Here is a 57,671-nt window from a genome sequence, read left to right as displayed (position 1 = left end):
TAGAAGATTTGGTGAGCTCGCCGGTGCGCCAGTTGGAGAACAGCAAGGTGCTGCGCGAGCGGGGCATCAAGGTGCTGATGGGGGGGTTTCAGGAGCTGCAGCCGGTCTCTGAGGAGGTGTACCGCCAGCATGTGGAGACCTGGCGCGCGCGCTGGGAAAGCGATGTGGAAGTTATTCGCGCCACGCGCGATCTGGAAGCCGCCCGCATTCAGAATCACGCGAGGGCGGTTGCCCAGGCGCAGATGGTTTCGACCCTCTCGCCCATTTTCGACTCTGAGAAATATACCCAAGAAGCCATGGCGATCCGCGTGCTGCAGGCGTTGGAACAAATCGCGGCTGACCCCAAAACCAAAGACCTGCTGCCCGGTGATACGATCCGCTTGTTGGGAATGGTTCACGACTGGCTGTTACCTCATGATGTGCGGTCATCATCCCTGCGGTCACATCTGATGACACCGGGAGATGAGAAGAAGTAAGCCTATGAGTGATATGATCAACCCGGAAGACCTGGAAGAGCCAGAAGAAAGCGAAAGCCCCTTGCAGCGGCTGGAGCGCGCGGCGGAAGAGATCGAAAGCCGCCTGCCCTTCCCACCCAGCGAAAGTGATTTGCAGGAGCTGGGTGGGCTGATTCGCCTGTTCATTATCATCCCCGCGATTCTGGCCGCCTTTGCGTTTTTGGGCGATATTCTTTTTGAGCATGTAGACGCAGTCGCCCTGGCGCAGCATATCCGCGAGATCAACCCGTTTGCCCGCCCGCTGCCCGACTGGATGCTGACAGTGATGGCTTTTCTGTTTAATGGGCAGAACTTCCGTTACATGATCGCGCCGACCACAGCGATTATTCTAGTCATCTTTGGCGCGGCGAACTATGTGCGCAATGTATACCACCTGCCAGACTTCAAGATGGGCTTGCGCTATGTCATCGCCTCTATATTCGCTCTTCGCTACCCGCGCCTGGAAATTGACAACGGCCTGAAGAAGATTAAGGACGGCGAGGTGAATTTGTTGGACCGCATCGGCGGGCCGGGCTACGCGCTGGTGCAGCCGGGTAACGCGGTGATGTTCCGCACGCTGCGCGAGCCTTCGCGCATGCGCGGGTCAGGCGCGCATTTCTTGCTGCCGTTTGAAACCATCGGGCAGATCGCCAGTCTGGACGAGCAGCACGGACGCCTGGACGAGCTGCAGGTAACCACCCGCGATGGATTCCGGGTAATGCTGCGAGAAGTCCAGTTCCGCTTTCGGATTGACGCGCAGAACTGGCAGCGCACGCTGGAAACCCCTTACCCGTATTCGGAAGAATCGTTTTACAACATGGCCTACAACCTGTCGGTGCGTGACGATGGCCCGCGCCCATGGAAGGCAACCGTGCGCCAGATGGTGGTGGGCGCGATTATGGATTACATCAACTCGCACGACATCGACTTCCTCACCGCGCCCAGGGAAAAGGAGCGAGATCCGCGCCGCGAATTAAAGAATGAACTGTTCGCGCAGGCCGTCAGTCAAAGAATGAGAAGAGCCGGGGCATCTTTGCTTTGGATTGATGTGGGCTTTTTTGATGTGGTGGAACCGGATGTGGATCAGAAACGCATCGATCTTTGGAAGGCCGATTGGGTGGGAAACGCGAAAGTGTCGCTGGCGTATGGGGAGGCCAAGCGCATGGCTTACCTGGAGTTGGGGCGCGCGGAAGCCCAGGCTGAGTTGATTATGAGCATTACCCACGCCCTGGAAAATGTGGATTTCGCGCGTGGCAATCCGCAGAATTTGCGCTCCATCTTGTTGAGTCGCACGGCGCAGATTCTGGAAGCCATTTCAAGCGAAAACAAAGACTTGCCGCAAGGACCGAAAACATGATCTCGCTGCAAGACTTGAAGAAATGGCTGAACCATTTCGACGCCTCCTCTTTGGGGCTGCAAAGCCGTGAGTATTTGGACCAGGCGGCGGACGCCCAAACTCCATCTGTAACGCGGCATGTGGTCATTGAAAAATTGCTGGAGCATGCGCGCGTTTCGTTGAAACCATTGGAATACGCTGAGGCTAATTTCATGGCCGGCGTCATCTTCGCGGAGAAGGAAGGCGACTACCGCCAATCGCAGGCTGCCTTTGAACGCGCGTTGGCGGGATTTGAAGGAGATGAGCACCGCCGGGCTGTTGCCCTTTGGGCGGTGGGGATGATGGAACGGAAGAACTTACAAGCAGGCGCGGGATACCGCAGCTGGCAAACGGCGTTTGAAATCTTTGATTCGATTGCCGAACGCCACAAATTAGCCGGCCAGGCGGAACGATTGCAGCTTGCCCCCTGGTACCAGGAACGGGCTGACCGTATGCAAAAGGAAATTGCGCTGACGGCGGAACACGGATATACCCTGCTGGATCGGTTTGAGCCGTCGCCGCTAGATGAAATCACCAAAGCGCTGTTGCGGAAGGCCATAAAACTGACAGACGGGCAGCAATACGCAAGCGCTTATGCGGTTTTACGGCAGGTGTGCAAACATTCCCGGCTGGCAGAGGATTATCTGAACACCCCGGCCGGTTTGCTGGAATGTGGACTGGTTTGCTACCAGGCAGGGTTTCAAGAAGCCGCATGCGACTTCTTGCACGAGGCGATTGAGAAGTACCCGCCGCTCAGCCATCGCCAGGCCGCGGCTTATTGGATGTATGGCTGCATGCTGGCTGGAGATTTGAATCACCTTGGTGAAATTGACCTCGCGTTGACCGCTTTGCAAAACGCTTTGAATATCTTCTCGTATTTGGAGAAACGCTCCACAGACCAGAATCATAAGAAAAAGATGATCTGGTACACCCAACAGCACAATTTGTTGGAGGCGGCTTACCAGGCCGCCTTGAAGGACTGGATTTCGATTTGAACGGAGATCAAGCCTGAATGGTGTGCGCGGTGGAAGGTGCGGCTACTTGCCAGGCATCGAATCCAGAATGATGGTTTTTGGGGGATATGAAACTTGAATTTTGAGTTGAAGTCTGAACGTCTTCTGCGGTGAAGGTAGTTAATTCTTGAACGGTGATTTGTTCAGGATGGTTAAACAGGTCGAATTGTTCCATCAGCCGGTTGGCGTGGTTGTGTTTGATCTGCTGGTATAGCAAGCCCACGCTGCGAGCGTTCCCGAATTGATCGCCCTCGGTGTCTTTCCACCGGCGCAGGACGCGCATTGCCTGGGTGAGCGCGTCTGGCTCAAAGGTGTTGGCATCTTTTTCTGCCAAGCCGGTCAAGATTTGTTTGAGTTCCGGCAGAGAGAAATCGGGAAAGGGGATGGGCGGCGCGAAGCGCGAGCGCAACCCGGAATTGGATTGCAGCAGAGAAAGCATCTCCTGAGGGTAACCAGCCATAATCACCACCAGCCGGTCGCGGTAGTCTTCCATGGCTTTGACCAGGGTATCAATGACCTCCCGGCCAAAATCCGCGACGGATTGAGAATCCAACGCGTAGGCTTCATCAATAAAGAGCACGCCATCCAACGCTTCTTGAACTTTTTCAAGAGTTTTGGCAGCGGTCTGACCAACATAGCCCGCAACCAGATCTACCCGGCTTACTTCAACACAATGCCCTTTCCGCAGCAAACCGAGCGAGGCGTACATTTCACCCATCAGGCGGGCGGCGCTGGTTTTGCCGGTGCCAGGGTTGCCGATAAAAATGAGGTGGTGGAGGCGCTGCTGCCCTGAGGAGAAGATATTTCTGGATTTACGAAGGAGATCGACACGAACTTGGGCATGCAGGCTGTGAAAATGTTGTTTGAATGGCTGAAGGCCGACCAATTGGTTTAACTTGCCCACGATGGCCGCTGTGGAATTGAGTGAGGGAGATAGATATCCGCGATAGCGGGTGGGAATGTCTTCCGGCAGGCAGGGCGCATCCTTATCCAACCCGAGCTTGCGAATGCGGCTGGCCCGGCGCCGTTCGAGGGCTTCCAGCAGGTTGCGCACTTCACCGGCGTTGCCGAAACTCTCATTTTTTGTTGCGTAGAGGCCATCGATGACTTCACGAAGCGCTTTTTCTGCCGGTTCTATGTGCAAACGGCGGTTCTGCGCCATTTGGATGAGGATCGCGGTCAATTCAGCGGGAGAATAGTCCTGAAAGACCAGGCGGTTCTCGATGGGGAAGCGGCGCGGCAAGCCGGGGTTGGCTTTGAGGAACCGCTTCATTGGTTCTGTATACCCGGCGGCGATGACCACCAGTCTGTGGCGCTCGTCTTCCATACGGGTCAGCAGTGTGTCAATGGCCTCCTGACCGAATCCGCCGCGCTCGGTTTCAGCCAGCATATAGGCTTCATCGATAAAGAGCACACCGTCCAACGCCTCATCGATTGCCTGATTGACGCGCACGGCGGTTCCGCCAACGTGGTTGGCAATCAAGTCCGCCGCGCGGACTTCCACAAGATGACCTCTTCGAAGAATGCCAATATCTCTCAGAATCTCACCGGCCAGGCGGGCCACGGTGGTTTTTCCGGTTCCGGGGCTGCCGGAAAAGACCATGTGCAAAAGCGGGGCGTCCGCGGGAGCAGCCGCGCTGTCTTTAACCACGCTCAGCCAGGCGGCCAGTTCTGAAAAGTGGGCTTTAACGGCATCCAGACCGATCAGATTTTCCATCTCAGTCTGGGGGGAGGCGGAAAGCGGGCGCATGGAGGGGAACCAGCCGCTGGTGCGGATGGTATCTGGGTTAATGAGCGGCACGGACTGAAGCCGCTCCAGCCATTGGCGGGCGGTAAGGTTTTCAGCGGCCATCCATACGGCCAGTTGGGCGCGGTCGAGCGAATGGATCAATCCCGAATGGGTCTGTTCATAATAGGTAAGAAGGTGTTCGATCTCCTGCGCGTCTGGGCCGGGGAGATAGGACAGCCCGGCAAGCTGTGATCGCTGCTGGCTGCTCAGAATCAAGCTGCGCAGTTCGGGAAAGGCGATGGCTTGCGCGGCTTGTGCCAGTTCATCGTATTGGCGCGCGCTGAAAATAAAAAAAGCCTGGTTGCGATTAGCCGCGGGCAGGGTTTGCCACTGTCCCAAGAGGCTGGCAAAAGAGCGCGGATCTTCCGTAAATTGGAGAACCGTCTCTGCCTGCAAAAAAATGACTGCCGTGCGATGGTTTTCCTCTTTCATCAGCGCGTCCAAAAAGCGGATGGCGTGAGTGTCTCCCATGGCGGATGGTGATGGGTCGGAGGCGGCTTTGGGCAGAGGAATCAGGCGCAGATCGCCGAGGGGGCCGCCTGTCAACACGGACATATTTTGGCTGACGTGAGTTTGGACAACCGGTTTCACCGCGCAGGCCTGGCGGGAATCTTCATCCAAAAAAAGGATCGAGTCTTGAGGAGAGAAGTAGACGACCCGTGTGTAGCCAACCGCCTTGAGAACTACCAGCAGGGCTTCGGCCAGGGACTGTTCGGTCAAACGATCACTCAGATACAGGTCTTCCACGCCGGGGCCATACAATATCTGATAGCGTCTGCCCGCGCCTGCCTGCACCGCCTGAGAGAGCCGTGGGGAAAGAGCAGGGTTATTCATGCGGCCTCAAAGACGGCCGCCGGAGTGAACGCCGGGCGGGAATAGGGATTGAATGGATGGAAGGTGGAGGACTTGTTGTGGGTGGGAGGGTTTCCAACTCACCCGTTTGCAACCCCATCTCATTTAGCGAGCGGTTGATCTCCAACGCGCGGCGGCGCAGCTCATGCGGTGTGTGCTGAGCGGCGTCCAACGAATGAATATGTAGCTCGTTTTCGCGCTGACCATTACCGGTTGGCACCACTTCGACGATTACCTGGCTGCCTTCGTAATTGGATAACTGTGCTTGAAAAAGCTGGTGAAAATCGTCTTTCTGGTATGCGCTAGTTTGCAGCGAAAACCCCTGCGTTTCGAGGGCTTGAATGACGATGTCGGCGATGTTGATGCGCAGTTGAGAATTGAGCGCAGCCAGCCGCGCGTGGTAGATCATGCGGTCGAGGCGCTGTTGCAATTCGGGCAGGGTGTGCTTACACAACTCATTCAGGCTTTCCATGGGCTGCTGCCGCCAGTCCATTTGTACCCGCGCTTCCAAGTCGCGCAGGTCGTTGAATAGACGGCGGTATTCGCCCTGAGACCAGAATTCGATATTCAGAAGCACGGGCAGTTCCGCGCCGTTCAAGTCCAGAGCTGGGAGGGTCTGGCAGCCATCTAGCAGAGTTTGCAGGCGGGAAATGCCTTGAAGCGCCTGGGATTGCAGCGCGTGCCATTCGGTTTGAGCCTGTTCCAGAGAGAGGCGTAATTGGCTGCTCTCGCGGTAGGCTTGCTGCGCCAGCGAGATCGCCGCTTCGGGGGCGCTGTTTTGTAAATTCTGAACAGACTGCTGGATCAACTGATCAATATTCTGCAGCGCGCCAGGCGAAAAATGGTTGTGGTCATAATTAACGGCAATGAAGCTGGCCAGGGTTTCGGCGGAATCCAGCCAGTATGTCGCGTATTCGAATACCTGGCGGCGCGATTGGAGCTGCTGCGCCCATTCGGATTGCAAGCTTGCCAGCTGATCATCCATGCCGGCTCGCAGATTATCCATCTCCTGGAAAAGCTGCTGGTGAACCTGCTGGATTTGAATCTCATTGCTTTCGGCTACCTGTTGGGCGGCAGAGTTGATTTCTTCCAGCAGAAGCGTTTGCTGATCAACCAGGGTGCGACTGGCTTCGTATTCGATGGATTGAATAGTCTGGTCCAGGCGCGCGATATGACGCAGGTAATCGTTCTGACGGCGGGAAACTTCGGACAGCTCGGCCTGGAGATGCTGAGAGGCAGCTTGAAGCATCTTTTCGTTTGATGTTTGCTGGCTGCGCTGGAAGCGCTGCTGCATTTCCGCCTGGTGGAGCCGTTCGTATTCTTCTTCACTGATGTGAACTACCGTTTTCTTGTGGCCGCTCATTTCTTTACCAACTGCAAGGGCAGACTTTCTAATTGCCACATGGCGCGGTAGAAAGCCTGCAGCAAATATTCTTCGGGAACACCTACCATTAAAACCTGCCCATCTAAAACCTGTACTTCGCTCAAACGGGGCGCCTTCTCAAAATTAAAATCTTTCAATTGCCCAGTGAGGTAATGAACGCGTTGATTACTGCTGCCGCGCATGCCGCGATTATCATTTAACGCGGAGATGAATTGACCGTCAATAAGCACATCGGTTTCATCCAGTAATTTGAACACCGACCGGTCGGGAATGCCCTTTTTCAACACTTCCAATTTGTAGCCGGTGTAGGTAATGATGTTAATCGGTCTTTGCTGGCGGGCTTTGCGGGCCAGATTGGCCAGCCCGGCGGCCTGCTGCATGGGCTCTCCGCCAGAAAAAGTTAGCCCGCTGATTTCGGGATCTGCAAGCAGTGTGCTGGCTAATTCCACCGGATTGATGCTGTGGGCTGGTTGGAAAGTGGTCCATTCGGGCGAGATGCAGCCCGCACAGTGGAAGGGGCATCCCTGGACCCAAATGGCAGACCGCCAACCCGGACCCAAAGCGCGGGTTTTGGGGCAAACTGCCGCCACATTGAGCAGCTCGCCGCGCTGGATCAGGACCGAATCGTACTGAAGCACTCGACTTTTGGGGGTAACCATGATCACACCTGAATTGGAAAATTTGTTCTGCTAAACAGCATGTATATTATAGAACAAGTGTTCCTTAATTACAATCCTCAATTTTTCATTGCAAAAGGGTGTAGAAAATAAAAAAACGGCGCTGGAAACGCCGTTATTAAGACAACATTGGAAGGTTTAGCCGAAGCGCCCTTCGACGTAATCCTGGGTTTTCTTTTCTTTTGGCCGGGTGAAGATCTGCTCACCGGTGCCCCATTCCACTAATTCGCCTTGCAGGAAGAATGCGGCATAATCGGCCATGCGCGCAGCCTGCTGAGTGTTATGGGGAACGAGGATGATGGTCAATTCCTCTTTAATACGCTGGAGCAGGTCTTCGATATTGGCGGTGGAGACCGGGTCGAGGGCGGAAGTGGGCTCATCCAGCATGATCACTTCTGGTTTCAAGGCCAGTGAACGCGCCAGGCAAAGCCGCTGTTTTTGCCCACCAGAGAGTTCGGCGGCCGGGGTGTCGAGACGGTCGTAGACCTCATCCCATAAAACGGCCTGCTGCAGGGCTTCTTTGACCCGTTCTTTTTGCTGCACTTTGCTGCGAATCCCCGCCAGAGCCAGGCCGTAGCTGATGTTCTCATAAATGGTCATGGGCAGCACTACCGGGCGTGAAAAAACAATACCAATTGTGCGGCGCAGTTCGATTACATCAATGTCGGGGTCGAGCAGGTTTTTTCCATTGAATAACACTTCGCCTTGCATCACGCTGACGTCGGTCAGGTCGTTCAGGCGGTTGAGGGTTCGCAATAAAGTGGATTTTCCACCGTTGGCCGGGCCGAAGAGAACGTTAATGGCGTTGGCTTTAATGGAGAGATTGATGTCTTTCAGGCTCTCCTTGCCATCCGAATAGCGCAGAGTAAGGTTTCTAACCTGGATAATGTCGGCGGGTTCTGAATTCATACGTTTTACCATTGTCTGCGGGCGCGGGCGCGTGAGCGGATCAGTGTAGCCATAATTTCCATGCTCAACACGAAGAACAACAGAACCAGCACGGTTCCGTATTGGATTTGGATGGGCATGCCGGGCACCTGGGTGGAGATGACAAACAGGTGGTAGGGAAGCGCCATGGTGGCGTCCAAGGGAGATTTTGGAAGCTGTGGGAGAAAGAACGCCGCGCCGGTAAAGAGGATGGGGGCGGTTTCACCAGCAGCGCGCTGCAACCCCAGAATGATACCGGTAATGATACCGGGCAGGCTCTGCGGGAGAACAATTTTCCAGATGGTCTGCCACTTGGTGGCTCCCACCGAAACGCTGATCAGCCGGAACGACTGGGGAACGGCGCGCATGGCCTCTTCAGCGGTGCTGATGATGACCGGCAGGGTCATGATTGATAGGGTCAGCGAGGCGGCCAGAATGCTGGTGCCGAATTGTAAAAAGATGACAAACACTCCCAGGCCGAACAACCCATACACTACCGAAGGGATACCCGCCAGGTTGACCATGGCAATACGGATGGCGCGCGTCCAGCGGTTGTCTCCGGCGTATTCCGACAGGTAAATGGCCGCCGCGATGCCGGGCGGGATGGAGAACAAGGCGGTGCCGATGGTGAGGTAGAAGGTGCCCACAATGGCCGGGAAGATGCCGCCAGCGCGCATGCCCTCGCGAGGGAGCCCGGTGATGAATTCCCAGTTGATGACCGGCATACCTTGAATGAGGATGTAGATCAGAATGGCAATAATCGGCAGCACGGTGAGCGTGCTGATGGCCGTGAGAGCGGCGAAGCCGATTTTTTCTTTCTGCCTGGAGCTGGATGAATCGTATTTTGAGTCCATATTGCCTTAAGAAAGCAGCCGTTCAGATCGTTTGACGCGGCGGGCGCTGATTTGAAACGCCACGATATTGATAATCAATGAGAACAGGAACAGGATCAGACCAATGAAAAATAAAACCTGGTAATGGTCGCTGCCTTTGGCCACTTCGCCCATCTCAGAGGCGATGGTGGCGGTCATGGTGCGAATGGGCAGCAGGATGGTGCGCAGGCCGGCGGGCATGGTGGGGGCGTTGCCGGTCACCATCATGACGGTCATTGTCTCGCCGATCACACGCCCAACGCCCAGCATAATGGCGGTGATAATGCCAGAGCGGGCCGATGGCACGGTTACACCCCAAATGGTTTGCCAGCGCGTGCAGCCGAGGGCCAGTGAGGCTTCGCGGAACGAGGCGGGCACGGTGTTGAGGGCATCTTCAGAAACGGATACAATGGTAGGGATGGCCGCCCAGCCGAGCAGAATGGATCCGGCGAGGGCCGTGAGACCGGTGGGCAGATTGAAAGTTTCGCGCAGGAAGGGAGACAGCACCAGGATACCCAGGAAGCCCAACACCACCGAGGGAATGCCAGCCAGAATCTCGACCATGGGTTTGAGAATCTCTTTGGTCCAGGGCGGGGCGATTTCGGAGATGTAAACGGCGGTGAGCAGGCCGAGTGGAATGGCGATCAGCGACGCACCCAGGGTGATGGTCAGGCTGCCAAGCAACAACGGCAGGAGGCCGTACAATCCTTCGATGGGGTACCAGCGGGTATTGAGAAGAGTCCCTGCGGGAATTTTGAAAACAACCGGGATGGCTTCTCGAAAGAGGAAGAAAGAGATTAATGCGACAAAAAGAACGCTGAGATAGCCGGCCGTGCGGATGATCGCAGTGATCACGGCCTCGGAGTAGTGGTTGATACGTTTCGCTTTACTCGCCATTGGCGCCCTCTGAAGGTGTTACCGGAACAAAGCCTAACTCGCTGACGATCTGCTGGGCTTCCGCAGAGTAAACCCATTCCAGGTAGGTTTGAACCGCCTGGCTGGGAGATTCGGTAGTGTACATGTACAGGTCGCGCGAGATGGGGTAGCTGCCATCCTTAACCGTCTCAATGGTGGGCAGCACATAGGAATGGCTGCGATCCGCGGCGACTGAGATGACCTTCACGTCAGGGGTTACATATCCCAATCCATCATAGCCAATGGCGTTGGGGTTGTCGCGAACTTCGGTGATAATGCCTTCCGATGAGGGTAAGAGGAGCGTGTCGGCGGAGAAGATGCTCTTATCTTCAGAACTGCCCAGGCGGATGACTTCTTCCAGAAAATAAACATGCGTGCCAGAATTGGTCTCGCGGGAGAGGCGCACAATGGGGCGATTCTCGCCGCCCAGCTCGGCCCAGTTGTTGATTTCACCTTTATAAATGCGGGAAATCTCTTCGAGGGTGAGGTTTTGAATGGGGTTGCTGGGGTTGACAATCACGGCAATCGCGTCGGACGCGACCACGTATTCCACCGCCTGGTGACCGCTTTGCGCGATTTGGTCCTGTTCTTCGGGTTTGATCTGGCGCGACGCATTGGCGACGTCTACGGTGCCGTTGACCAGCGCCGCCAGCCCGGTGCCCGAACCACCGCCGGTAACCGAGATGCGCACATCCGGGTTGGACGCCTGATAGCTTTCCGCCCACACCAGGGCCAGGTTGACCATGGTATCGGAGCCTTTGTTTTCAATGTATGTTGAAGATTGCGGAATCTCTTGCGCTTCCGGAGAAGAGGTTGACTGGCAACCAGTGAGTGCCAGGGCAACCATCAGGGCGGTCAGGTAGAAGTATCGGCGCATACCAATAAAATTATAATCGATCTTTCCCTGAATATTCACTTACTGTTAACAAAGATTAACATTGCCGCCCATTTGCGTGGAAAAAACGCGAGGGAGGGCAAGAAAGGGGCGCGGGAAAGCCGCGAAAGGCTGGCTCTGGCGGCTTTCTCTGGCCGGCAGAGGCGTTCAGGCCTGGGGTGGGCGGGGCTGGTGGCGCTTTTCCAACTCGGCACCAATATCGGCAGGGGTGATGCCGCGGGAGGCCAGCAGAACCAGCAGGTGGTAGGTTAGATCCGACACTTCTTCAATCAGCCGCTGGTCGCCTTCGCCTTTGGCGGCCAGGAGCACTTCCATGGCTTCTTCGCCCACTTTTTTGAGGATTTTGTCTTCACCTTTATCGAACAGGTAATTGGTGTACGAGCCTTCCTGGGGGGCGGCCTTGCGGTCTGCGATAATCTGGTAGAGTTCGTCAATCTTCATGGTTTTCTTCTCCAATCTGGGTGGGGGATACGGTAAGGGGGAGCGGGTTAAAAAAGCAGGAGACGGCCCCGGTGTGGCAGGCGGGGCCGGCGGGGATCACGCGCACCAGCAAGGCGTCGAGGTCGCAGTCCAGGGTCATTTCCACGACTTTTTGAATGTTGCCGGAGGTGGCGCCTTTGTGCCACAGCTCCTGGCGGCTGCGCGACCAGAAATGGGTTTCGCCGGTTTGCTGGGTGAGGCGCAGCGACTCGGCGTTCATGTAGGCCAGGGTGAGCACCTGGCGGGTTTGGGCGTTTTGCACGATGGCAGGAATCAGGCCACGGTCATCAAATTTTGGGGATACAATCAGATTGTTGTCCAAATTCTTCCATCCTTCTGGAGGCATTTACCTCATGAGTGATTCTAACATGGCAGGCTTCATGATTCGCCGCGCGGCTGAGCAAGACGCGCCCGCGCTCGCGCGTCTATGCGCTCAATTGGGCTATCCTACTGAGCAAGACGTTCTCACCCCGCGCTTGGCGGCGATCCTTGAACGGCCTGACCAGGCAGTGTTTGTAGCCGCTGCGTCTGGCGGCGAGATAATTGGCTGGCTGCACGTGCTGACCACCCAATACCTGGAATCGGAGGCTTTTGCCGAAATCGGCGGAATCGTGGTGGATGAGCGCCATCGCCGCGGCGGGGCCGGGCGGGCTTTGATGCAGGCCGCCGAAGTCTGGGCCGTGGAGCAGGGTCTGCGGGCGGTGCGCCTGCGTTCCAACGTGATCCGCGAGAAAGCGCATCTCTTTTACCGCTCCATCGGGTACCAACAGGTCAAAAGCCAATATACCTTTGAAAAAGAACTGGATCAGGCACGGGGCGGGCGGACCGGCACACCCTGGGCCTGAAGGTAAGCCTTTAAGTCGGGGATGGCCAGCTTGCCGTCGTGGAACAGCGAGGCGGCCAGGGCGGCGTCGGCGCGGCCCTGGGTGAGCACCTCGGCAAAGTGTGCCAGGGTGCCTGCGCCGCCTGAGGCAATCACCGGAACGCTGACCGCGTCGGCCACGGCGCGGGTGAGGGCCAGGTCAAAGCCGGCCAGAGTGCCGTCGGCGTCCATGCTGGTGAGCAGAATTTCCCCGGCGCCAATTTCCACGCCGCGCCGCACCCATTCCAGGGCGTCCAGGCCGGTGGGGGTGCGGCCGCCGTTGATGACCACCTCCCAGCGGGGGGCTTGGCCAGCCGTCGAGACGCGGCGCGCGTCAACAGCCAGCACAATGCACTGGCTGCCAAAGCGCTGAGCGCCTTCGGCCAGCAGCTCGGGCTGGCGCACCGCGGCAGAATTGAGGCTGACCTTATCCGCGCCGGCCAGCAGCAGGGCGCGCATATCTTCCACGCTGCGGATGCCGCCGCCCACGGTGAGGGGCATGAAGACCTGGTCGGCGACGCGCCCCACCATTTCGATGACGGTGGCATGCCCGCGCGGGGTGGCAGAAATATCCAGAAACACCAGCTCGTCCGCGCCGGCGGCGTCGTAAATGCGCGCCTGCTCCACCGGATCGCCGGCGTCGCGCAGGTTTTCAAAGTGCACGCCCTTCACCACGCGGCCATCGGCCACGTCGAGGCAGGGGATGATGCGTTTAGCTAACATGGCTTATTTTTCTCCCTGAAACAATTCCAGCGGGTCAATCGAGCCTTCATACAGCGCGCGCCCCACGATGCAGCCGGCCAATCCGGCGCTCCGCGCCGAGCGCACATCTTCCATCTGGTGCACGCCGCCGGAGGCGATGACCTTGAGGCCGGTTTTTTGGGCCAGCTGCGCGGTAGCCCGCAGATTAATGCCCGTCTGCAGGCCGTCGCGGGCGATGTCGGTGAAGACCAGCCATTCCAGCCCGATGGCTTTCAATTGAAGCGCGAAATCTTCCACCAGCAGCCCGCTGGTCTCTTGCCAGCCACGCACCTGAATGACACCGCCGCGCGCGTCGAGGCTGACGGCCACACGTTCCGCGCCCCAGCGGCGCACGGCTTCTGCGATGGTCTGCGGCTGGCGAACGGCCAGGGTGCCGAAAATCACACGCGCCACGCCCAGTTCCAGGGCTTCTTGCGCGGAGGTCAGGTCACGCAAGCCGCCGCCCAACTGCACTTTGGCCTGGCAGCGGCGGGCAGTTTGCACAATCTGTTCCACGGCGCGGCGGTTGGCGTTGTCGGGTTCTTCAAACGCGCCATCCAGGTTGATGACGTGCAGCCAGCGGGCGCCGGCGTCGAGCCATTTTTGGGCGGTCTGAGCCGGGTCGGCGGAGTAATGCGTCTGGCGGGCGGGGTCGCCTTCTTTGAGACGCACCACCTGGCCTGCGCGCAGGTCTATGGCGGGGAAAATGACAAAGGATGAATTCATTGGGGTCCATTCTGATAAGAGGTTTGTTCGTACTCCTGGATCAGGGCGGTCAGGTTGGCGCGGGTGATCAGCGGGCGGGTGATGGCGCGGTCGCGCAGGATGCCATGGTCCAACAGGCGTTCCAACCACTGCTTGGCGGCAGTGTTGGAAAGATTGGCTGATTCTTTCAGACAGCGCCGCCAATCGGCGCGGGTGCCGGGCGGCTGGCGGCTTTCACCGGCGCTGGCCACCGCCAGTAAAATGCGGGCGGCTTCCACCACCGATGGGCGCGATTCCATGATTTGCAGTTTGCCAAACAGCCGCTCGGCGCGTGAAGAGACGCATTCAATCCCCTGTTCGTTGTGCCAGAGATCAATTTGCTCTTCTGATCGGGCGCGGTCGAGCAGCTTTTGAGCGCCCGCCGGTCCAAGCACGGCGCGCACCAGGTCGGCGGGGATGGCGGTGCGCAGCTCGCTGCGCAGATGGGTTACCAGCGGTTTGACCTGATTGGAAGGGTTTTCCAACGCTGGCGAGGGGGGTGGCTCAGGGGCCGGTTCTTCTTCAACAGCGGCCGGTTCGGGCTGAGTGGCGCTGAAGGGGAAGCAAAGAAAGCGCTCTTTCAACGTTACGCTGGCGGATTGGTTGGGATCGGGCAGGAAGAAAACGACCTGCTTCTGGAACTGGTCGCGGATGGCGGCGGCCACCGCGGCGAAGGACTTGTCGCCGGTGATGAAGATATACACATCGGCAGGCTGGCGGGCGGCATGGATGCCGGCGGCGAAAGCCAGGGCCATGTCGGCGTACTGCTGAATGACGTGGCGCTTGCCGGCGCTGGTCTGCTCCTGCTGGCGCACGCTGCGCGGCTCGAAGCTGTCCACTTCGAGCAGGGTGGCCCAGCGGTTCAGCCCGCCCAACTGGGCGTTGTAATGGCTGAAGTTGGCGGCGGCGACAAAGTCTTCTTTGGCCAGGCTGCCGTATTGCGCTTCAACGTGCCGCACAAAGGCCGCGAAGTCCACTTCGGGGCTGCTGCCGTAATCACCCACGCCGCGGCGGGAGAGATTCTTCGAGGTGGAGACCAGGTTCTCAAAATCGAGAAAGACGGCCGCGCGGGGAGAGGTAGGGGGCGTTCGCATCGTTTCCACCCTCACAGCCGCATGAAATTGGCCAACAGGCGCAGGCCCACCTGCTGGCTTTTCTCGGGGTGAAACTGCACGCCGAGCAAATTCTCACACTGCACGGCACTGCAAAAGTCGATGCCGTAGCCGGTGGTGGTGAGGTGCAGGCGGTTGTCTCGCGGGGCGCAGTAATACGAATGATTGAAATAGGCGTACGCGCCCTCGGGCAGCCCGGCGAGTAGAGGATGATTCTGGCAGGCATGGAGTTGATTCCAGCCCGTGTGGGGAACTTTCAAATCCGCGAATTCGGGAAAGCGTTCCACCTCCCCGGCGATCAGCCCCAGGCCGGGGTGTTGGCCCATTTCGGTGCTGTACTCAAACAGCGCCTGCATACCCACGCAGATGCCCAGAAACGGATCGCCGCGCCGGGCGGCGTTTTGCAGGCCCTCGACCAACCCGGCGCTGGCCAGCCCATCCATGAAGCCGCGAAAGGCGCCCACACCGGGCAGGATGACGCGGCCGGGGCGCAGCAGGTCGGCCGGGTTTTGGGTGATTTTAATTTGAAACCCCTGGCTGGTGAGGGCGTTGTAGACCGAGTGCAGATTGCCGGTACCGGCATCCACCAGGAGTGCGTCGTATGCTTGCATAAGCGCCTTTCTACATCAAAATGCCTTTGCTGGAGGGGATGCTGCCGGCGCGGCGTGGATCGACGCGCGTGGCGGCGCTGAGGGCGCGCGCCAGGGCTTTGAAGGCGGCTTCGGCTTTGTGATGATCGTCGCGCCCGTAAGGCACCTCAATGTGCAGGTTGCAGCGCGCTTCAAAGGCAAAGCTTTCAAAGAAGTGCTCAAACAGCGAGGTGGGGATGCTGCCGCCCAGGTAGGGATTGCTCCATTGGATGTGAAGCACCGCGTAGGGGCGGCCGGAGAAATCGAGGGTTACGCGCGCCAGGCTCTCGTCCATGGGAACGGCAAAGCTGGCCATGCGGATAATGCCAGCCTTATTGCCCAGCGCCTCGCGGAAGGCCGATCCGAGGGTGAGGCCAACGTCTTCCATGGTGTGATGCGGATCGATATGCACGTCTCCGTTAGCGGCAATTTGCAGGTCAAACAGGCCGTGCACGGCGATCTGGTCGAGCATGTGATCAAAGAAGGGCACACCGGTACTCACCTGGTGCTTGCCGCTGCCGTCGAGGTCAAGACTGACCCGAATGCTGGTCTCGCGGGTGGAGCGGGTAATGGCGGCGGTGCGGTTGGGGGCGGATGGCATGAGGCCAAGCGCGCTCTGTACCTGCTGGGCGGCGGCTTCACCGGCCAGGGCGGCGCACAGTCGCAGGGCCAGCGCCAGGGCGTCCGCGGAACCGCGCGCGCTGAGCAGCTTGCCATCCTGCAGCAGGCTTTCCGCGGCAGGGATGGCCCCGTGCTTTTGAAGCAGAGCAGCAGTTTGTGGGTTGGCGGCGGCGTGCAGGCCGGTGATCAGCCCGGCGGCGGCGCACAGCACCAAGCCGGACCCCACAGAGGCCAGCGAGGGGCCGGTGGACGCGCCGGACAGCCATTCCAAAAGGCCTGGGGTATCCAGCGCGGGGCGCGGGTCTGGCGCGCCGGGGAGGATCACCCAATCGTAGGTGGAAAGGTCCGGACGCAGCCGCTCAGCGGCCAGGGATTGAGTTTGGCTGGTGGTTACGCTTTCCTGTAGGGCGCACAGCTCCACACTCACCGCGCGGTCTGGAAGCCCGCGTAAGGCATGCAGGGCCTCTTGCAGGGCGGCCACATCGAGTTGAGAAACGCCGGGGTATACAACGAGGGCAATTTTTTTCATGGTTCACTCTTCTCTTCTGCCAGTTCGCGCAGCGCGGCGATCACCGCGTCGCTCTCTGCGGGGCGGCCAATGCTGATGCGGATCATGTCGCGCAGGTAGGGGGTGTTGTAATAGCGCACCAGAATACCGCGCGCGGCCAGGCTGGCTTTGAGCTGGCTGGCAGGGATTTGTTTGACGCCGCACAGGATGAAGTTGGCCTGGGATGGGTACGGGGTGAGATACGGGACGCTTTGCAGCAGCCCGAACAGGCGCTCGCGCTCGGCTTTGAGGCGCTCCACGTTGGCGGCCAGGAAATCGAGCGAGCGCAGCGAGGCCAGGGCGGCTTCGCTGGCGGCCACGTTCACGTTGTAGGGCTGCTTGGCGGCCCACAGGGCGGGCATCATCCAGGTGGGGAAGGCGCCATAACCCACGCGCAGACCGGCCAGCCCGGCCCACTTGCTGAAGGTGCGCAGCACGATCAGGTTTTCACGCTGCGGGACGCTGCGGATGCGGCTGAGGTTTTCTCCCAGGCGGCCGCCCTCGCGGGTAAATTCAATGTACGCTTCGTCCACTACCACCAATAGGGGCAGTTCGAGCAGCTCGTCCAGCACCGCGGCGGGCGGGAAATGCCCATCCGGGTTGTTGGGGGTGGTGAGGAACATGGCTTTAGGCTGGTGCTCCTCCACGGCGCGGCGAATGGCTGGCAGATCGAGCGAGAAGTCGGGCAGGCGCGGAACATCGATCACCTGCCCGGCGTTGAGCAGGGTGTCGAAGGGATACATGCCAAAGGTGGGCGGGAAGTTCAGCACCACATCGCCGGGTTCGAGCACTAGGCGCAGAATCAGGTCGATCAGCTCATCCGCGCCAGCACCGGGCAGCAGGTTTTCGGCCGGAGCGCCGGTGAAATCGGATAAAGCCGCGCGCAGGGCGCGGCTTTCGGGATCGGGGTAGATGTTGGCCCAGCGCAGGTTGGCGAGGGCTTCTTTGACCGCCGGGGCGGGGCCGTAAGGATTCTCATTGGCGTCCACTTTGATGATTTTCTCCGGCGGCAGGCCCAGGCGCGCGGAAAGCACCTCAAACGGCTCAATGGGCGTGTAAGGCGGGAAGTTCTCAAAGCGCGGCGCTAAGCGGACGCGGCTCATAAGCGCACCTTGGCGGCGTTGGCGTGCGCGTCGAGGCCTTCGGTTTCGGCGATGATGGCCGCGGCCGGGGCGATCTGCCGGGTGGTTTGCGGGTCGAGGGCCACCAGGCTGACTACATGCACGAAGTCCAGCACGTTGAGGGGCGAATTGAAGCGCGCCGAGCCGCCGGTGGGCATCACATGGCTGGGGCCGGCAACGTAATCGCCCAGGACTTCAAAGGAGTTCTCGCCCATGAAGATGCCGCCCGCGGCGTAAATCTCTTGCGAGAGCTGCCACGGATCGGAAACGGACAGACAAAGATGCTCAGGGGCGTACTGGTTGGCCAGGTCGGCGGCTTGCTGCAGGTCTTTGACCAGCACCGCGCCGCTGCGGTTTTGCAGCGAGGCTTCCAGAATTTCGTTGCGGTCGCGCACGTTGTACTGTTTGACCACTTCTTCCTGCACTTTTTTAATCAGGCTCTCGGAAGGGGTGAGCAGGATGGCGGAGGCCAACACGTCGTGTTCGGCCTGCGCCAGCAGATCGGCGGCCACCCAGGCGGGGTTGGCTGATTCGTCGGCGATAACAACCGTCTCGGTGGGGCCGGCAACGCTGTCGATGCCGACCGTGCCGAAGACCTGGCGCTTGGCCAGGGCGACAAACAGGTTGCCGGGGCCGTAGATTTTATCCACGCGCGGGATGCTCTCGGTGCCAAAGGCCAGGGCAGCGATGGCCTGCGCGCCGCCAATGGCGTAGACTTCGGTGATGCCGATCAGGGCGGCGGCGGCCAGGATGGAGGGATGGATGGTTCCGGTTTGCTTCTGCGGCGGGGCAACAATGGCAATTTCTTTCACGCCGGCCACCTGGGCGATGACGGCGGACATGAGCACGCTGGAGGGCAGGGGCGCGGTGCCGCCGGGAATGTAGAGACCCACACGGCGGATGGGGCGCATGAACTGGCCCAGCGTGCCGCCGAGGGCGTTGGTGAACCACGAAGTAACCGGCTGGGCCTGGTGAAAGCGGCGGATGCGGTCGGCGGCCAACTGCAGGGCGTTTAATTCTTCGTCCGACAGGGATTGCAAGGCGGCGCGAACGTCCTCTTCGGGCACGCGGAAGGAATCGGGCGATTGGCCATCCAATTTTTGCGTCCAGCGGCGCAGGGCGGCGTCGCCTTCCTGGCGCACTTCGCGCAGAATACGTGCCACGGCCTGGTCGGGGGTGAGGCGCTCGCCAAATAAGGCGGCAATACTGTCCAATAATTTTTCGGGTACGTCAAACTCGTCCATGGGGACGCGTTTCAAAATGGTTTCCTGGGCGGTCTGGGGGCTGTACTGCTTGAACATTTTCGTTCTCCTTGGGTGAAATGGGTGGTGAGGGCTTACGCTTTGGGCTGCAAGGCGGCTAGCATGGCCTTGAAGCGCGGGGGTTCTTCTTCAAATATGTAGGTAACCGGCATCACAACCACACCGCTGCCGCCGATGGAACGCAGCTCGTTGATTGCCTGGCCCAATTCGGCGCGCGGCACGATGATGTTAATGGCGAACCATTTGGTGGTGGGGTCTTGCGAGAGGATGGGCGAGATGGTTGGCCCCTGCAGCCCGCGAATGGTGGGCTTTTCCGAGACCAGCCGGGCGATGGCTTCTGGCGATTCGCCGCGAATGTTGGCAAAAATGGCCAGGTTGCCCGCCGCGCGCAAGTGCGCCTCAATGTATTCCAACAGGGTGTGGGCCACTTGCAGCGCCTGGGGATTCTCTTGCAGGGCTTTGCGGTTGGCCACCAGCACGGCTTGCGAGTGGAGAATGTTGCCGTCAGGCAGGGGGCGCAGGCGGTTGTCGCGCAGGGTTTGACCGGAAGAGACCAGGTCAGAAATGATGTCGGCATAGCCAATGGTCGGCGCCAGCTCAAGGGTGCCTTCGGCGGAGATGAGGGTGTGGGGAATCTGGTATTGGTTGAGGAATTGGGTGGTGAGAACCGGGTATTTGGTCGCCACGCGCAGGGGGGATGGAAGACGGCTGGCATACACCTGAAGATCAAGCATGCTTTGCACCCCTTCCAGTGATTCGGGCACGGCCAGCGAAAGGTCGCAGCGGCCAAACTGCAAGGCTTCGTGCAGAATGAGAATGTCTTGGTTGGGACCTTTGAATTCCTCGACTACATCCAGACCGGTGATGCCAAAGTCCACGCTGCCATCGCGCACGCTGGAGACAATGTCACCGGGGCGCTGGAAGAGCACCACCAGACCGGGCAGGGCCGGGATGGTGGCGGCATACTGGCGGGGGTTGGGTTTATAAATCTTCAGGCCGCATTCTTCCAACAATTGAAAGGAATCTTCGGCCAGGCGTCCCTTGGAGGGCAGAGAAAGGCGGATCAGAGCGCGTTCTTCGGTTGGCATAACATCTCCTTACATCTCGCGGGTAATAAAAAAACCCCCGGTGACCGGGGGTTGTTCTGAAAAACCAGGTTAAGGTAAAACTTACCAGACCTCCGCCGATCGGTTTGGGGCAAGGTTGGAATGATGATGGTGGTTAACGCGAATGACAGAGTTCATAACTTCAAAGACTATAACAAACCTTGTTTCGCTTGTCAACCCTGCCGATAATGATTTTTTATTCGGTGAATTGGCCAGAATCCACGCCATGCGCTTCTGCTACCCTGATTTTACAGGCGATTGAGATAATCTGCCACAGCCTGCCCGGCAATGTAGGAGGTTGTCCAGGCATTTTGGAAATTAAACCCGCCAGTCAGCCCATCAATATTGAGCACTTCTCCGGCAAAGAACAGGCCGGGGACGAGCTTGCTCTGCATGGCGCGAAAGTCCACTTCGTTTAAGTCCACGCCACCGGCGGTAACAAATTCATCTTTGAACTCACCACGCCCCTGCAGGTGAAACTCGGCGCGGGTGATCTGCTGGGCCAACTGGTAGAGGCGGGTATTGCTGCAGTTACGCCACAGGGTTCCGGCAGCGATGTCGGCGGCGGCCAGCAGGCGCGCCCACAAGCGGCGCGGCAGGCTGAGGCCCAATGCCTGCGGGTAGGCGGTCTGGTCGGGGTTCTGCTCGCGAATCTCCAGCAGGCGCGGGTAAAGGGTTTCGGGGTTAAAGCCGGGCAAAAAGTTGATAAAAATGTCCATCTGGTACTGCGCGGTGTTGAGTTCGCGCGCCGCCCAGGCAGAGAGTTTAAGTACAGCCGGTCCGCTGATGCCCGTGTGGGTGATGATGAAGGGTCCGGTGGTTTGCAGGCGGGTGCCGGCAAGCCGGATTTCGGCGTTCTCTGCCGAAAGGCCGGCCAGCCCTTCCAGGCGGGTGTCGCGAATGGCGAAGGAAAACAAGGAAGGAACGGGCGGAATGAGGGTGTGGCCACAGGCCGCCGCCAGGGCGAAGCTGTTGCGATCTCCGCCGGTGGCCAGCAGCAGGGTGCGGGCGTGCAGGATTTCTGTGCCGGAGGTTCTGACTTGAAACCCGTGCTGGCCGCAGTGCAGGGCTTCGACGGGGCTGTGCGTCCGCAGTTCAACACCGGCACGCTCGGCCTCTGAAAGCAGACATTGGACAATGGTGCGCGCGTCATCACTGACGGGGAAAACGCGACCATCCGCTTCGGTTTTCAGGGCTACCCCGTGGCTCTCGAACCATTGCATCGTATCCTGGGGGGCAAAGCGGCTAAAGGCTCCGCGCAGGGCCTTGCCGCCGCGTGGATAGAAATGGACCAGCTGCGCCGGATCGAAGGTGGCGTTGGTCAGGTTGCAGCGCCCGCCGCCGGAGACGAGCACTTTTGAGAGGGGCTTGGCTGATTTTTCCAGGATCAGGACGCTGGAGGCCGGCCGCGCGGCTTTGCAGGCCAGCGCGCCGAAAAAGCCAGCCGGTCCGCCGCCGATGATAAGCAAATCCACTTTTCGATCCAAATCTGAGACCATTACCCAATCCTATTGTTTTCTGATTGGCTTGATTGTACATCATCTCGCCTGTGCAGAGCCGCAGTTTTGGTGATCATTTTACGGTGAACGGAAATTGTATTGACATATTGATCTTAAAACCGCAGCTCCCTCGCGTCGCGAGGGAGCTTTGGCCCGTGTTGCAGAAGTTTTCTTTGGAAGTCTGTCCTGGAGGCAATGCAAGAGAAAGGAAGATGGAGGATGATGGCTTAGAACTGGTATCCCTCCTGGATCAGCGAAATGAGCGCGTCTACCACGCTGGGGTCGAAATGGGTATTTTTGCAGCGCTGCAGTTCGAGCAGGGTTTGTCCCAGGCTGTAGGGGTGGCAGTAGACCCGGCCGCACAGCATGGCGCTAAAGGCATCGGCCACCGCAAGAATGCGACCACCAAGCGGAATCTGATCACCTTTCAGGCCGTAGGGGTAACCAGAGCCGTCCACTTTTTCGTGGTGCGACTCAATCATTGGAATGGCTTCTTTGAAGCGGCTGACCGGGGCCAGCAGTTCCGCGCCGATGATGGGGTGCTGCTTCATGATTTCCCACTCGGTGTTGGTGAGCGGTCCGGGCTTGCGCAGAATTTCCTCCGGCACCTGAATTTTGCCGATGTCGTGGAGCAAGCCAGCCCAGCGCACTGCTTTGACCATTTCTTCACTCATGTTCATACGGTTGGCGATTGCGTATGCTACCTGAGACGTCTGATTGCTGTGGCGCATAGGGGTCGCGTCGCCCACTTCGATGGTCTCAGCCAGGGCCAGGATGATTTCAATAAAACTAGTTTCCAGGTTCTGGTTGAGTTTTTTGCGCTGCAAACCAATGGTGGCCTGGTCGGCGATGTTGGTCATCAGGCCGATGCGGTCAATGCTGGTGTACGCGTTCTTCTGAGGCTGCGCCTGCTCGCCCAGCACAAACAACCCCACGGGTTCGCTGCCGGCCCACAGGGGCAGTACCCACAGCCCGCTAGCCTGATCCAAACCGAGGGCAGTGATGTCGCTGGGATTCAGGCGGGGGTCTCCGCGCTGAATTAGCTGGGGAGATTTGCCCATCAGCACTTGGTGGTAATGCGGCCAGGAGGCGGGAGGAACTTCCTGGCTGTGGTTGTTTCCATCAGCAGCGCGAAATACCGCCTGGCAGGTAAAAGAACCTTCGGCTTCGCGCGCCAGAATTTTGCCAAAGGCAGCATCTGAAAGTTCTACGGCATGGCGGGCAAGCCTGTCGAGCAGGGCGTCTTGCGGGTCGCTGGTGGAAAGCTCTTTGCTGAGATTGCAGAGCATTTTCAGCTCCACCAGGCGGCGCATCCGGCGCAGGTCGTTATCTTGCCGGGTTGCCGGTGCTTCAACAGGCAGGTGCAAGATGGGCAGACTGGCCAATGTCCCTTGCTGGGTCATGGTGGGTAGGGCGCTGTATAAATCTGGTTTGCGATTAGTGCCTGGGATCACAGCCGGCCAACCTTTCGGACATCCAATTCCCCGGATGACTAGAAATAAACATCAATTTACCTGTAAAAAAGACAGCCGGATTTTCCCCTGGTTGGCAGGCCAACCCCATCTGGCTTTGTTGATGATGGAGAACGCAAACGCTTATTTGCGCGCGTAAGCAACGGAAGTGAACGCAGGTTCCTGAACCTGGATCAACTGACGAGCAAAGTCTTGCAGCGACTCGGCGCGGATGGCCGCAATGCGCAGTTGGGCTTTCTCGTTGAAATTGAAGGTTTCGCCGGCATAGCCGTTGGCGATGGCCAGGCCAGGATTGGTGAGCAGGAGCTTTTCAAACCGTTTGTTGACCACAGCGGCCGTGAGCATGCGGTTGATTTCTCGCTGTGTGGCGGTATCCTCGCTCAGAGTTGGGTAGTGGATCGTTTTAGGTGTCATCAGTTTATCTCCTGAAAAATATCGCGGCTTTTGCCGCCCAGCGACCAGAGCAAGAAGAAGGCGCCGATCCAAATAAATATGTCGCCTATGCTAAAGGCGACATGATACGGAATCCATTCCGGCAAAGTCAATCGGTCTGACAGGAGCCAAAGTACAGTCTGATCTTTGGTAAGAACGATGTCTTTTGACGTGAGTACCCGTTCTCCTATCTGCCAGATTTGACCAGCCCCCCCCGGAAAGAACCGATCAAGCACCTCGGGGCTGATTGGCATTAAACCGCCGTTCAATAAGATTACGAATAAATTCAACGCCAGCCCCAGCGCCATCACAGCCAACCCGGCTTCATTCAAATTGAAAAGTGCAAAGACAAGCAAGAGTGCCTGTGAGGTGATCAGGGCTAACCGCGCCCAATCGTCTGGAATTGAACTGCGGGTGAATGGCAATTCAAAAGCGATGATGTGAGGGAGGAAGGCGATGAAGGCAAGCCATTCCAGACGCAACACAATCGATCGCAGCCGCCGCCCATTGACCTTCGCTCGGATGAACCCTGCAATGAGACCCGCGACAACGGCTGTCAGTAAAATCATAGGCTATCCGCCGACGCCGCCCACGCAGAAGGGAGCACCCGCAGCCAGAACGAACAGAGCAACCATCACAACAAACATGATTACGCGAGCTTTAGACATGGCGAACCTCCGGGTTCAAGAGTAAAAAAGGATGAATGCAAACGAAAAATCGAGCAAAAATAGGTGCGAGATTATCCGCCCACGCCACCGACGCAGAAGGGGGCGCCAGCCGCCAGAACGAACATTGCTACCATCACCACGAACATGATTACGCGAGCTTTTGACATTTTGAGCCTCCCAGACAGTTGAAAAATCAGCAAATAAGTACGAAAAAGAAAATAACGTTTCTTGGATTATCCACCCACGCCGCCTACGCAGAACGGAGCGCCAGCTGCCAGAACGAACATTGCCACCATCACCACGAACATGATTACGCGAGCTTTCGACATTTTGAGCCTCCCAGACGTTTGAAAAATTGAGTGAATGAGTACGATCTTTTACAAAAAGGTCTTTTTTCTAAGAATGATCAGGGGGTTATCCGCCCACGCCGCCGACGCAGAAGGGGGCGCCAGCCGCCAGAACGAAAAGGGTGACCAGAACCACGAACATCACGACACGGGCTTTCGAAGCGACTTTCTCGAACATTGGATGACCTCCCTGAAACTGATTGATTTGGTTACGACACTTATCAGTTTACGAATCGGAGGCTTCAAAACAGGCTTCAAAACGGTCTCAAAATGGACCAATTTTAGAAATTCCTCAAAACTCGTTTAGAAATCGCTTTGTTTTTGGTTGTAAAACGGGAATTATGAAAAAAAACCGCTTCAGACACCTCCAACCTTCTACGTTGGTGAGAGTCTTTCGCGGCGTGGGGCTGCTCAGAATAGAGCCGTTGTATTTATCGAGTTAAGGATTCAAGCAGTGCTCGCGTCTCTGGGGATGGGTTGACGTTGATTTCTTCTTTTAATGCTTGCTGGCAGCGCTCAAACTGCCGCGCCACCTCGGCCCGGTTCCCCATGGCCGCGTGAATGCGCATGGCCAGGCGGTGAGAGGCTTCATTGCATGAATCTTCCTGGAGAGCTTTCTGGCATGTCTCTAACGCTTTGATGAACTCTTTTTGTTTGAGGTAAAGCTCCGAAAGTTCCAGTAATATGTTGATGTAGTGCTGCATCAGGCGGGTGCGCTCCATGTAGGCCCAATCCTCTTCAATTTCGGGCAGGAAGGGCCCCTGGTAAGCCTCGATGGCTTTACGGCAGTGTTCAATTTTCTGCGTTTCCAACACGGATTTTTGGGCCAGGCGCATTTCACGCAGGAAATTTTCAACATCAAAATCATAGTCGAGCAGACGGTTGAACCGGTAGTAGTTGTCTTCCAGCAGGATTGTGTCGCGGCCAACGGCATGGCGCAGGCGGTACATGGTGTTCTTAAAACGAAAGCGCAGATCATCGTTGGAGATTTCGGGCCAGAAGATCGCTCCAATGGTTTCTTTGGTCAGCCCTTCGGGGTGGGTGAGCAAAATGTAAAACAAGTCACGGGATGACTGTGCCTGCCACTCCTGGTTAGTAACCAGCTTGTCGTTGCGCCACACCTCAATTTTGCCAAAGGCGCGAATGCGCATGCGCGGCGGGGCAAAGGGGATGTAGGGGTCGTTCTGGCGGAGTGATTTGCGCATGGCCGGCACATTGCGCTCAAATTGATCCACTTTGTGTAAAAATTCTTTGATTTCTTCGGAGCTATCGCCTTTTTCCAACGCGGCCACCGATTTTTTCATCCAGGCAGCCAGGGAGATTAACGGCTGCTGGCGCAGGGGCTGGGTGAGCCGCAGGGCTTTTTCCAGGAGAGTCTGACCTTGTGTGATCTCGCGCCGCTGGGCGTGGGCAATGGCCAGGTAAAAGATCGTCTGGGCGGCTTCGATCATTTGATTTTGCGCTTCAAAGGCATCCAGGGCTTTACCCAGGTGAGTGATGGCCATGTCGGGCGCGCCGATGGCCAGTTTGATGGCACCCATTTCTTTGTAGCAGAGACTTTGTTCAAACGAAGAGCCGCTTTTTTGGGCGTTCTTCCAGGCAGTCTCCAGGCGCTCTTCAGCTTTGCCGTTTTTTCCCTGCAGGCGAAGCAGGGCGCTTTCCGCCAGGTCCAGAAAGACCAGCAGATAATTATCCTGATTGCGCTGGGCAAGCACATAGGCCTGGCGGTATGCTTTGAGGGCTTCGTTGGGCGCCTGCAGATTACGGTAAACGTCGCCAATGGTAGCCAGGGCGTACGCTTCCAGGCGGGTGGAGGCGGTGATTTGCACGTGCTTCAGCGCCTCTTCCAGCGAGTATTCGGCCTGGATGTAATTCCCGTTCAGCGACTGCAGCTCGCCGAGGTTGATGAGCACGTTGGCCTTCCATTCGGAGTTTTCGGTTTGCTTCCAGTATTCGTAGACCTGGGTGAGGCTCATCTCGGCGTCAACATAATTACCCTGCGCCGCGTATAAGAGGCTGATGTCCATCAGCACTATGGCCTCATTCTCTTTTTCGCCCAGCACCTGGTAGGCTTTCAGCGACTGGCTGCAACAGTGCAGGGCTTCTTTCAGGTCGCCTTTCATATACAGGGTGTTGCCCTTAACGCGCAAGGCTTCGGCGTAGATCAGGCTGGAAGGCTGCTGCCCGCACAGCGCCAGAGCGCGGTCAGCGTCGGAGAGGGCCGATTCATAGTTGCCGGCAATCCGGTAGCCGGTTGCGCGGCGCACCAGGGCGCGGGCAAGCACGATGGGCTGGTCGTTGCGCTCCAGCTCGCGGATGGCCTGATTCAGCAGGTTGATGGCTTCTTGAACGCTGCCCTGTGAAAGCAGCACCGCGCCGCGAATGGAGATCAGGCTGGGGCGCATCCAGTAGATGTCGCGCGGGATGGCTTCGACCCACTGGTTGAGCAGCCCGGCGCGCCCGCGCGCCAGCAGGCTGGCGGCGGCGTTTTCCACCAGGCTGGCCATCTGGTCATAGTCTTCCAGTTTCTGGTAAATACGAAAGGCGCGCTCAAAATCGCCCTGCTGGCTGATCGATTCGGCAAGCGAGAGCTGGATAAGGCGCGCTTCTTCTGGGAGGGTGCGCAGCACGCGGGTTTGCAGAAAATCGCGGAAGAGGTGATGGTAGCGCAAGCTGAGGCCGTCTTCGCCAACAGGCAGGACAAACAGATTTTCTTGCAGCAGGCGGTCAATGAGGGGATTCCAGTTGAAATTGGGACGGTCGAGGGCGCGGTTGAGCACTGCGGTGCATAAATCGGGGTCAAACTCCTCAAACAGGGCGGTGAACATGAGGAACTCCTGCATATCCGGTGGATAGGAATCCAGTATCTGTTCGAGGTATTCGGTCAGGCCAATACCCGTAACGCGCAGGGCGCGTTGGTGGTGGGCGGAGGCCTGTTGGATGGGCTGGGCAGAAAGCAGCAGACCGGTGATCCACCCCTCGGTTTTGGAGATCCACTCACGCGCGGTATCAGTTGTGATCACGTTGCTGTAGTTTTGCGAGAAGAGATTGATCAGCTCCTCTTCCTGGAAAGCCAGTTCTTCAAAACTCAAGCCGCCCACCTGAGAGCGGGCGACCATGAGCGGAAAATCGGGGAGGGAAATGAGCGTGCGGGAGGCGATGACAATATGGCCGTTTTCATCCATGTCTTGAATGAAACGGCTGATGAAGTCTTCGATCATTTTAATGCCGTTCACCAGATGAAAATCATCCAGCACCAGGACAAAATGTTCTGGAATGTTGTCCAGCACGTCGTTCAACAGGATGGCATTAATATGTTCCAGGTTCAGTTCGCCGTGCGAGCTGAGCAGAGCGGCGCGCGAGCGGTGGCCAAATTCAGGAAAGCGGGCGGACAGGGCGGCGATGAAATAGGAAAGGAATCGTTCCGGATCGCGATCGAGCGCGTCGACGGTGTACCAGCAGGTGGCATATTGGATTTTGGAGGTGAATTCGATCAGCAGGCTGGTTTTGCCGTAGCCGGCCGGCGCGGCAATGATCGTCAGGCGGTTGTCGACCAGGTCGTAGAGCAGTTTTTCCAGGCGGGGGCGCGTGACCAGGTCGCCTCTGCGGCGCGGGGGGGTGATACGCGTCCGGATGATGGGGAAATCCTGGTTCATCAATTGCGCGCTTTCAGGATAAGGCAGCGTCTTTGGTGAATACACACCATTAAAATCATACTTGAGCAGTTGGTATAATTCAACTGCCAGACGTTCCTTATTCTAATGGAAAATGGATAAAGTCCGCTTATTTATTTTACGTTTCTTGTCAAGAAAATTCCACTCTCCGCTTGTGATAGATCCTGATTACCCATCTGGCCAGGTTGAATTTATCCATTCAGCGGATGTGGATATTCTGCCTGAGCTTTATGCTTAAAAGGGTTAGAAGCAAGATCCATTTCGGTTAAAATGGGCATCATACCCATCATCATTGACTTTGAAGAGAAAAGAGAGCACTGCAATGAAACGATTATTTTGGAATTCTGAAGGACGCCGGTTAGCCATGTTCTGGCGGCTGTTGTTTGGATTTGGCCTGTACATGGTGTTCATTTTTATCCTGCAGGCGATCATTGGCGCTGCTGGAGTGATTGTGGTGATGGCAACCGGCGGCTATTCGCTGGAATCGTTCACCTCGCCCGGTTTCGCCATGCAGTTCGCGGCGCAACTTCAGGCGATGCCGGTCTTCACTTTGCTGATCAGCGTTTCTACCCTGATTGGTTCGGTGCTGGCTATTTTTGTGGCCGGCCGGGCTTTTGACCGGCGGCGGTTCGCCGATTTTGGCCTGCGCTTTAAGCCGTTGTGGTGGTCTGACTTTGCGTTTGGCCTGGCGCTTGGCGCTGTTTTGATGGCCTTCATTTTTTTGGTGGAATGGTTGATGGGCTGGGTAACGATCACCGCAGAGCAGCTGGCTGCCCAGGCCGGGGTGGCGCTTGGGGTGGGTCTGTTGGTGGCGGCGATCCGCTATATTTGCGTGGGCATTTATGAAGAACTGCTTTCACGCGGGTATATGCTGCGCAATTTGGGCGAAGGATTCAAGAATCTGGGCATCTCACCCAAATTGGCAATTTTGATCGGTTATCTCCTGTCTTCGGTGGTGTTTGGTTTGATGCACGCCAACAATCCGAACGCGACCTTGATGAGCACAATTAACCTGATGGTGGCGGGGTTGTTCCTGGGGCTGGGCTACATACTCACCGGCGAGCTGGGGATTTCGATTGGAGTTCACATGACCTGGAATTTCTTCCAGGGGAATGTGTTCGGCTTCCCGGTCAGCGGGTTGCAGTCGGGTGCCAGCATCATTAATATTCAACAGAGCGGACCGGTTGTGTGGACGGGCGGCGCGTTTGGTCCCGAGGCCGGAATTATTGGTCTGCTGGCGATGGGCCTGGGCTGCTTGCTGATGGTGCTGTATGTGAAGGCGCGGCATGGCAAGGCAGGCATTTGCGAAGAGATCGCGCAGTACGCGCCGCGGGTGAAAAAGACAGAGGTTGCTGCCGCGCCGATTGCTGAGGAACCAACCCAGTTATAAATAGCAAGTTGGCTGTGGGGAGCACAGATTTCACAGATGTGAAATTCTGTCCGTACTCCGCTGAACATAAAAGTGCATACCCATTTTCCACCTCGTGGTAAAGCGAGGTGGATTTTGTTTTGGGAAGGCCGGAATTGAAAACGCAGGTCTTGACTCTACGCTTGGCAGAGGTTGTATAAAGGGGAGGCACGGACGGAGGGCTGGCCAACTGGTCAGGCGGTATTCCCGCCGGTTGTCTATCCAAAACTTAACCGCCTGGCCGGATGACGTAATGCCGTTCGCAAGTATGATCATAGTGGATAACCAACAAGGAACGGTTCACAATGTACGAACTTCACAACCTGCAAATCAATTCTTATCCTGATAACCGCATCCCCGACGTGATGGGCCAGCATATCATTGAGTTTCACCGCGCGAACCGTTTGTTTCGCAAGCAACGCCGGATGGCAATGCTGAACCGCGTGTGGAGCTTATTCACCCGGCGCTGTCTGCTTCTCAAGCCGCTGACCAGCGCCGCGCTCAGCAGCGGAAATTATCGCGGTGTGCAGCCGGTGGAGATCAGCCGCATTCAGGGGTCTGAAAGCCGCGTAGAAGACTTTGACAATCAATTTAATCCGCTCCGCGAAAACGCGCGCGAGCGCTGGACGCGAATTGGCATGTTAATGATGATGGGCGAGCCCCTGCCGGCGGTGGAACTGATCCAGGTGGGAGATGAGTATTACGTGCGCGATGGGCATCACCGCATTTCGGCAGCGCGCGCCCTGGGTTACCGGCATATTGACGCGGTGGTAACGGCTTGGCAGCCCGCTTAGCGATGGATGTGGCCCGATCGATATTGGGAATCAAATAAAAGCACAGAGCGAGGGCGTTCTGTGCTTTTTGCTTTAATTTTGGGGGGCGCGCTATGGTTTATAAATTTCGAGGTTGTGGCGTTCAATCCGCGCCAGACCGGAGCGGGTAACCTTTGGACAGCCCTGCAAATCGAGGAAGCGCAGGCCGCGCATGGCGCGCAGGTCTTTGAGGCCGGTGTCGCTGAGTTTATTGCAGTAGCTGAGATTGAGATGGGTAACCCGTGAGAGACCGGTCAGAGACGGCAGGCCGCGATTGGTGATCATGCACGAGCTGAGATTCAACCAGGTAAGGCGTTTAAGGCGCGCCAGGGCCGGCAGGCTGGCATCGGTGACCTTGCGGTTTTCTGACAGGTTGAGGTGGGTGATGGCCGGGCATTCCTCCAGCTCGGTGATTAGCTCAAGGAGCTGCGCGTCATCAATGTTCCTGGCGCGCACCATCACTTCATGCCCTTCAGGGATGGAGAAATAGCCGGGGCCCAGGTCAAATTCACGCCAGGTCTCCGGCCCGCTAAGGCCGAGCGGGCGGGTGAAAATTTGGATCGGAAAACGGCTGGAAAACTGACAGGCTGTGCTGGTCATGAATCTAAAACCTCCGTACGGCTTTATTGTACCCGCTGGGGCGTGTCCGCGAAAGGTGAAACCAGTAGGGCGGCAGGAAATAATGGATGTGTCAGGAGGTATCTTCAGGCCGGCAAATTGGACAGCCTCTTAAAGCGCAGCGGGAAGCATGTTATCATCATTCTACAATGGCTGGCGTAAAGAATGGACCGGTTGGCATGGCAGACCTGCAGGATAGCTTGGTGGAGTTGGTGCGGCGCGCTTCGGTGGAACTGCCCGAAGACGTGCGTTCGGCATTGAAAACGGCCGCGCAGCGCGAAGCAGAGGGATCCCCGGCGCGCATGGTGCTGGGCACCCTTTTAGCCAACGCCCGGCTGGCGCAAGAACGAAGCCTGCCGATCTGCCAAGATACCGGCACGCCGATCTTTTATGTCTCTTATCCACTGGGGTGGAGCACGCGTGAGCTGCGCGGACAGATTCGCGCCGCGGTCGCTGAAGCCACCCGGCGCGGGTTTTTGCGCCCCAACGCGGTAGACACCCTCAGCGGTTTGAACAGCGGGAATAACCTGGGCGGAGATGATTTCCCCTTGATCCATTTTGAAGAGAGCGATCAAGCCGCTCTGGTGATTGACCTGCTGCTCAAGGGCGGCGGGTGCGAAAATGTGGGCGCGCAATACCAGCTTCCCAATGAGCAGATTGGCGCGGGGCGCGACCTGGAAGGCGTGCGCCGGGCGGTGCTGCACGCGGTGCAGCAGGCACAGGGGCTTGGCTGCGCGCCGGGCGTGCTGGGTGTGGTGATTGGCGGCGATCGAGCTTCGGCCTACGCGGCTTCGAAACGCTTGTTTCTGCGCCGCCTGGACGACCACCACCCCAATCCGGACCTAGCCGCTCTGGAAGAGCAGCTCACCGCGCAGGCCAATCAGCTTCAGATTGGGCCGATGGGGTTTGGCGGGCGGGTAACGGTGCTGACGACAAAAATTGACAGTCTCAGCCGCCTGCCCGCCTCGTTTTTTGTAACGGTTTCTTATATGTGCTGGGCCTGCCGCCGCAAACGCATGCGGTTGGAAGCGGATGAGGTGAGTTATGAATGACCGCCTTTTGCCCGGCGAGCAAGGCCTGCGGCTGCCGCTTTCGGATGAGCAGGTGCGCGTTCTGCGGGTTGGCCAGGCGGTACGGCTGAGTGGCAGGCTGGTCACTGCGCGCGACGCGGCGCACCAATGGCTGGTGCGCACGTTCATCCAGCCGGGCGCGCACCCTTCGGCGGACGAGCTGGCTGTGCTGGCAGATTTGCGGCGGATTCTGGCGGGAGGCGCCATCTATCACTGCGGGCCGGTGGTGGCCCAACAATCGGATGGCAGCTACCGGTTTTTGGCCGCCGGCCCCACCACCAGCGCGCGTGAAGAACCGTACCAGGCAGATGTGATGCGCTTTTTCAACGTGAAGGCGGTGATTGGCAAAGGCGGCATGGGCGCGCGCACGCTGCGCGCCTGCCAGCAAACTCCAGCCGTATATCTCCACGCAGTGGGCGGAGCGGCGGCGTTGATCGCCCAGACGGTGCGGCGCGTAGAAACGGTGTATCAACTGGAATTTGGCGTGCCCGAAGCGTTGTGGGTGATTGAAGTGGAAGACTTCCCTGCGGTGGTTACGATGGACGCGCTTGGAGCCAGCTTGCATGAAGAGGTGCGCCGGGCATCGCAGGCCGAGCTGGATCGCCTGCTGGGGAAAACGGAAGAGCGGAACTGATGCGCGGCGGATTCCAGGGGGTATGTTTTTTCCGGCTTCGTTGACGGAAGAGGCCTGCGTGAGTATAGTAGTGTTAATGTGAACTGATCAGAATACTGGAAGCTGATATTCTTATGGCTGAAAACAAATCTCCATTAAATCTGGATAACCCCAAACTTTACATCAACCGCGAGTTGAGCTTGCTGCAATTTCAATATCGGGTGCTCGAAGAAGCAAAAGACCCGCGAAATCCCCTGCTGGAGCGGGTGAAATTCTTAACGATTTTAGGCTCCAACCTGGACGAGTTTTTTATGATTCGCGTGGGCGGGTTGATCATGCAGAACAACAGCGGCATGATTGATCTGTCGATTGACGGGAAAACCCCGGCTGAACAATTGGCTGAGATTCGTAAAGTGGCGATTAACCTGATGGAAGAATCGCGCCAGTATTTTCACAATGTGTTGAAACCAGAATTAGAAAATGCGGGCGTGCACCTGTTGGATTATAACGATCTGACAGACCGCCAGCGTGAATCGGTGGATGGGTACTTCAAAGATGTGGTATTTCCGGTGCTGACTCCGCTGGCCTTTGATCCGGGCCATCCCTTCCCGCACATCTCCAACTTGAGCCTGAATCTGGCTATTTTGGTGAAAGATACCGATGAAAACCGCCATTTCGCGCGCTTGAAGATCCCTGCGTCACTGCCCTGGCTGGTGCCGGTAAAGCGCTCATCGGGCAGCACACGCAAAGATGGTACGGTTCCGTACAACCACTATTTTGTCTGGCTGCTGCAAGTGATCACTGCCAACCTGGGTGATCTTTTCCCCGGCATGGAGGTGGTGGAGGCGCATCCTTTCCACATCACGCGCAACGCGGATTTTGAGATTCAGGAACTGGAAGCGGTTGACCTGCTGGAAATGATGGAAGAAAACGTGCGCAAGCGCCGCTTTGGAGACGTGGTGCGCATGATGGTTTATAAGGATATGCCAAAATATCTGCTGGAGATTTTGGTGGAGAATCTCAAAATCAACCGGCGCGATGTATACGCGATTGAGGGGCCGCTAAGCCTGCGAGCCCTTTCGCCCTTGTTAAAAATTGACCGCTATGATCTGAAGGACAGGCCCTTTGTGCCGGTGATTCGAGAGCCGCTGCGCTCTGTTTTTGAGACGCACGAAAACAGCATTTTTCACGCCATCCGGCAGGGCAATATTCTGCTGCAGCACCCGTATGATTCGTTCACGCCGGTGATTGAATTTCTGCGCGAGGCGGCTCGCGACCCCAAGGTGCTGGCGATTAAAATGACGTTGTACCGGGTGGGGAACAATTCGCCGGTGGTGGAAACGCTGCTGCAGGCGCGCCGCGACTACGGCAAGCAGGTGGCCGTGCTGGTGGAGCTGAAGGCGCGGTTTGACGAAGAGAGCAATATTGGCTGGGCGCGCATGCTGGAGCAGGAAGGTGTTCACGTTACCTATGGCCTGATGGGGTTGAAAACACATTCCAAGGTGTGCCTGGTGGTGCGGCGTGAGGGCGAGAGTATTAAGCGGTATGTGCACCTGGGGACGGGCAACTACAACCACATCACCGCCCAGTTGTATGAAGATATTGGTATGCTCACCTGCGACGACGAGATCGGAGCGGATGTATCGGACTTGTTCAATTACCTCACGGGGTATTCGCTCAAGCAAGATTACAACAAGCTGCTGGTCGCGCCGATTAACCTGCGCCAGAAGCTGACGGCGCTGATTCAAAACGAAATTGAACTGACACGCCAGGGCGAGCAGGGACATATTATCTTTAAGATGAACGCCCTGGTCGACCCCGAAATTACCCGCCTGCTTTACCAGGCATCCCAGGCAGGTGTGAAGATCTACCTGGTTACGCGCGGCGTCTGCTCGCTGCGGCCGGGGATTAAGGGCCTCTCGGAAAATATCCGCGTGGTCAGTATTTTGGGGCGTTTCTTGGAGCACAGCCGCATTTATTACTTCCGCAACGGAGGCAACGAGACGATTCTGATGGGCAGCGCCGATTTGATGCCGCGTAATTTGAACCGGCGGGTAGAGGTGCTCTTTCCGATTGAAGACCCCCGCTTGATCCGCCACATTCGTGAAAATATCCTTAAAATCTATCTGATGGATAATACCAAAGCGCGCCTGATGCACCCGGATGGAAGTTATCATTACATCATTCCAAAAAAAGGTCATCAGCAGGTAAACGCACAGGAATGGTTTATGCGGATGGCGCACAGTTCCATGGTAGAAGAGAAATAATTGCCAGGATACCACGGCGAGCGACCCTCACCTCTCCGTTTGCGGGGAGGTGTTTTTATGATTCTACAGCCGCTTGATATGTTTCGCATAGGCGATACGACCAGAGACCTATGCCCCGCGTGCCAAAGATGTGACCAAAATATGACTTGCAAACCTGATAAGTCAGTGCGATGTTTAACTGGCTTTAATCCTGGTTGGATATAATTCTGATTGTGTTAAACAAGATGGTTGTTGGAAATACCCAGGTGGGATTGTGTTAGCGCTACAAGAAGAAACAACCCAAGTGGAAAACCAGACCCAATCTCCTGTGCTGGTGAAGCTGCGAGAGGTGGTTAAGACGTACCATACCCCGGCAGGTGACTTTCCGGCGCTGCGTGGTTTAAGTGCCGATTTTGAACGCGGCCATCTGATTGGTGTGATCGGCAAGTCGGGCGCGGGGAAATCGACGCTGGTGAATATGCTGACCGGCGTAGACCATCTCTCTTCAGGAGAGATCTGGGTAGACGGGGTTGGTGTGCACGCCCTCAATGAGAATGAATTGGCGCTGTGGCGTGGGCGCAACGTGGGTGTGATCTACCAGTCTTTTCAACTGCTGCCAAACCTTACCTTGTTGGACAATGTGATGATGCCCATGGACCTGTGCGGACTGTATCACCCACAGCGCAGCCCGCAGCGCGCCATGGAACTGCTGGATTTAGTGGAAATGGCCGACCAGGCGTTCAAAATTCCGTCTACGATCTCCGGCGGGCAGCAGCAGCGCGCGGCGATTGCGCGGGCGCTGGCCAATGACCCTCAGTTGATTGTGGCTGATGAACCCACCGGCAGCCTGGACAGCGCGACGGCTGAAACGATTTTTTTGCTGTTTGAACGGCTTGTGGCGCAGGGCAAGACAATTGTGATGGTAACGCACGATCACAGTCTGGCGCGCCGCATGACGCGGATTTACCACATCGCCGACGGTTTGTGGATTGACGATGAGAAAGACTATTAATCAGGTGCTTCGATGATGTTTAAGCGGTTCGGTTTGCAAAACTCTCTTGAGATCCCTAAGCCCACGCTGGCTGATGCCGACGGAATTTTGATGCGAAATGTGGTGAAAACATTCAAGACTCCGGCCGGTCAATTTTCGGCGTTGAAAAATGTGAGCCTGGGTTTTACCACAGGTGATTTTGCGGCGATTACGGGCAAATCGGGCAGCGGAAAATCTACCCTGATTAACATGATTACAGGGATTGATGTGCCTTCGTCGGGAGAAGTCTGCGTGGGGGGTGTGCCGGTGCACCAGCTGTCTGAAAGCCAGATGGCGATCTGGCGGGGAAGAAACCTGGGAATTGTGTTCCAGTTCTTCCAGCTTTTGCCAACCCTCTCGCTGCTGGAAAATACGATGCTGCCGATGGACATTGCCGGAGTGATTGACATTTCTGAACGCGAAAAGCGGGCGATGCGCCTGCTCAAAATGGTGGGGCTGGAGAGTGTTGTCCACAAAATGCCCGCGGCAGTTTCGATTGGGCAGCAGCAAGCCGCGGCGATTGCCCGCGCGCTGGCCAACGATCCGCCCTTCCTGGTTGCCGATGAACCCACCGGTAACCTGGATTCGCGCACGGCTGAGAATGTGTTTGAAATCTTTGAGCATCTTTCCAGCCAGGGAAAAACCATTCTGATGATCACGCATGACCCCGCCCTGGCACAGCGCACTGCCCGGCAGGTGCTTTTATCGGATGGGGAGATTGTGAACCCGTGGATTCACAAAACCTTCCCGATGCTGAACCACGCGCAAATGCTGAGCGCCACACACCAGCTTGAATCGCTTACTTATCGGGCTGGCGAGCCCATTATCCAACAGGGTGAACCCAGCGACGCGCTGTATATTCTGACCGAGGGGCGGGTGGATGTTTCGATCCAAGGGCAGGTGGTTGCCAGGCTCTCGCCGGGCGATTTCTTCGGTGAGATGGAACTGCTGGAAGAAAATCGGGCTGTGGCGACTGTGCGGGCCGCCAGTGACGAGAAGGTGGAAACGGTTTCTCTGGGGCGTGGTTTCTTTTCCACGCTGATGGACGAAGCCCGCGCGCTGCGCGATATGCTGACAAAAGTGGTGCGCGAGCGCACCGCTCAAAACCTGGCGCTGCTGGGGAGCCGGATTCGATGATACCGCGTTTTTCGCTGCGCCCGCGCTGGCGAAAACTGATCGCGGATTTGTGGGAAAACAAGACACGCACGCTGCTGGTGGTGATTTCCATCGCGATTGGTGTTTTTGCGGTGGGGACGATCTCCGGCGCGTATGTGATTATCGCCCATGACATGAGCGCCAGCTTCGCGGCTTCCAACCCAGCCAATATCGAATTGCGGGTTACAGATATTGACGAAGGTCTTGTTAAAGCTGTTCGCCGCCTGGATGGCGTACAAGAAGCGGAAGGCCGCCGTACCGTCAACGTGCGGGTAAAGGCGGGCCCCGATGAGTGGAAGCAGTTGGAAGTGGTGGCGATTCCCAATTATGAGAACTCGGTCATCAATCAGCTTCTCCCCCAACTGGGTAGTTCTATTCCCGGAGAAAAACAAACCATCCTTGAAAAGCAAGCGATGCTTTCCTTGGGCGTGCAGGTGGGCGATGTGCTGGACATTGAGTTAGCCGATGGCACCCGGCGCACACTGGAAGTGACGGGTACTGCGATGGACCGCACGGCTGGCTATGACCGCTTTATGGGGCGCATGAGTGCCTATGTGGACGAAGAAACGCTGGATTGGCTGCGCCAACCGCAAACCTACAACCAACTGCTGGTAACCGTCTCTGCCGCTGACGCGGATGATATGGACGCGATTGATGCTGTGGCAGAGCGGGTAACGGATCAGATTGAAAAAGCCGGGGGAATTGTGGTCCGCACCGAATTGGCCGAACGCCACACCCATCCCCTGGGGTCGATTGTTACCGCTCTGTTGGGCGTGCTGCTGGTGTTGGGCATTCTGGTGGTTTTTTTGAGCGGCTCGTTAATCTCGAACACACTCTCGGCGCTGCTTTTCCAGCAATTACGCCAGATTGGGGTGATGAAGCTGGTAGGCGGACGCAGTTCACAGATTAATTTGCAGTATATTCTTTTGATTCTGGTGTTTGGCATTCTGGCGCTGGCCTTGGCCATTCCGACTGGCAGTTGGGCCGCTCTGGCGCTTTCCAACCTGGCTGCTGAGATTCTGAATGTACAATTGGGTAGCTACAGCATCATTCCCCTGGCGGTGGTGTTTCAAATCATTGTGGGGCTGGGGATACCGGTGCTTTCGGGTTTGCAGCCGGTGATGCGCGGCTCGCGCATTTCGGTGCAGAAGGCGCTGCAGGCCGGGGCAATTGAAGACGCGACCGAAAAGAAGAATTGGTTTGACCGCTGGCTGGAAAGCCTGCGTGGTTTCTCACGACCGTTGCTGCTTTCGCTGCGCAACACCTTCCGGCGCAAAGGCCGCCTGATTTTAACGCTGTTCAACCTCACGCTGGGCGGGGCGATTTTCATCGCCGTGTTCAATGTGCAGATCGCGCTTAACCAGAAAGTAGAACAGACCACCAAGTATTTTATGGCGGATGTTAACCTGGATTTTGAGCGCAGTTACCGGTTGGACCAGGTAACCACACTGGCTGCCACTGTCCCGGGGGTGGAGCGCGTGGAAGGCTGGATGATCACCGGCGGCGAGGTGGTGCGCGATACCGGCAGCAATGCCAATGTGACCATATTCGGTATTCCGCCCCAATCGGATTTGATCGTTCCCAATATGATGCAAGGCCGTTGGGTTGTGCCGGGCGACGAAAATGCCATTACCGTGAACGAGGAATTCCTAACTCGTTTTCCGGGGATACAACCAGGGGACCGCCTGCGCTTGAAAATTAATGGCAAAGAGAAAGACTGGGTGGTGGTGGGTATCTTCCAATACGCCGGTCTGGACGAGTTGTTTGCCTATGTTAATTATGATTACCTATCGCGCCTGATGGTGATGCCCAACCAGGCAACCTCTTTTCGTGTTGTCAGCACGCAGCACGACACGGATTTTCAGGTGGCGTTGAGTCGCCGGCTGGATACCGTTTTTCGTGAACAGGGTTATAAAGTGAGCGAGGTGAAAGCCGGTAAAGCCACCCAGGACAGCATTATTGAATACATTGATATTCTGGTTACCTTTTTGCTGATAATGGCGCTGCTGACGGCGGTGGTGGGCAGCATTGGGCTGGCAGGTACCTTGAGCATGAATGTGATGGACCGCACGCGGGAAATTGGCGTGCTGCGCGCGATTGGGGGGTATAACCGCTTTGTGATGAAGTTGGTGATCATTGAAGGATTGCTGATCAGCCTGATCAGTTACAGCCTGGGGGTGGTGCTTTCTTTTCCGATTACGCGCATGCTGTCGGATATCGTCAGCCTGGCGATCTTTGATTCTCCGGCAGAGTTTGCATTTACCCTGCAGGGATTTTTGATCTGGTTAGTGCTGGTGATTCTGCTGGCGGTCTTGGCCAGTGTGGCGCCGGCGCGCAGCGCTTCGCGTATGACTATTCGCGAGGTGCTGGCCTATGAGTAAGGCAAGACGCTAACTGTCGTCTTGTTTGCATCTTCGCTTGAGCCCTGAATCGTTGTATAATCTAAAAATTAATGAGTTGTCTTGATCACAGCTCAGCCTGGTATTTAGCCGGGAAACGATTTTTTAGGGAGTTGGCAATCATGGCGGAGAATGAATCACCCAGCAATTTTATTCGAGACATTATTGACGAAGATAACCGCACAGGGAAGTGGGGCGGGCGAGTCGCGACGCGCTTTCCTCCTGAGCCCAACGGTTACCTGCACATCGGCCACGCGAAATCGATCTGCTTGAACTTTGGACTGGCGAAAGATTATCAGGGAACCTGCAATTTGCGGTTCGATGATACCAACCCCAGCAAAGAGGAAGTGGAGTACGTCGATTCGATCATCGAGGACGTGCGCTGGCTGGTGGAAGACAAAGATTTTCCGGTTCTTTACGCCTCGGATTATTTTGAGCAGATGTACCAGTATGCCGTGCAGTTGATTCAACAAGGCCAGGCATTTGTTTGCGAGTTGACCGCGGAGGAAATTCGCGAGTACCGCGGCACGCTGACCGAACCCGGCAAAGAAAGCCCCTATCGTAATCGCACGGTGGAAGAAAACCTGGATCTATTTGAGCGCATGCGCAAAGGTGAATTTCCGGACGGCTCGCATACCCTGCGCGCCAAGATCGACATGGCTTCGCCCAATATCAACCTGCGTGACCCGGTGATCTACCGCATTCTGCACCAATCCCATCACCGCACGGGTGACGCCTGGTGTATTTACCCGATGTACGACTTCGCGCACTGCATTGAAGACTCGCTGGAGAAGATCACCCATTCGGTCTGCACGCTCGAATTTGAGGATCACCGGCCGCTTTACGATTGGTTCCTGGAAAAATTGGGCATCTTCCACACCCAGCAAATTGAGTTCGCGCGGCTGAACATTAACCGCACGGTGATGAGCAAGCGCAAGCTGCTGCGCCTGGTGAAAGAAGGCCTGGTGGACGGATGGAACGACCCGCGCATGCCCACCATCTCCGGGCTGCGCCGGCGCGGCTACCGGCCGGAAGCGATGCGCAAATTTGCCGAGGTGATCGGTGTTTCCAAAAACAACAGCACCGTGGACGTGGCTCTGCTGGAGCACATCGTGCGCGATGATTTGAACGAAGTGGCTCCGCGGGTGATGGCGGTGCTGGAGCCGCTGCGGGTGGTGATTGAAAATTACCCCGAAGGCCAGACAGAAACATTTGAACTGGCCGACTTCCCCGGCGACGAAACCCGCACGTCGAAACGCGCAATCCCCTTCTCCCGGGTGGTGTACATTGAGCGCTCAGACTTTGAGGAGAACCCGCCGAACAAGTTCTTCCGGCTGGCGCCGGGGCGCGAAGTGCGTTTGATGGGCGCGTATTACATCACCTGCAAGGACGTGGTCAAAAACGCCCAGGGCGAGGTGGTGGAATTGATCTGCACTTACGATCCCGAGTCGCGCGGCGGGCAAACTCCCGACGGACGCAAAGTGAAGGGCACCATTCACTGGGTCTCTGAGCAGCACGCTCTGACAGCTGAACTGCGTATGTATGATTACCTGTTTAGCAAGGACAATCCGGATGATGTTGAGGAGGGGAAGGATTTCACCGCGAATATTAACCCGGATTCGCTGCAGGTGGTGAGCGGCTGCAAACTGGAACCCAGCCTGGCAGAGGCGAAGGTGGGTGAGAACTTCCAATTTGTGCGCCAGGGCTACTTCTGCGTGGATTTGAAGGATTCGAAGCCGGGCGCAATGGTGTTCAACCGCACCGTCTCGCTGCGCGATACCTGGTCTAAACTGCAGCAAAAAGAATAACCACTCCATTGGGTGACAAAAAAAGGAGCGCCGGTCAGGCGCTCTTTTTGTAGTAATTTCTGCCAGTTTCGATATAATTGAAATATCCATCACTCTTCATCCGGGGTAAAAACCTATGAGTCCTTCCACTGCGGCATCAAAACGGTCTCAAATTGTATTGCAGGTTTTAGCGCTGGTGGTATTGTGCGCGGTACTGGCAGGGCTGGCCGTTGTTTTTGATATTTTCGCGCCAACCGCGAGCGAGCATTTAATTACCATGCGGGTGGAAACGTCGGGTGGGTACGCTCAGATCACGTACAAAGATGCGACTGGAAAACTTCTGGAAGCCGAAACGGTCTCAACGCCGTGGGAGCGCTCGGCGGTTAACCCCTCGGGAACCCAGGTCTATTTGACCGCCGCCAACCCCACCGGCTCCGGCAGCATTCAATGTGCCTTAAAGCTGGACCGCAAGGAATGGAAAACTGACAAGGCGCAGTTTCCGGATGATTCGGTTGCCTGCGGGGGGATTGTTCCGTAAAGACGGGGGAGAGAAGCGGCGCTTAGAAATTCTTAAGAAAGACCGGCACAATATCGGGGTCAAATTGAATGCCGGATTGCTCCGTGATGTATTGGACGACCTTCTCGCGCGGCCAGGCTTTGCGGTAAGGGCGGTTGGATAGCAGCGCGTCCCATACATCGATGATGGCGAAAATTCGGGCGGCCAGGGGGATGTCTTTTCCGCTGAGGCCTTTGGGGTAGCCGCTGCCGTCCCAGCGTTCGTGGTGATAGAGGGGGATATCCAGAGCGGGTTTAAGGTAAGAGATAGGGCTGAGCAGTTGGTAGGCGAAGACGGGGTGCATTTTCATAATCGCCCACTCTTCTTCGGTCAGTGGACCGGGCTTAAGTAAGATCGAGTCGGGAATGCCAATTTTGCCAATATCGTGCAGCAGCGCGCCGCGCCGGATGTGAACAATTTCTTCCACGCTGGCATTCATGATCATGGCCAGGCGCACGGTGGCCTCGGTTACGCGGCGGGTATGCCCTTCGGTTTCGTCGTCGCGCAGTTCCAGCGCCCGCCCCCAGCCGTCCAGAGTCTCTTTATAGGCCAGGTTCAGCTCAAAATTGGCTTTGAGAATGTAATCTTCTGACTGGCGGCGCTCGGTGATGTCGCGCATGATGATTTGAAAGCCGCGGTACTGGTTGGCCAAAAATGGCGCCAGGCTGACTTCGACCGGGACGGATTTTTGATCGCAGGTCAAAAATTCCATTTCGGCCATGGAGATCTGCATTGAATTATTGAGCACCATGTCGGTCAGCCCCAGGGCGGTTTCGTGCATCTCTTTGGGAATGAAATGCAGAATATTTTTACCCACCAGGCACGACGGTTCGTCTGCACCGAGAATAAAGCAAACCCGCGGATTGGCCATTTCGATCTGACCGTCTCCACGCGCAATCAAGATCCCATCTGGTGAAAGCAGGAACAGTTGTTCGAACTGGCTTTTTCCGTCGGGAACAAAGTTGTACGATATGGTTTGCCGGTCAAGCGGCTGGATAGGTTTTTTTTCGTCAAACATGCGCGTATGCATTCCAGAAGGTAACCTTCCACAAATACTATACTTAGTATCGGCAGAAAGATATGTATTTTAAGGCATTTTTTGAAAATTGCCCAAAATTGTATTGAAAAACTATCCAAATGTACAGGAAAAACTGCCCAGCAGGCCAGGGTGCGACCTGCCAGGCAGCGTTGGCGCAGTTGACCAACGGATTAGTTGAGTTTGAATTTCTTCATCAAATTGTTCAGTGCGTCCGACATCTCAGCCAGCGATTGGGCCGAGGCGGTTACTTCTTCCACCTGGGCGCTCATTTCTTCGGTGGAGGCGGAGACTTCTTCGACCGAGGCCGAGTTTTCTTCGCTGACCGAGGCGATGTTCTCAATCGACTGCGATACTTCATTCGATCCGGCAGCCATTTCTTCGGTGGCGGCGGTGTTTTCTTCTACCACAGCCGAGACGGTATCCATGGCGTTGACCAGTTCGTTGGAGTCTTGCGTTGCCTTTTGAGCGACGGCCACGGCTGCCGCGCTTTCTTTGGAGACTTTCTCGGCGGTTTCCATAATGGAAGAGAGCGCCGAACCGGCTTCGTTGGCGGTTTGCACACCGTTTTCAATTTCGCTGATGCCGCGGTCCATGGCGCTGACGGCTTCGCTGACGGTATTTTGAATGCCTTTGATCAACCCGGCAATTTCTTTGGTGGCGGTGGAAGAGCGCTCGGCCAGCTTGCGGACTTCGTCGGCAACGACGGCGAAGCCTTTGCCGTGCTCACCGGCGCGGGCGGCTTCAATGGCGGCGTTGAGCGCCAGCAGGTTGGTCTGTGAGGCGATGTCGTCGATGGTTTCGACGATCATGCCAATCTGCGCGGAACGCTCGCCCATCTCGCGCACTTTATCGGCGGATTGGCCAACCGTGCTGCGGATGGATTGAATGGAGGCGATGGTGTTCTCTACCACCGTTGAGCCGTTTTGAGAGGCCTGCAGGGCTTCTGAGCCGCCCTGGGCGCTGTTTTGAGAGGCGCGCGAGAGTTCTTCCAGCGAGCGGGAGAGACTGGCGGTGATTTCGGCGGCGCGGGAAACGGCCTCGGCCTGCTCTTGCGCGCCTTTGGCCACGCCGTCAATTGAGCGGCGCATCTGTTCCATTGAGGCGGCGGTAACCGAAGCGGCTTCGGACTGCTGGCCGGTGCCTTTGGCGACCTGTTGGATGGTGGTGGCGATCTGGTTGACCGCGGCCGAGGCCTGGTTGGAGGCGGCAGCCAACTGCGCGGAGGCCAGGCTGACCTGGTCGGCGTTTTCGATAACACTGAGCACGGTGCCGCGCAGGTTGATGATCATCTGCTGGAAGGCGTTGCCCATCACGTCTCTTTCGGACGCCGGTTTGGCTTCCACGGCCAGGTTGCTCTGGGCAATTTCGTTGGCGGTTTCGGCCATTTCTCTCTGGTATCCGATCATACCGCGGAAGGCATCGGCTAATTGGCCAATTTCATCCTGACCGGTGTGGGTAATTTCCTGATCAATATCGCCCGCGGCCAGGCTGGCTGCGACGCGCGTCATGCGGGTGATGGGGTTGGCGATTCCGCGCCCCACAAAGAAGGCCGCGGCAACCACCAGGATGGCGGCAGCCAGCGCGATGCCGATATTGATGTTGCGCAGCGTGTTGCTGGCGGCCATGGCTTCGCTGATTTCCTGTTCGGCAATGATGCCCCATTGAATACTGGGGATCCAATGGTAGGCGCCCACAACCTGAGCATCACGATAATTGGTGTACATATCCACGCCGGTCTCTTGCTTTACAACCTTTTGCCCGGCCAGCGAGGTTACCTGATATTCCAGCTCGGGGCGCGCTTCCACCAGCCCATTCTCTTTTAGATAGCCGGAATGGCGGGGTGCGGTGATCATGAAGCCCTGTTCGTTGACCAGGTAGACTTCTCCGGTTTCACCCAGGCGGGCATTGGCAAACTGGGTGGCGACCAGGCTGACTGGAACCGTGCCGCCTACAACGCCAACCATTTTTCCGTTGGACTCAAGGGGAGCCGCTACTGCCACAATGATGTTGCCAGTGGCGCGGGAGACCAGCGCGTCGGATATGACCACATTTCCCTTCAGGGCCGATTGAATGTAATCACGGTCGGAAAGGTCTACGTTTTCACCTGAGGTAATATAAATGGTCTTTCCGGATAAATCAGTGACGTACAGGTCTTCAAAAACACTCCACTTTTGTCTGAATTCGTCCAGCACTTCTTTGACTTTTTGACGGTCCATGGTCTGCACCCTGGAGGTAAGTGCCAGGGTCTGAATATCTTGCTGCCGTTCCTGCGCCCAGGTTTCGATCAGTCCTACCTGGACATTCAGGCTGCGGCTCAGATCATCGCGCACGTTCTGCTCAAACGCATTGCTGGCAAGAATGATGGAGGTAATGCTGACGGCCAGGGTTGGGATGAGTGCCACCAGTAAAAAGTAGGCGATCAGCTTGGCGCTTAACGATCTTCCCAGCCCAAGGCGGCTCCAAAAATTACCAGATTTATTCATACCATTCATATTCTGCTCCTTTACTTGTTCACCAATAGGTCACCCTGCAACACGGATTGGCAGGTATGTTGAGTAGTTTGCTAATTTTGGTGATTAATATCCATTAATGTTGTCAAATGATTCCGGCGTTCCCGGCCAGCCTGGAGAGACTGACCGGGAATCTGCCGGTTGATTTTGTTATTCGGCGCGCGAGCCGATTTGGAAGCGGTTCACAATTTCATTCAGCGCTTCGGCCATTTCGGCCAGCGACTGGGCCGAGGCGGTAACTTCTTCCACCTGGGCGCTCATTTCTTCGGTGGAGGCAGAGACTTCTTCCACAGCGGCGGAGTTTTCTTCGCTGACGGAAGCGATGTTCTCAACCGATTGCGAGACCTCCAGCGAGCCGGCTGCCATCTCTTCGGTGGCGGCGGTGTTCTGTTCCACCACAGCCGAGACGGTATCCATGGCTGAAACCAGGTCGGAGGCCGCGCTTTGCGCCTGGCGGGCCACCTGAACGGCTTCCGCGCCGCCTTTTTCTACCCCGGCGGCAGTTTCCATAATAGAGCTGAGCGCGTCGCCGGCCTGGTTGGCGGTTTGCACACCGCGCTCAATTTCGTTGATGCCAATATCCATGGCGCTGACGGCTTCGCTGACGGTGGTCTGGATGGTCTTGATCAGGTTGGTGATCTCTTTGGTGGCAGAGGAAGAGCGCTCGGCCAGCTTGCGGACTTCGTCTGCAACGACGGCGAAGCCTTTGCCGTGCTCGCCGGCGCGGGCGGCCTCGATGGCGGCGTTGAGGGCCAACAGGTTGGTCTGCGAGGCGATGTCGTCGATGGTTTCGACGATCATACCAATCTGCGCGGAACGCTCGCCCATCTCGCGCACTTTGTCGGCAGACTGGCCGACCGTGGAGCGGATGGTGTTCATGGCCTTGATGGTGTTCTCCACCACCTGCGCGCCCTTGTCTGAAGCGGTGACAGTAGCCGCGCCGCCTTCTGCCGCGCCCTGGGCGGCTTGTGCCAGCACATCCAGCGATTGGGAGAAGCGGGCGGTGATCTCGGCGGCACGGGCAACGGCTTCGGCCTGTTCCTGCGCGCCTTTGGCCACGCCGTCAATCGAGCGGCGCATCTGTTCCATTGAGGCGGCGGTAACAGAGGTGGCTTCGGACTGCTGGCCGGTGCCTTTAGCCACCTGCTGGATGGTGGTGGCAATTTGCGAAACGGCGGCAGAGGCCTGGTTGGAGGCGGCGGCCAGCTGTGCGGAGGCCAGGTTGAGCTGGTTGGCGTTTTCGGTAACGTCTTGAATGGTCTCACGCAGGCTGTGGATCATGCGCGAGAAGGCGTGCCCCAATTCGTCCTGTTCTGAGACGGGGCGCACTTCAACCTGCAGGTTGTTGGCGGCAATCACACTGGCAGCAATGCCCATCTCTTGCAGGTAGGCAAGCATATCTTCAAAGGCCTGCCCAATGCTGCCGATTTCATCGGAGCGATTGACCAATGCCTGGCGTTCTTTGACTTCAGCCATGTCGCGCTGCAGGTCGCCCAGGGCAATGCGTTTGAGGATCTGGGCCACCTTTTTCACCGGCTTGGAAATGGTTTGCCCAATCACAAACCACAACAATACCAGGCCGATCACAACCAGAATAGCCATCAGGATGATCAGGTTCACCATGGCCTGGTTGGCCTCTCGCTGGATTTCTTCAGCCGGGATGAGAATCTCGACAGACCAGGGAGTGCTGCTGTTGCCGGTATAAATGGGCACGAAGACTTCCAGCAAACTATCTTCAAGCTGATTTTTACTCTCGCCGGATTGGATGATGGCTAAATCTTCTCCGGCGCCCGTATCTACATCCGTAATGTGCTTGCCAACCAGACCTGCCTCGCCGGTTCGGCCCGCGACCATGCCCTGGTGGGAGAAAATGGTCATCTTGCTGGTGCCGTTGTAGAGATCTATGCTGTCGGCAATGCCCTGCAAGAAGTTCAGGTCATAATCAACACCAACAATCCCCACAAATTTCCCGTTGACCAGAATGGGCGCGGTGAGCGACGTGAGCAAAACGTTTTTGCCGCCCACTTCGTAAACAGTCGGCTCGCTGATGCAGTCAGTCAGGGTGTCGCGTGGACAGGTGTAGTAGGCGTCCGTTTCGTAGCCGTAGGCCGGGTCGTGGAAGATTTGCCCGCTGTCACCGCGGGCAAAGTAGGCATTCAAACGGCCAGAGGCGTCGTGCCCTGTGGCGTTGACAAAATCCGCGTCCTGTCCGTCAAAGGCATTGGGCTCCCAAATGGTATAGATGCCGTTGAAATTGGGGTTTTGGATCAGGATTTGCTCGGTCATGGCCTCTACTTGCTGGCGCGTGAGGCTGCTTTCGCCGAGCGTTTTCTGGGCGGATAAGGCCTGCGCAAAGGAGCGAGCGGTATCCAGGCCGATTTCCAATTTCCCCTGAATGGCTGCCGCATTGGCTTTGGCCTGGTTTAGACCGATGGTTTGGGCGTTTGAGCTTGAAATCCGATTCAGCGAAGTAAGGCTGGCGAAGGTGTTGATCCCCAGGATTACCAACAGGATTATGCCGACGGTTAACGTCAGGTATACCTGTATTGATTTAAACTTCAACCCGGTAAATGCGATTCCCTTTTTCATGTGTCTCTGCTTTCTGAATACCTTTAACCCCAATAAAAAAAGCCGCTTAAGCGATGGCCTGCAGTTCTTTCCTTTCCTGGATTGAGAGTACTTCGCCCAGATCGAGCAAGATCACTAATTGATTCTGCAGTTTGGCGATGCCGGTAATGAACGCGCTGTTGATGGTGGTGACCATAGGGGGCGGGGGTTCGATGGCGTCTTCAGGGACAACCAGCACCTGCGATACCGCGTCGACTACCATGCCGACTTTGGAATGATCCATATAGGCGACAACGATACGGGTGTCGTGGGTGGGTTCCACCTTGGGCAGGTCAAAGCGCGTTCGCAGGTCAATCACAGGCACCACATTGCCGCGCAGGTTGGTTACGCCTTCCACATACGCGGGGGCCTGGGGCATGCGCGTAATCGTTTGCAGTTTGATGATGCCTTCAACGGTGGAAATGTCCACGCCGTACTGCTCATTGGCCAGTTCAAATACAACTACTTGCCGTTCCATGAAATACCTCCTGTTTCAATAATCGAGACTACATAAAATTCACAATGAAGGCCGCCTGGGAACCGGTATTTGGGCCGCGTTGACAGCGGATGACCGGCCTTCTCGTAATGCCAGATGAATAACGATTTCCCCGCACTCGGCGTAAAACGGAACGACCAGGCGGTGAAAATCGAGGGTAGAGATAACAGCCCCCGCGCCCATCAACATGGTGGGGGGCGAGATGGTGGCTTCGTAGCCGGTGGCTGAGAGCTTAACGCTGGCGCGCCCGGTGATGACGTTGCCCAGTTCGGCAATACCGCTTTGCGCCAACCCATCAAATTCGTCAAACTTTTCGCGCATCATGCGGGTGGCCAGCTGCAGGGCGGTGTCCCGCGACATGCTGATAAACACATTCCCTTCCACCCCGCCGACCATCGCGATGATGGTGGTAACTTCACCGGTGGAGTAGGGTTTTTCTTCCAGTTTCAAGTCCCCCCGTTTAAGGTCATAACCCGTTTCTGTTTTTACAACTTCCGCGGTGGCCTCTAAAAATGGATTGAGAAATTTTACATTCATGGATCGTTCCTTTCCGGAATTGTCCGGGTCAATCCGCCAGGCGGTGGGGTTTACTTTGCTCTCACGGCATCTTGGATGAGCGGCACATAATTCTCGGTGGCGTTCTTGGGGCTTTCTCGCAGCGCCAGGTGGACGATGATATCGCCCAGTTCGGTGGACATGGGGACAATGACCCTGGAGAAATCGAGGGTGGAAATTTGCACCGACTTGCCGGTGATGAGGGTGGGCGGTGAAATGGTGGAATCGTAGCCGGCTTCGGCTAATTTGACCGTGGCCCGGCCAGAGATCACGTTTCCCAGCTCAGCAATTCCGCTTTCGGCCAGGTTATCAAACTCTTCAAATTTTTGGCCCATCATTTGTGAGACAAAATTCAAAGCGGTTGTTTTCGACATGCCGTACAGCACTACACCCTGAACCTGTCCCACCAGGTTAATCAGCACGGTGATGTCATCGGTGGTGAGGGCGGATTTTTGCAGGGTGAGCGTTCCACGCTGCATCTCTACCTGCACTTCGGCTTCCAGTACCTCATGTGCTGCGTCGAGAAATGGGTTTAAGAATTTGACATTCATTCACTCGCTCCTATCAACAAGTACGTTGTTTGTTATTTCATCATTCCGATCAGGTCAACCGCGGCACTGACGGCGGCGGGAATTTTTTCGAATAATTCTGTGAAACTATCTTCGCTCCAGTTCAAGCGGACCAGGGCGGCTTCATCGAGGGGGTACTGCAGGCCGTCTGATCCGATGCCAATGCCCAGCAGCATGGTGGCCGCGTCTGCCAGGTGCACCGCGGAGGCCAGAATAAACGCGTCTCCGGCCTGGCTGGGGCGGTGGTGAAAGGCAATGGCATTTTGGAGAGAAACCGGCAGGTTCCAGCGGTGGGCTAATTCTTTGCCGATGACCGCGTGGTCCATTCCCAAAAGGCCGGTTTCAATTTCGATGAAACTCATGTTCTTAATCTTTTCTCGGTCAAATTGAACATCCCTTAAGTAAAACTCCAACGCCAGTTTGCCTACATCACACAGCAGACCGGCATGGTAGGCTTCTTCCATGAGCGCTGGGTTGTAGCGGGCAGCGATCAGCCGCGCACCCGCGGCTACACCAATGGAATGTTTCCACAGCGCGCCGCGATCCAGAGCGTAGCCTGGGGCGGGGCGGTTGAGCAGATTGGCTAATGTGGCGGCGAAGAGAAGACTTTGGATGGTGTTTTTTCCTAAGACAACCACTGCCTGTTGAACTGTCTTTACCGGAGCAGACAGACCGTAATACGCGGAGTTTGCCCAACGTAACACCAGGCTGGCCAGAATCTGGTCGGTTGATAACACTTCTGCCAGGGCGCGCATATTGGTGTCTGGATGGCGGATCATAATCAACGCCTTTTGAGCCGCCTCTTGCATGGGAGGCAGTTCTCCAATTCGATCCAACAGCGTGTTAATCGTGAGGTTCATGCGTGGTTACTCGGTTTTGATATAAAAAGACACTTCCAGATTTTTGAACCCAATCTCTTGCGGGCGGGGGATGATCTCTGTGCCGCCCAGGAAGAGGATTCCGCCCGGCCTTAAAGCCTGTTGGAATTTTTTGTAAAGCAGACTTTTAGCCTCATTGGTGAAGTAGATGATCACGTTGCGGCAAATGATGAGGTCAAAATTCTGGTCGAAGTTTTCGGTGAGCATGTTATGCTCTTTGAATTGAATGCGGGTGCCAACTTTGGGTTTAACAAAGTAAGGCGGGCCGCCCGGCTCCATATATTTTTCACGGTAAAAGGCGGGCATGTTCTGGACGATGTTATCCAGGTATGGCCCGCGGTTTTTGGCGTTTTCAATGGCGCCCCGGTCGAGATCGGTGGCGAGGATGCTGTACTCTTGGGTGGGGGCGATTTCTTGCAGCATCATGGCCAGCGAATAGGGTTCGGCGCCAATGGAACAACCCGCGCTCCACAGTTTCAGCGGTTTTGACGGGCGTTTGGCCTGGGCATCGGCGAGCAGGCGTGGCATCACACTGCGCTGCAGCGCGTCCCAGCGGTTGTTATCGCGGAAGAATTCGGAAACATTGATGGTGAGGTAGTTGCGAAAGCGCAGCAGCTCGTTGGGATTGGTGCTGACTAAGCCAAAGTAGCTTTCCCAATCTTTCATACCGGTGCGAATCAACCATGAATCCAGCCGGCGGCGCATCTGTTCGTCTTTGTAATGTTCAAGGTCGATGTTGAGCAATTTTTTCACCGAAACCTTGATCGAGCTGTACACTTGCATATCCATAATAGGCTGGTCCTTAACGTCCGTTAAAATTTCCGAATTGTGTTGGTAATTGCCTGGGCCATCAGGTCCAGGGGGACAATCTGATCGGCAACGCCGGCTTCCATGACACTGCGCGGCATGCCCCAAACCACACAGGTCGATTCGTCTTCCACCAGGATTTTTCCACCACGGCTGTGAATGAGCGTGCAGCCGGTGGTGCCATCGCTGCCCATGCCGGTGAGGATGACGCCGAGCAGGGGGGCGGGGCAGTGCTGAACGAGCGAGTTCATGGTTACATCCACCGAGGGGCGCACCCCATGCACGGTGGGATTCTGGTTGAGGGTTACCTGCATGTTCTGGTCAAACACCATGTGAAAGCCGCCCGGCGCCAAAAGCACTTTACCCACTTCGGGAATGTCGCCCGGTTCAGCTTCTTTAACAGAGAGGCCAGAGAGCGAGTCGAGGCGCTCGGCCAGCGAGCGGGTGAAGCCGGCGGGCATGTGCTGAACAATCACAAAGGCAGCGGGGGTGTCGGCGGCAAGCATGGGGATAAGGGTGTTGAGGGCGCGCGGACCGCCGGTTGACGACCCGATGAGAACCAGCGGCTCTCCGCGCCGCAGGGCGCGAACGCTCTTGTTGCTGGCAGCCGGGCTGGCCGTTTGCTGGGGCAGCGTAATGGCCCGTCGCTGCATTCGGGTTACCCGCGCGCGTGAGGCGCGCTGAATTTTGGTTACCAGCTCTTCCACAATGGCAGAAACGGAGGCTTTGTTACTCGGCTTGGCCACAAAATCTACAGCGCCATAGGTGAGCGCCTGGATGGTTTCCACAGCGCCTTCTTTGGTGAGGCTGCTGACCATGATCACCGGCACCGGAAACTCGGCCATGATTTCGCGCAGGGTGGAAAGCCCGTCGAGGTGGGGCATTTCAACATCCAGGGTAACCACGTCTGGTTTGAGTTCCGGAATCAGTTGGAGGGCTTCTTTTCCATCGCGGGCAGAACCAATCACCTGAATACCGGCCGTCTCCGAAAGATGGCGGGTGATGGTGAAGCGCATGAAGGCCGAATCATCAACGACCAACACGCGAATTGGTGGGTTGCCCGATTCAGGGCTGCTTGCCGAGGGTTTCTCGTTCATAATGGTGGGTTAGACCAGCTTTTGAATGGCGTTGAGAACCCGGTCGCGTTCGAAGGGTTTGACGATGAAATCTTTGGCGCCCGACTTGATCGCTTCCAGCACTACTGATTCCTGGCCCAAAGCGGTGAGCATAACCACTTTGGCGGCAGAATCAAAGGAGCGGATTTCTTTGAGGGCGCTCAGGCCGTCCATTTCGGGCATGGTGATGTCCATCAACACCAGATCGGGTTTCTGGGCTTTGTAGGTATCGACGGCTCGCAAGCCATTATCCGCTTCGATGACTTCAAAGCCGTCGCCGGTGAGCATTTTTGAAATGCGCACGCGTAAGAATTCGGCATCGTCTACTATAAGAATCTTGGTCATTGTGCTTTCTCTCCTGATTTCAACAAGGGGTCTAAATTTCTTGTTCTTTGCCACCCACAATGCGGAAGGTCATCCGTCCATTGTGGACAAATAAGCGAACCGTCCGGCCCGTGTGGCCGCCAACTTCCTCGGCACTCACTTTCAGCCTCATTTTTTCAAACGTTTTTCGTGAAGCCTCGATGTTGCGAGTACCAATATCGAATGTTTTTGACAGGCTGCTGGAAAGCAGCATGTTTGCTCCGCCAATCACGCGGATTTTCGCACGCGCTGGGCTGCCGCCAGCAGCTTCCAGGCCCTTCATCAGTTCGACAATGCCGGTGTTGACGTATTTGGCTGCCGAACCGTTGGCGCTGGAACCGTTGGGGCTTTCGGGAAGAACCGCATGCAGTAAGCCAGCTACCCTGGCAACAGGATCGTAGACACCAATCCCCAGGCAGGACCCCAATCCGTAAGCGACCAACACTTCATCGGGGTTGCGGCTGATTGCAATTTCACCGAGGCCAACGCTGACACTATTTTCCATTTTCTTGCGACGCCTTTTCGAGAATGGGTTTGAGGGTGATGGGGTCGGGAACGACCCAAAATTCTGCATTCAAGGCACGGTCTCCACAATTAAAGGTGGTCTGCAGCAAGAGAACTTTTTCGGCAATGCCGCCTGTTGTGGCCACGATGATATCCAGGATGGCCCCCACCATGTCGACCATGACGGCCGGGGGAGTGGGCCGGCTGGATATACCGGTTTGAGAGGCGATGGCGTTCAGGAACATGGTCGAAGTGATGTTGCCCACCTCAGCCAGAGCGGAACGCTCAATGGAGCCCAATTTGTCGGTGGTTCCGGTAGGCTGCTCCATCAGCAGGTCTACCAGCTCCAGGGCTTTTTGATAGGGCAGAATGAGCATAAACTGGCTGCACATGGTGCCTTCTGACGCCAGGTAAATGCCGACAGCCTCATTTTCTGGACCTCCGAGCATGCTGGGAATCTCAGTAACGTCGACAAGTTTCACTTTGGGCGAGTCGACAGTCAGGCTTTGGCCTAACATGCCCGAGAAACCTTCGGCCGCCTGCTCTACGCCTTTGGTGACGATGGACTGCATAGCCACCAGCAGGTTGTCGTTCAGTAACTCATCAAGGTTCATTTGTATATCCTTTGTTATCCCTTAATGCGCGGTTGCCAGGCGAACCAGGCTTTGCACATCGACAATCAATGCTACTTTTCCATCACCCAGAATGGCGGCGCTGGAAATCCCCGGCACTTCTCCGATCAGCGCGCCAAGCGATTTCACAACAACTTCTTCTTCGCCCACCAGTGAGTCCACCACCAGCCCAAATTGCTGCTTGCTGGATTGCACAATGACGACATAGTTATGGTGGGCGTTTTGTTCTTGCTGCTGCAGGTCAAAGGTTTCTGAGAGGTACACCAGGGGCAGAACCTTCTCGCGGATGATGGTAACCGGCCGACCGTTGATGGTTTGGATGGAAGCTTTGGTGAGCCGCTGGGTCTCCAGCACGGTTACCAGCGGGATGGCAAAGGTGATCGGCTCCACGTGCACCAGCAGGGTGGGGATGATGGCCAGGGTGAGGGGCAGGATGATCTGGAAGGTGGTGCCTTTGCCCGGCTCGGTTTCGACCAGGATGGTGCCGTTGAGGCGCAAGATGTTGTTTTGCACAATGTCCATGCCCACGCCACGCCCGGAGATGTCGGTTACTTTATCATTGGTGGAAAGGCCGGGCATGAAGATCAGGTCTACAGCCTTTTCGTGATTCATGGCCGCGGCTTCGCTTTCGGTGATGAGGCCTTTCTTGACGGCTGAAGCTTTCAGTTTGTCGGTGTTGATGCCTTTGCCGTCGTCGGCCACGGTGAGGACGATGCGTCCCTGCTCGTGATGCGCGGAAAGACGCACGGTGCCTTCGCGCGGTTTGCCGGCGGCTTCGCGCACGTCGGGGGTTTCAATGCCGTGGTCTACGGCGTTGCGCACCAGATGAATGAGCGGATCGTTGATTTCTTCCAGCAGGGAGCGGTCGAGTTCGGTCTCCTGGCCGCTGACCAGCAGTTCCACTTCTTTGTTGGTCTTACGCGCCAGGTCGCGCACCATGCGGGGGAATTTGTTGAAGATGTTGGCGATGGGCAGCATGCGGATCTGCATGACTTCTTCTTGCAGTTGATCGGTGATGCGCCCAATATGCCCCACGGTCTCAGAGATGACCATCACCAGGTCGTTGCCCTGCTGCTCGGCTTCCAGCTTGTTACGCAGTTGGTTTAGCCGGTTGCGGTCAGTGATTAATTCTCCGACCAGGTTCATCAAATTGTCGAGGCGTTCCACGCTGGTGCGCACGGTTTTATCGGCGACGCGGCTCTTATCGGCGCTGGCGCTTTGAATGTTCTGCAGGGCGGCGCGCTGCTGGCGCACAAATTCATCCACATGGTTTTCCAGCGCCGTTTCAGAGAGGATGCCCAGCTCGATCAGAATCTGGCCCAGCTTCGCGCCGCGGTATTGCTTTTGGGCGGAGAGCGCGCTCTCCAGTTGTTTTTGGGTGATGATGTGCTGCGACACCAGGTATTCGCCCAGTTTGGTCGGCTCAGCGATGGACGGTTCTTCGGCGGGCTGGGATGGTGGCTCGGGAGTGGTTTCCACTTCCTCTTCCTTGCCGCGAATGGAGAGTTTTTCCACCTCGGAGATTAAGGAAAGCTCTTTGCGCACGTCCTCAATACTCTGGCTGGTTTCAAGCCGGGCGGTGAAGACGGAAACAGGCGCAACGCTTTCGATCTCCGCCTGGGTGGGCGACATATCCACGATTTTTCCCAGTCCCTGAAGAGCCATCATCAATTGGAAGGCGCGCGCGGCAGAGGCGATGCTGTTGGAAGCGATGTGGGCCTCGATGAAGAGCGCGTCATTTCCATTTTGCGGCGCTGGGGGGGCGGCTTCGGCTTTGGGTTTAATGTTGAGGTGAGAAGCCTGGTTGGGTGTTGATTCCAGGGTCTCGATCTGATTGGCTCGGATGGAGGTCTCAAGGAAGATGGAAAACTGCTCAACCAGCGGCTCTATATCCACCAGGTCTGGGCTTTCTTGGACCACTTCGTCGCGCAGAACTCTCAGGCCGTCGATCGCGTCGAGGCACAGGTCAATCAGGCCGGATGAAACGCCCAGGTTTCCTTTTCTCACGCCGTCGAAGGCGGTTTCCAGAACGTGGGTGAGGTTCACCAGGCGGGTGTGGCCGACCATGCCGGCCATGCCTTTTAAGGTGTGCGCGGCGCGGAAGAGGGCCTGGATTAATTCCGGGTCGCTTTCCTCTTGTTCGATGCGCACAAGGTTCTCTTCCAGAGTCTGAAGATGTTCTTCTGTCTCTGCCAGAAAAATGGGCATTTCGTCTGCGCTAATGTCTAATTGAAGCTTCATAGGTTCAGGTCTCGCTCCAGGTCATTTCTGGGCTGCGCGTTCCATCCGGCGGATGGGCGGCGCAAACCGTGGGTGCCGTCATATTTATTTTCGGTGTTTGCCGGGTGCGCTAAAGCCAGCGCGCCCGTAAAGGTTGCATAAAAAACCCGCAATCGGCTAAAGGCGGGTGGTTTTCGGGTTCACCGGCTGGCCGTTGACTCTGACTTCATAATGCAGGTGGGGGCCGGTGGAATTGCCGGTGTTGCCAGAAAGGCCGATCACCTGCCCGGTGGAGACGGTATCGCCAACGGATACGGGAATTTCGGAAAGGTGCGCGTAATAGGTCTGGTAGGGACCGTTTTCCACAATCACCAGGTTGCCGTAGCCCTGGTTGTTCCAGCCCGCGTAGGTAACCTTGCCCGGAATGCTGGTGCGAATGGGGGTGCCGACCGGCACGCCATAATCCAGGCCGATGTGGCCATCGTGGTAATCCTGAGTGAGGCGCGTGTCGTGCGGCACAGGCAGGTCTGATGCAGCGGAAAGGCCGGCGGTATAATCATCTCCCCAAGGTAGTGCAGATGAAGAGGATGAGTTGGCTTCTTGGGCAATTAATTGCTCGAGCAGGGTGAGCAGCAAGGGTGTGAGCAGCCCGGCGCTCATTCCACCCCCCGATTCGCCTCCCATCACACTGGTAAGCATCATGGTGGATAGAATGTCCTGAAAGTTCAGGTTGGAAGAGTCGGCGGCGCGCTGGGTGAGACCCGACGCGGAACCGGCAACATTCCCGACTGAAGATGAAGGAATAAAATTTGTCTGGTTCATAGCAACCTTCATTCTAGGGAAGTGGATTATTTTTGTCAGTAAAAAGATGGTAAATTCTTCATGATGAAGACGTAAGAAGAAGAGGATTGAGATTTACTCATCCTTTATGCGCCTTTCAGATGTCTTTTATTGTGAGATGTATTTGATGAAGGTACATTTAAGCTGCCGGGAGCAGACAGGCCCGGCGTTGATTCGCCGAAGTCAGTAAAGCAGGTTAAAGGACGCGCGGTAAGGTTGATGGCACTATCATTTACCCAGCAAACGGACTTACGAGTTCGTAAAACCATTGGGAGAGGGCACATGAGCAGCAACCGCCTGGAGAAGGCGGTTGAGGTGTATGCCGGTATTCT

General features: G+C 56.6%; 52 protein-coding genes and 1 pseudogene (2 of these 53 only partly in view). 15 read left to right on the top strand and 38 right to left on the bottom strand.

All coding sequences use genetic code 11. The features are described from left to right. The 3 genes in view from ADN00_RS17705 to ADN00_RS17695 are tightly spaced (at most 4 nt apart) and all read left to right on the top strand, a layout consistent with a single transcriptional unit that may run on beyond the window. On the top strand, positions 1-476 hold the 3' end of the coding sequence (locus tag ADN00_RS17705) for a hypothetical protein (RefSeq protein WP_075064344.1). It extends 1,240 nt beyond the left edge of the window; only the last 476 of its 1,716 coding nucleotides appear in the window; the start codon falls outside the window, past its left edge; it ends in the stop codon at positions 474-476. 4 nt (positions 477-480) lie between these two features. Beyond that, a complete protein-coding gene (locus ADN00_RS17700) occupies positions 481-1,851 on the top strand; it encodes an SPFH domain-containing protein (protein WP_075064343.1) in 1,371 nt (456 codons plus the stop codon). Beyond that, on the top strand, positions 1,848-2,864 hold the full coding sequence (locus ADN00_RS17695) for a hypothetical protein (RefSeq protein WP_075064342.1): 1,017 nt from the start codon (positions 1,848-1,850) through the stop codon (positions 2,862-2,864). The genes ADN00_RS17700 and ADN00_RS17695 overlap by 4 nt, the downstream gene beginning before the upstream one ends. Positions 2,865-2,871: 7 nt before the next feature. Here ADN00_RS17695 and ADN00_RS17690 read toward each other — a convergent pair whose 3' ends face one another. The 9 genes from ADN00_RS17690 to hisI all read right to left on the bottom strand — a co-directional run bounded on the left by ADN00_RS17690 (position 2,872) and on the right by hisI (position 12,019). Then, the gene (locus tag ADN00_RS17690; protein WP_075064341.1) at positions 2,872-5,505 is read right to left on the bottom strand and encodes an AAA family ATPase; all 2,634 of its coding nucleotides are present in this window, start codon (positions 5,503-5,505) and stop codon (positions 2,872-2,874) included. Next, positions 5,498-6,886 (bottom strand): coiled-coil domain-containing protein, encoded by a 1,389-nt coding sequence (locus ADN00_RS17685; RefSeq protein ID WP_075064340.1) that lies wholly within the window; start codon positions 6,884-6,886, stop codon positions 5,498-5,500. Before ADN00_RS17685 ends, ADN00_RS17690 begins: the two co-directional genes overlap by 8 nt. Then, positions 6,883-7,566 carry a 4Fe-4S single cluster domain-containing protein gene (locus tag ADN00_RS17680; RefSeq protein ID WP_075064339.1) on the bottom strand — a complete coding sequence of 228 codons (684 nt, stop codon included), beginning with the start codon at positions 7,564-7,566 and terminating at the stop codon, positions 6,883-6,885. Before ADN00_RS17680 ends, ADN00_RS17685 begins: the two co-directional genes overlap by 4 nt. A 156-nt stretch (positions 7,567-7,722) precedes the next feature. Continuing rightward, positions 7,723-8,493, bottom strand: a complete 771-nt coding sequence (locus ADN00_RS17675; RefSeq protein WP_075064338.1) for a phosphate ABC transporter ATP-binding protein — start codon at positions 8,491-8,493, stop codon at positions 7,723-7,725. Between the two features lie 5 nt (positions 8,494-8,498). Then, a complete protein-coding gene (gene pstA / locus ADN00_RS17670) occupies positions 8,499-9,365 on the bottom strand; it encodes a phosphate ABC transporter permease PstA (RefSeq protein WP_075064337.1) in 867 nt (288 codons plus the stop codon). 6 nt (positions 9,366-9,371) lie between these two features. Beyond that, a complete protein-coding gene (gene pstC / locus ADN00_RS17665; RefSeq protein ID WP_075064336.1) occupies positions 9,372-10,280 on the bottom strand; it encodes a phosphate ABC transporter permease subunit PstC in 909 nt (302 codons plus the stop codon). Then, on the bottom strand, positions 10,270-11,175 hold the full coding sequence (locus tag ADN00_RS17660; protein ID WP_075064335.1) for a phosphate ABC transporter substrate-binding protein: 906 nt from the start codon (positions 11,173-11,175) through the stop codon (positions 10,270-10,272). The genes pstC and ADN00_RS17660 overlap by 11 nt, the downstream gene beginning before the upstream one ends. A 165-nt stretch (positions 11,176-11,340) precedes the next feature. After that, the gene (gene hisE / locus ADN00_RS17655; RefSeq protein WP_075064334.1) at positions 11,341-11,634 is read right to left on the bottom strand and encodes a phosphoribosyl-ATP diphosphatase; all 294 of its coding nucleotides are present in this window, start codon (positions 11,632-11,634) and stop codon (positions 11,341-11,343) included. Beyond that, positions 11,624-12,019, bottom strand: coding sequence for a phosphoribosyl-AMP cyclohydrolase (hisI, locus tag ADN00_RS17650; protein WP_075064333.1), 396 nt, complete (start codon positions 12,017-12,019; stop codon positions 11,624-11,626). Before hisI ends, hisE begins: the two co-directional genes overlap by 11 nt. Positions 12,020-12,026: 7 nt before the next feature. Between hisI and ADN00_RS17645 the strand changes: the two genes are divergently transcribed. Continuing rightward, positions 12,027-12,518: a GNAT family N-acetyltransferase gene (locus ADN00_RS17645; protein WP_075064332.1), complete on the top strand. Its 492-nt coding sequence runs from the start codon at positions 12,027-12,029 to the stop codon at positions 12,516-12,518. Here the strand turns inward: ADN00_RS17645 and hisF are convergent. From hisF to ADN00_RS17570, 14 genes and pseudogenes are all read right to left on the bottom strand, one after another. Beyond that, the gene (gene hisF, locus ADN00_RS17640; RefSeq protein ID WP_075064331.1) at positions 12,479-13,258 is read right to left on the bottom strand and encodes an imidazole glycerol phosphate synthase subunit HisF; all 780 of its coding nucleotides are present in this window, start codon (positions 13,256-13,258) and stop codon (positions 12,479-12,481) included. The genes ADN00_RS17645 and hisF overlap by 40 nt on opposite strands. A 3-nt stretch (positions 13,259-13,261) precedes the next feature. Continuing rightward, complete coding sequence (gene hisA, locus ADN00_RS17635) at positions 13,262-14,002, bottom strand: 1-(5-phosphoribosyl)-5-[(5-phosphoribosylamino)methylideneamino]imidazole-4-carboxamide isomerase (RefSeq protein WP_075064330.1); 741 nt, start codon at positions 14,000-14,002, stop codon at positions 13,262-13,264. After that, complete coding sequence (locus ADN00_RS17630) at positions 13,999-15,114, bottom strand: NYN domain-containing protein (RefSeq protein WP_075064329.1); 1,116 nt, start codon at positions 15,112-15,114, stop codon at positions 13,999-14,001. Before ADN00_RS17630 ends, hisA begins: the two co-directional genes overlap by 4 nt. A gap of 11 nt (positions 15,115-15,125) precedes the next feature. After that, positions 15,126-15,743 carry an imidazole glycerol phosphate synthase subunit HisH gene (gene hisH / locus ADN00_RS17625; protein ID WP_075064328.1) on the bottom strand — a complete coding sequence of 206 codons (618 nt, stop codon included), beginning with the start codon at positions 15,741-15,743 and terminating at the stop codon, positions 15,126-15,128. Positions 15,744-15,753: 10 nt separating this feature from the next. Further along, positions 15,754-16,362: an imidazoleglycerol-phosphate dehydratase HisB gene (hisB, locus tag ADN00_RS20625; RefSeq protein WP_075064357.1), complete on the bottom strand. Its 609-nt coding sequence runs from the start codon at positions 16,360-16,362 to the stop codon at positions 15,754-15,756. Positions 16,363-16,428: 66 nt separating this feature from the next. Continuing rightward, positions 16,429-16,911, bottom strand: a pseudogene (locus tag ADN00_RS20620) (DJ-1/PfpI family protein); the annotation flags it as partial. Continuing rightward, the gene (gene hisC, locus ADN00_RS17610) at positions 16,908-18,032 is read right to left on the bottom strand and encodes a histidinol-phosphate transaminase (protein ID WP_075064327.1); all 1,125 of its coding nucleotides are present in this window, start codon (positions 18,030-18,032) and stop codon (positions 16,908-16,910) included. The pseudogene ADN00_RS20620 and the gene hisC, both read right to left, overlap by 4 nt. Continuing rightward, a complete protein-coding gene (gene hisD, locus ADN00_RS17605) occupies positions 18,029-19,351 on the bottom strand; it encodes a histidinol dehydrogenase (protein WP_075064326.1) in 1,323 nt (440 codons plus the stop codon). Before hisD ends, hisC begins: the two co-directional genes overlap by 4 nt. A gap of 35 nt (positions 19,352-19,386) precedes the next feature. Next, on the bottom strand, positions 19,387-20,400 hold the full coding sequence (hisG, locus tag ADN00_RS17600) for an ATP phosphoribosyltransferase (protein ID WP_075064325.1): 1,014 nt from the start codon (positions 20,398-20,400) through the stop codon (positions 19,387-19,389). Between the two features lie 266 nt (positions 20,401-20,666). After that, complete coding sequence (locus tag ADN00_RS17595; RefSeq protein WP_075064324.1) at positions 20,667-21,917, bottom strand: BaiN/RdsA family NAD(P)/FAD-dependent oxidoreductase; 1,251 nt, start codon at positions 21,915-21,917, stop codon at positions 20,667-20,669. A 227-nt stretch (positions 21,918-22,144) separates the two neighbouring features. Further along, complete coding sequence (locus ADN00_RS17590; RefSeq protein WP_152966410.1) at positions 22,145-23,371, bottom strand: HD domain-containing phosphohydrolase; 1,227 nt, start codon at positions 23,369-23,371, stop codon at positions 22,145-22,147. A 141-nt stretch (positions 23,372-23,512) separates the two neighbouring features. Continuing rightward, positions 23,513-23,803: a hypothetical protein gene (locus ADN00_RS17585; RefSeq protein ID WP_075064322.1), complete on the bottom strand. Its 291-nt coding sequence runs from the start codon at positions 23,801-23,803 to the stop codon at positions 23,513-23,515. Further along, positions 23,803-24,390 carry a DUF5317 domain-containing protein gene (locus ADN00_RS17580; RefSeq protein WP_075064321.1) on the bottom strand — a complete coding sequence of 196 codons (588 nt, stop codon included), beginning with the start codon at positions 24,388-24,390 and terminating at the stop codon, positions 23,803-23,805. The genes ADN00_RS17585 and ADN00_RS17580 overlap by 1 nt, the downstream gene beginning before the upstream one ends. 877 nt (positions 24,391-25,267) lie before the next feature. Continuing rightward, complete coding sequence (locus ADN00_RS17570; protein ID WP_075064319.1) at positions 25,268-28,492, bottom strand: tetratricopeptide repeat protein; 3,225 nt, start codon at positions 28,490-28,492, stop codon at positions 25,268-25,270. A 340-nt stretch (positions 28,493-28,832) separates the two neighbouring features. Here ADN00_RS17570 and ADN00_RS17565 point away from each other — a divergent pair, with 340 nt between their 5' ends. Together ADN00_RS17565 and ADN00_RS17560 are read left to right on the top strand one after the other, a co-directional pair. Continuing rightward, complete coding sequence (locus ADN00_RS17565) at positions 28,833-29,900, top strand: CPBP family intramembrane glutamic endopeptidase (RefSeq protein ID WP_082390366.1); 1,068 nt, start codon at positions 28,833-28,835, stop codon at positions 29,898-29,900. A gap of 323 nt (positions 29,901-30,223) precedes the next feature. Next, positions 30,224-30,712, top strand: coding sequence for a hypothetical protein (locus ADN00_RS17560; protein WP_075064318.1), 489 nt, complete (start codon positions 30,224-30,226; stop codon positions 30,710-30,712). A 90-nt stretch (positions 30,713-30,802) separates the two neighbouring features. Here ADN00_RS17560 and ADN00_RS17555 read toward each other — a convergent pair whose 3' ends face one another. Beyond that, positions 30,803-31,330: a hypothetical protein gene (locus ADN00_RS17555; RefSeq protein WP_075064317.1), complete on the bottom strand. Its 528-nt coding sequence runs from the start codon at positions 31,328-31,330 to the stop codon at positions 30,803-30,805. Between the two features lie 167 nt (positions 31,331-31,497). Between ADN00_RS17555 and ADN00_RS20185 the strand changes: the two genes are divergently transcribed. The 8 genes from ADN00_RS20185 (at position 31,498) to ADN00_RS17515 (ending at position 42,186) form a co-directional block, all read left to right on the top strand. After that, the gene (locus ADN00_RS20185; protein WP_236691537.1) at positions 31,498-32,400 is read left to right on the top strand and encodes a fumarate hydratase; all 903 of its coding nucleotides are present in this window, start codon (positions 31,498-31,500) and stop codon (positions 32,398-32,400) included. Next, positions 32,393-33,052, top strand: coding sequence for a FumA C-terminus/TtdB family hydratase beta subunit (locus ADN00_RS20180; RefSeq protein WP_075064316.1), 660 nt, complete (start codon positions 32,393-32,395; stop codon positions 33,050-33,052). Before ADN00_RS20185 ends, ADN00_RS20180 begins: the two co-directional genes overlap by 8 nt. Positions 33,053-33,165: 113 nt before the next feature. Next, entirely contained in the window at positions 33,166-35,298 is a 2,133-nt protein-coding gene (gene ppk1 / locus ADN00_RS17540) for a polyphosphate kinase 1 (protein ID WP_075064315.1), read from the top strand. A gap of 253 nt (positions 35,299-35,551) precedes the next feature. After that, complete coding sequence (locus ADN00_RS17535) at positions 35,552-36,289, top strand: ABC transporter ATP-binding protein (RefSeq protein ID WP_236691536.1); 738 nt, start codon at positions 35,552-35,554, stop codon at positions 36,287-36,289. Positions 36,290-36,322: 33 nt separating this feature from the next. Beyond that, positions 36,323-37,444 carry an ABC transporter ATP-binding protein gene (locus ADN00_RS17530; protein ID WP_169787597.1) on the top strand — a complete coding sequence of 374 codons (1,122 nt, stop codon included), beginning with the start codon at positions 36,323-36,325 and terminating at the stop codon, positions 37,442-37,444. Next, positions 37,441-39,843, top strand: coding sequence for an ABC transporter permease (locus tag ADN00_RS17525; protein ID WP_075064313.1), 2,403 nt, complete (start codon positions 37,441-37,443; stop codon positions 39,841-39,843). The genes ADN00_RS17530 and ADN00_RS17525 overlap by 4 nt, the downstream gene beginning before the upstream one ends. Positions 39,844-39,983: 140 nt before the next feature. After that, the gene (locus ADN00_RS17520) at positions 39,984-41,669 is read left to right on the top strand and encodes a glutamine--tRNA ligase/YqeY domain fusion protein (protein WP_075064312.1); all 1,686 of its coding nucleotides are present in this window, start codon (positions 39,984-39,986) and stop codon (positions 41,667-41,669) included. Positions 41,670-41,784: 115 nt separating this feature from the next. Further along, entirely contained in the window at positions 41,785-42,186 is a 402-nt protein-coding gene (locus tag ADN00_RS17515) for a hypothetical protein (RefSeq protein WP_075064311.1), read from the top strand. Between the two features lie 22 nt (positions 42,187-42,208). On the opposite strand, the gene ADN00_RS17510 is transcribed toward ADN00_RS17515, so the two are convergent. The 14 genes from ADN00_RS17510 to ADN00_RS17445 form a co-directional block, all read right to left on the bottom strand. Further along, on the bottom strand, positions 42,209-43,222 hold the full coding sequence (locus ADN00_RS17510) for an HD domain-containing phosphohydrolase (RefSeq protein WP_201781221.1): 1,014 nt from the start codon (positions 43,220-43,222) through the stop codon (positions 42,209-42,211). A gap of 191 nt (positions 43,223-43,413) precedes the next feature. Beyond that, on the bottom strand, positions 43,414-45,726 hold the full coding sequence (locus ADN00_RS17505; RefSeq protein ID WP_160317561.1) for a methyl-accepting chemotaxis protein: 2,313 nt from the start codon (positions 45,724-45,726) through the stop codon (positions 43,414-43,416). A 177-nt stretch (positions 45,727-45,903) separates the two neighbouring features. Beyond that, positions 45,904-48,342, bottom strand: a complete 2,439-nt coding sequence (locus ADN00_RS17500) for a methyl-accepting chemotaxis protein (protein WP_075064308.1) — start codon at positions 48,340-48,342, stop codon at positions 45,904-45,906. 46 nt (positions 48,343-48,388) lie between these two features. Further along, a complete protein-coding gene (locus tag ADN00_RS17495) occupies positions 48,389-48,838 on the bottom strand; it encodes a chemotaxis protein CheW (protein WP_075064307.1) in 450 nt (149 codons plus the stop codon). Between the two features lie 39 nt (positions 48,839-48,877). Further along, complete coding sequence (locus tag ADN00_RS17490; protein ID WP_075064306.1) at positions 48,878-49,393, bottom strand: chemotaxis protein CheX; 516 nt, start codon at positions 49,391-49,393, stop codon at positions 48,878-48,880. A gap of 50 nt (positions 49,394-49,443) precedes the next feature. Further along, positions 49,444-49,962, bottom strand: a complete 519-nt coding sequence (locus tag ADN00_RS17485) for a chemotaxis protein CheX (protein ID WP_075064305.1) — start codon at positions 49,960-49,962, stop codon at positions 49,444-49,446. Between the two features lie 32 nt (positions 49,963-49,994). Next, entirely contained in the window at positions 49,995-50,840 is an 846-nt protein-coding gene (locus tag ADN00_RS17480; RefSeq protein ID WP_075064304.1) for an HDOD domain-containing protein, read from the bottom strand. 6 nt (positions 50,841-50,846) lie between these two features. After that, entirely contained in the window at positions 50,847-51,647 is an 801-nt protein-coding gene (locus tag ADN00_RS17475; RefSeq protein WP_082390363.1) for a CheR family methyltransferase, read from the bottom strand. A gap of 23 nt (positions 51,648-51,670) precedes the next feature. Beyond that, complete coding sequence (locus ADN00_RS17470; protein WP_075064303.1) at positions 51,671-52,762, bottom strand: protein-glutamate methylesterase/protein-glutamine glutaminase; 1,092 nt, start codon at positions 52,760-52,762, stop codon at positions 51,671-51,673. 9 nt (positions 52,763-52,771) lie between these two features. Next, complete coding sequence (locus ADN00_RS17465; RefSeq protein ID WP_075064302.1) at positions 52,772-53,125, bottom strand: response regulator; 354 nt, start codon at positions 53,123-53,125, stop codon at positions 52,772-52,774. Positions 53,126-53,156: 31 nt separating this feature from the next. Beyond that, the gene (locus ADN00_RS17460) at positions 53,157-53,648 is read right to left on the bottom strand and encodes a chemotaxis protein CheD (protein ID WP_075064301.1); all 492 of its coding nucleotides are present in this window, start codon (positions 53,646-53,648) and stop codon (positions 53,157-53,159) included. Beyond that, entirely contained in the window at positions 53,638-54,261 is a 624-nt protein-coding gene (locus tag ADN00_RS17455) for a chemotaxis protein CheC (RefSeq protein ID WP_075064300.1), read from the bottom strand. The genes ADN00_RS17460 and ADN00_RS17455 overlap by 11 nt, the downstream gene beginning before the upstream one ends. A 21-nt stretch (positions 54,262-54,282) precedes the next feature. After that, complete coding sequence (locus ADN00_RS17450; RefSeq protein WP_075064299.1) at positions 54,283-56,520, bottom strand: chemotaxis protein CheA; 2,238 nt, start codon at positions 56,518-56,520, stop codon at positions 54,283-54,285. 156 nt (positions 56,521-56,676) lie between these two features. Beyond that, entirely contained in the window at positions 56,677-57,321 is a 645-nt protein-coding gene (locus ADN00_RS17445; RefSeq protein ID WP_075064298.1) for a M23 family metallopeptidase, read from the bottom strand. 237 nt (positions 57,322-57,558) lie between these two features. On the opposite strand from ADN00_RS17445, the gene ADN00_RS17440 reads away from it, so the two are divergent. Then, positions 57,559-57,671: the start of a tetratricopeptide repeat protein gene (locus ADN00_RS17440; RefSeq protein WP_152966409.1), read on the top strand. The gene runs 1,603 nt beyond the window's last position; only the first 113 of its 1,716 coding nucleotides appear in the window; the start codon lies at positions 57,559-57,561; its stop codon lies off the right edge, out of view.

The sequence above is a fragment of the Ornatilinea apprima genome (assembly GCF_001306115.1).
GTDB lineage: Bacteria > Chloroflexota > Anaerolineae > Anaerolineales > Anaerolineaceae > Ornatilinea > Ornatilinea apprima.
The sequence above is the reverse complement of the archived record's forward strand: the minus strand, read 5'-3'. Positions and strand labels throughout refer to the sequence as shown.

Bases quoted from the DNA above. Each gene is read 5' to 3' on its own strand.
- ADN00_RS17700 (WP_075064343.1), top strand. From the start codon at position 481: ATGAGTGATATGATCAACCCGGAAGACCTGGAAGAGCCAGAAGAAAGC.
- ADN00_RS17695 (WP_075064342.1), top strand. From the start codon at position 1,848: ATGATCTCGCTGCAAGACTTGAAGAAATGGCTGAACCATTTCGACGCC.
- ADN00_RS17690 (WP_075064341.1), bottom strand. From the start codon at position 5,505: ATGAATAACCCTGCTCTTTCCCCACGGCTCTCTCAGGCGGTGCAGGCA.
- ADN00_RS17685 (WP_075064340.1), bottom strand. From the start codon at position 6,886: ATGAGCGGCCACAAGAAAACGGTAGTTCACATCAGTGAAGAAGAATAC.
- ADN00_RS17680 (WP_075064339.1), bottom strand. From the start codon at position 7,566: ATGGTTACCCCCAAAAGTCGAGTGCTTCAGTACGATTCGGTCCTGATC.
- ADN00_RS17675 (WP_075064338.1), bottom strand. From the start codon at position 8,493: ATGAATTCAGAACCCGCCGACATTATCCAGGTTAGAAACCTTACTCTG.
- pstA (WP_075064337.1), bottom strand. From the start codon at position 9,365: ATGGACTCAAAATACGATTCATCCAGCTCCAGGCAGAAAGAAAAAATC.
- pstC (WP_075064336.1), bottom strand. From the start codon at position 10,280: ATGGCGAGTAAAGCGAAACGTATCAACCACTACTCCGAGGCCGTGATC.
- ADN00_RS17660 (WP_075064335.1), bottom strand. From the start codon at position 11,175: ATGCGCCGATACTTCTACCTGACCGCCCTGATGGTTGCCCTGGCACTC.
- hisE (WP_075064334.1), bottom strand. From the start codon at position 11,634: ATGAAGATTGACGAACTCTACCAGATTATCGCAGACCGCAAGGCCGCC.
- hisI (WP_075064333.1), bottom strand. From the start codon at position 12,019: ATGCCTCCAGAAGGATGGAAGAATTTGGACAACAATCTGATTGTATCC.
- ADN00_RS17645 (WP_075064332.1), top strand. From the start codon at position 12,027: ATGAGTGATTCTAACATGGCAGGCTTCATGATTCGCCGCGCGGCTGAG.
- hisF (WP_075064331.1), bottom strand. From the start codon at position 13,258: ATGTTAGCTAAACGCATCATCCCCTGCCTCGACGTGGCCGATGGCCGC.
- hisA (WP_075064330.1), bottom strand. From the start codon at position 14,002: ATGAATTCATCCTTTGTCATTTTCCCCGCCATAGACCTGCGCGCAGGC.
- ADN00_RS17630 (WP_075064329.1), bottom strand. From the start codon at position 15,114: ATGCGAACGCCCCCTACCTCTCCCCGCGCGGCCGTCTTTCTCGATTTT.
- hisH (WP_075064328.1), bottom strand. From the start codon at position 15,743: ATGCAAGCATACGACGCACTCCTGGTGGATGCCGGTACCGGCAATCTG.
- hisB (WP_075064357.1), bottom strand. From the start codon at position 16,362: ATGCCATCCGCCCCCAACCGCACCGCCGCCATTACCCGCTCCACCCGC.
- hisC (WP_075064327.1), bottom strand. From the start codon at position 18,032: ATGAGCCGCGTCCGCTTAGCGCCGCGCTTTGAGAACTTCCCGCCTTAC.
- hisD (WP_075064326.1), bottom strand. From the start codon at position 19,351: ATGTTCAAGCAGTACAGCCCCCAGACCGCCCAGGAAACCATTTTGAAA.
- hisG (WP_075064325.1), bottom strand. From the start codon at position 20,400: ATGCCAACCGAAGAACGCGCTCTGATCCGCCTTTCTCTGCCCTCCAAG.
- ADN00_RS17595 (WP_075064324.1), bottom strand. From the start codon at position 21,917: ATGGTCTCAGATTTGGATCGAAAAGTGGATTTGCTTATCATCGGCGGC.
- ADN00_RS17585 (WP_075064322.1), bottom strand. From the start codon at position 23,803: ATGACACCTAAAACGATCCACTACCCAACTCTGAGCGAGGATACCGCC.
- ADN00_RS17580 (WP_075064321.1), bottom strand. From the start codon at position 24,390: ATGATTTTACTGACAGCCGTTGTCGCGGGTCTCATTGCAGGGTTCATC.
- ADN00_RS17570 (WP_075064319.1), bottom strand. From the start codon at position 28,492: ATGAACCAGGATTTCCCCATCATCCGGACGCGTATCACCCCCCCGCGC.
- ADN00_RS17565 (WP_082390366.1), top strand. From the start codon at position 28,833: ATGAAACGATTATTTTGGAATTCTGAAGGACGCCGGTTAGCCATGTTC.
- ADN00_RS17560 (WP_075064318.1), top strand. From the start codon at position 30,224: ATGTACGAACTTCACAACCTGCAAATCAATTCTTATCCTGATAACCGC.
- ADN00_RS17555 (WP_075064317.1), bottom strand. From the start codon at position 31,330: ATGACCAGCACAGCCTGTCAGTTTTCCAGCCGTTTTCCGATCCAAATT.
- ADN00_RS20185 (WP_236691537.1), top strand. From the start codon at position 31,498: ATGGCTGGCGTAAAGAATGGACCGGTTGGCATGGCAGACCTGCAGGAT.
- ADN00_RS20180 (WP_075064316.1), top strand. From the start codon at position 32,393: ATGAATGACCGCCTTTTGCCCGGCGAGCAAGGCCTGCGGCTGCCGCTT.
- ppk1 (WP_075064315.1), top strand. From the start codon at position 33,166: ATGGCTGAAAACAAATCTCCATTAAATCTGGATAACCCCAAACTTTAC.
- ADN00_RS17525 (WP_075064313.1), top strand. From the start codon at position 37,441: ATGATACCGCGTTTTTCGCTGCGCCCGCGCTGGCGAAAACTGATCGCG.
- ADN00_RS17520 (WP_075064312.1), top strand. From the start codon at position 39,984: ATGGCGGAGAATGAATCACCCAGCAATTTTATTCGAGACATTATTGAC.
- ADN00_RS17515 (WP_075064311.1), top strand. From the start codon at position 41,785: ATGAGTCCTTCCACTGCGGCATCAAAACGGTCTCAAATTGTATTGCAG.
- ADN00_RS17510 (WP_201781221.1), bottom strand. From the start codon at position 43,222: ATGTTTGACGAAAAAAAACCTATCCAGCCGCTTGACCGGCAAACCATA.
- ADN00_RS17505 (WP_160317561.1), bottom strand. From the start codon at position 45,726: ATGAATAAATCTGGTAATTTTTGGAGCCGCCTTGGGCTGGGAAGATCG.
- ADN00_RS17500 (WP_075064308.1), bottom strand. From the start codon at position 48,342: ATGAAAAAGGGAATCGCATTTACCGGGTTGAAGTTTAAATCAATACAG.
- ADN00_RS17495 (WP_075064307.1), bottom strand. From the start codon at position 48,838: ATGGAACGGCAAGTAGTTGTATTTGAACTGGCCAATGAGCAGTACGGC.
- ADN00_RS17490 (WP_075064306.1), bottom strand. From the start codon at position 49,393: ATGAATGTAAAATTTCTCAATCCATTTTTAGAGGCCACCGCGGAAGTT.
- ADN00_RS17485 (WP_075064305.1), bottom strand. From the start codon at position 49,962: ATGAATGTCAAATTCTTAAACCCATTTCTCGACGCAGCACATGAGGTA.
- ADN00_RS17480 (WP_075064304.1), bottom strand. From the start codon at position 50,840: ATGAACCTCACGATTAACACGCTGTTGGATCGAATTGGAGAACTGCCT.
- ADN00_RS17475 (WP_082390363.1), bottom strand. From the start codon at position 51,647: ATGGATATGCAAGTGTACAGCTCGATCAAGGTTTCGGTGAAAAAATTG.
- ADN00_RS17470 (WP_075064303.1), bottom strand. From the start codon at position 52,762: ATGAACGAGAAACCCTCGGCAAGCAGCCCTGAATCGGGCAACCCACCA.
- ADN00_RS17465 (WP_075064302.1), bottom strand. From the start codon at position 53,125: ATGACCAAGATTCTTATAGTAGACGATGCCGAATTCTTACGCGTGCGC.
- ADN00_RS17460 (WP_075064301.1), bottom strand. From the start codon at position 53,648: ATGGAAAATAGTGTCAGCGTTGGCCTCGGTGAAATTGCAATCAGCCGC.
- ADN00_RS17455 (WP_075064300.1), bottom strand. From the start codon at position 54,261: ATGAACCTTGATGAGTTACTGAACGACAACCTGCTGGTGGCTATGCAG.
- ADN00_RS17450 (WP_075064299.1), bottom strand. From the start codon at position 56,520: ATGAAGCTTCAATTAGACATTAGCGCAGACGAAATGCCCATTTTTCTG.
- ADN00_RS17445 (WP_075064298.1), bottom strand. From the start codon at position 57,321: ATGAACCAGACAAATTTTATTCCTTCATCTTCAGTCGGGAATGTTGCC.